A 57,671-nucleotide genomic window follows, 5' to 3' on the forward strand; every position below is an offset into this window, starting at 1 on the left:
CGGCATGGGCGGCATGATGAGCGACGACGACATGATGCAACTGCAAGACGCGTCGGGAGCGGATGCTGGAGCGCTGTACCTGACCCAGATGATCATGCACCATGAGGGCGCGATCGCGATGGCCGAAGACGAGCTGACCGACGGCGAAAACGCCGACGCGCTCGCCCTGGCCGAGGCGATCGTGACTTCGCAGACCGGCGAGATCGCCGTGATGAACGACCTTCTGACGAGCGCCAAATGACCACGGAACACGGGGCCATGGAGCACAAGGCCATGGAACACGGCGCCATGAACCACGGCGCTATGAACCACGCCGGCCACGGCGATCACGTCGGGCAGTTTCGGCGCCTGTTCTGGACCATGCTCGTCATCGCCCTGCCGGTGGTGGGGTTCAGCCACATGTTCTCGATGCTCGTGGGCTATTCCCTGCCCGACGTCGTGGGCGTCACGTGGGTCTCCCCCGTGCTCGGTACCGTCATGTACGTCTGGGGCGGCCGTCCGTTTCTGACCGGGGCCGTCTCCGAGCTGAAGGCTCGCAAGCCCGGCATGATGTTGCTCATCGCCCTGGCGATCACGGTCGCATTCCTCGCGTCGTGGGGCGCGAGCCTCGGCTTCATCGACGCCGAGCTCGACTTTTGGTGGGAACTCGCCCTGCTGATCGTGATCATGCTGCTCGGCCACTGGATTGAAATGCGGTCGCTGGCACAGACATCCACTGCGTTGGAGTCGCTCGCAGCGCTGCTTCCCGATGAAGCCGAACGGGTTGAGGGCGATGCGATTGTCGTCGTCTCGCCGAGCGATCTGGTGCTCGGCGACCTCGTCGTGGTGCGCCCCGGCGGGCGTGTGCCGGCCGACGGGCAGGTCGTCGAGGGCACGGCCGACGTCGACGAGTCGATGATCACCGGCGAATCACGGCCGGTGCAGCGCTCGATGGGCGACCAGGTCGTTGCGGGCACGGTCGCTACGGACTCCGCCCTGCGCGTGCGGGTGACGGCGATCGGCGATGACACCGCGCTGGCCGGCATCCAGCGGCTGGTCAGCGAGGCGCAGAGTTCCTCGTCGCGGGCGCAGCGCATCGCCGACCGGGCGGCCGGCTGGCTGTTCTGGTTCGCGCTCGGTTCCGGAGTGATCACCGCGATCGTCTGGACCCTGCTCGGTCAGCCGCAGGATGCCGTCGTTCGCACGATCACCGTGCTTGTGATCGCCTGCCCGCACGCGCTCGGGCTCGCGATTCCGCTCGTCGTCTCGATCGCCACCGAGCGCGCGGCGAAGGGCGGCGTGCTCATCAAGGATCGGCTCGCCCTCGAGAGCATGCGCCAGGTCACCTCGGTACTCTTCGACAAAACCGGCACGCTCACCAAGGGCGAACCGACGGTGAGTCACGTTGCTGTCGCCGGCAGTGCTGGTGCTGGTCGCCAAGCGGATGATTCGGAGCGCGCCGGCGCGCCGGTCACCGCCGACGACGTACTCACCTGGGCGGCGGCCGTGGAAGGCGACAGTGAGCATCCGCTTGCTCGCGCCATCGTGACGGCCGCGCATAGCCGTGGGCTGACCGTTCCGCGGGCAAGCGAATTCCAGACCGCCGCGGCGGTCGGTGTCACCGGCCTGGTCGATGGCCACCGCATCGGCGTCGGCGGGCCGAGCCTGCTCGACGAACACGCGGCGCAGCCGCTCGCCGAAACCGTGGCGTGGCAGAGCCAGGGCGCGATCATTCTGCACGTGCTGCGCGACGGCGACGTGATCGGCGCCATCGGCCTCGCCGATGAGATTCGCGAGGAGTCGCGGCAGGCCGTGGATGCCCTGCACCGCCGCGGTATCGAGGTCGTCATGATCACCGGTGATGCCGAGGCAGTGGCGCAGTCGGTGGCTGCGGAGCTCGGCATCGACCGGGTGTTCGCCGGGGTACACCCGGAGGATAAGGCGCGCAAGGTGGCCGAGCTTCAGCAGGAGGGACGCCGGGTGGCCATGGTGGGCGACGGCGTCAACGACGCGCCCGCGCTCGCGCAGGCCGATGTCGGCATCGCAATTGGTGCCGGGACCGACGTGGCGATCGCCTCGGCCGGGGTCATTCTCGCCAGTGACGACCCACGTTCAGTGCTCTCGGTGATCGAGCTGTCGCGGGCCAGCTACCGCAAGATGAAGCAGAACCTGTGGTGGGCGGCCGGTTACAACCTGTTGTCGGTTCCGCTCGCTGCCGGCGTTCTCGCGCCGATTGGGTTCATTCTGCCGATGGAGATCGGGGCGCTGCTCATGTCGGTGTCCACCGTGGTCGTCGCCCTCAACGCTCAGCTGCTGCGCCGCCTCGATCTTCGTCCCGAATCGAGTGTGCGCGCGGGCTGAATCGATCGGATCAGGCCCCCAAACAGAAAAGCCCACCGTCGTCGGATAAGGTCGATTTGCGCGGGGAACACGTCGATTGGCGCAACAGCACCGGAACAGGGGAATCATGTCGCAGTCGTGGTCGATTGATTTACCCGAAACTCGACGCATTATTGGTGCTGTCGCGACAGAGTCCGCGGAGTTCGACACCGCAGCGACTGCGCTGACCAGCGAGCTGGCCGAAGCCTCGGCAGCTGCACCCGGATCGAGGACTGCGACGGCACTGCTCGAGCTCGCCGAATCCCAACTGATGGTCAGCGTCGCATCAGCCAAGAGCCACCTCGAGTCGGCGACCTTTCACACTGCTGAGGCAGTGGATGCCTACGAACGCGGCGACCTGCAAATGGCCCAAGACAATCAGGGGAAACTCGACGAGGTAGCCCGATGACCACTTTCGTGCTCGAAACACTGCCGGACGGAGCCGTGCTGGAAGGGCACGGCTCCGCTCTCGTCAAGTCTGCAGACACGCTCGCCGAATCGATGACCCGCGCGGAGAGCCAGTGGGGTGGCATGTCGGCGGCGTACCACGCTCCCGAAAGCGCAACGGTGTATTCGGCCCTGACGACACCACGCTCCATCGTCGATGAGATCGGCCAGACCACTCGAAGTGCCCAAACGGCGCTCGACAACTACAGCGCAACGCTTTCCACCTTGAAAACGCAACGCAACAACCTCCTGCAGGAGATCACCGCCTTCGGAGGTCTCGACGCCGAGGTCACCATCGATTTCGGCCAGATTCGGTCGACCCTGCGGGCCGACGTCGCCCGGTTCAACGCCAATGCCATCGCCGCCGACGAAGAGTGCGCCTCAGCACTCGGCGCCCTGATGCAGTACCAGCCGCTGTGGGGAACGAGCGGTTTCGGCGCGGCCAACAGCCTGGCCGGCGGTACGGCCCAGGGCCTCGCGGCCGAGCTCATGGCACGCTACCGCACCTTTTCTGTGCCCACCCCGGGCGCCGTGCTTCCGCTGATTCCCCGTATCGACGCCATCGTGCCCGACGAGATCATCAAGGGGGTCGGGTACACGCGTCTGCCGAGTGGCCTCCTGGTCAAGGTGGGAACCACCACCTCCCCCCTACCCACCTCGATCGCACTGCCGGAGGGCTGGAAATCGAAGCCCTTCCTGGCAGCGGTTCCCGACGCCGTGGCGCCGCCGACCTGGGTGCGGACCGGCGGCAAGGTTCTCGGCGTCGCGGGCGTGGGTCTGACCGTGTGGGGCCAGTATTCCGACCAATACAACTCAGACCTCCAGGCGCACCCGGAGTGGGACGACGGTGACCGCGTCGCCAGTGCGACCCAGAACGCCGTCATCGTCGGTGGGGCGAGCGCGGCCGGCGGCGCAGGTGGCGCGTGGGCCGGTGCACTGGCGGGAGCAGCCATCGGCAGCATTTTTCCCGGCCCGGGAACGGTTATCGGCGGCATCGTCGGCGGCGTGATCGGCGGTGTCGCCGGCGGCTGGGGTGGCGCCGAAATCGGCAAGGGCATCAAAGACACCTGGAACGGATTGTTCGGATGAGTTGGATTCTGCTCGGCATCGGGCTGCTTGCGTTGACCCTCGGCACGCTCGCCTACCGCCGCATCTGGAGCAACTGGATAGTCCCCGTCACCCCCGGGCATTATGGCTACAGCGTTGGTTTCGGATTCGTGTTCATGGGCTTCGCCGCGATCATCCTCTCGGCGACCAGCGCCGCGCTGGCTGACGAGGCGAGAGTTCTCGCCGTCGTTCTGGGCACCATCGGCGTTCTGAGCATGCTCGCGTTCGCCGTCTCCCTGTTCTGGATGCCTCTGGTTCTGCTGCCAGGCTGGTTCAAAACCCTGAAGGGACTCAGATGACTTTCGCGAGCGCCACGCTGCCCGAGCTCGGCGGCTGGGAAAGCCTGTCACACGAGGGCGCCGAACTCGTGCTCGCCCTGACGGACACGCCCTCCGGTGCATTTCGGCCCAATATCGTGCTCACGTCGACGCCGTCGGACGCACCGATCGAGGCCGCCTCCAGCGTCTCGATCGCGGCAATCCTCACCGACCATCCCGGCGCCCAGATCATCGCTGTCGACCTGTGGGCCGAGCAGGCAGTCGACGGGCGCATGATCACGGCGAGCTACCCGGCCGGCGACCTGCAGATCGTCATCCTGCGCTGGATCTGGGCGACCGGTCTGCGACACGTCCACCTCACGGCATCCGTTGCGACGCATCAGTTTCTCGCCTGCCAGCCGACGCTCTCGCATGCTGCGACGGCACTCGAACTGACCGGGGAGATGAGCGCCACCCAGCTGAATGCGAACGTCGCCCCGAAGCTCGACCTCGCCGCCACCGCCGCAGCCGGTGGGCCGCTCGAACGGCTCGAGCGCGTGCCCTCGTTTCAGATGTATACGCCGCCGGGGCTCGACATCTCCGCGGCGGCGCAGGGCGCGCTGCTCGCCGCCCGCACGACCGGTGCCCTGGCCTGGCGCTCCCCCGCCCAGCGGGAGCTGCGGGAGCGCGGCCTGCTCGAGGGCAACAGCCGCCGGCTGAGCCCCTTCGCCCTGCAGGTCGTCGCCCACTGGGACGCCGGCGTCATCCAGCTCGAGGCCAGCACGACCCGCGGCGGGATCACCCAGAGCCTCCGCAGCTGGACGCGAGGCGAGTCCACCCTGTTCGCCTACTCGGCGGCACCCCAGAACGAAGCGGATGCCGGCGGTTTCGCCATCGAGCTGCGTCCCGTCGGGCAGACCGTCGACCTCATCCTGCGCTTTCTGGGCATCGGGCCGATGTGGTCGCGGGCGATGGAGCCCGAGCAGGTGTCGGTCCGTGTGTTGCAGGAACGCCTGGCAGCGGATGCTCTGACGCTGCCGGCACCGCCGGCTGACGCCAACGACGCGTTCGTGCGGTTCTGGAACCAGGAGTGGACCGAACTGCGGGTGCGTTCGGTGCTTTCGTCGATGCGCGCGATCAACACTCCATCGGCCGGGCTGCTCAACGTCGGGGCGCCAGAGTCCGTGCCGGGTGACGAGGTCGTTCCGATCACGACAATGCCGAGCTCCGCGTTTTACACGCACCTGCTTGCCCTGTTCGAGACCGCGCTGCGCGGCTGACCCGAGCTCGCAGCCGCGGCACCTACCGGTCGGGGCCTGGGCCCGGGCCACGGGCCCAGTTTATAAACTGGGCCCGTGGACGGGGCCCGGGCCCCGTCCGCAGGGGAAGCACTGGCGCGCGGTCAGTGGCAGTGACCACCGGATGCCGGCTTGTTCGCTGGCACGTCGAGCACGGGGCTGCGGTCGAAGAAGCCGTCGGGACGCAGCTTGAAGCCCACGGTGTCCACCGGCATGATTGGCCAGTCCTCAACCCGCGGAAAGTGGGTCAGGCCGAACGTGTGCCAGAGCACGATGTCCTCGCCGTCGATCGCGCGGTCGGCCGCGATATAGGCCGGCAGTCCGGCGCCGCCGGAGTGCTGGTTGACGAAGTCGCCGGTGGGATACCGCTCGTCCTCGGCGAAGCGCGTGACCCAGAGGCCCTTGGTTGCGAATGCGGCGCGCTGGGCAACCGACGATTCGGGGTCCGCCAGCAGCACGGGTAGACCATTCGGGTGCAGTTTGTAGGCCACCGGTTCGCCGAGCCGGTTGAGGGAATTGGGGTTGGAGACGTGCCAGGTGCGGCCGATGGCGGCATCCGCTTGCCTGACGCCCTCTAATTCCGTCGCGAGCACGGTGCGCTGGCGGGTGAAGGCATTGCCGCGCTCATTGCCCGGCCCCATCGGCACGCGCACGACGTCTTCTTCTTCGACCCGGTTGGTGTCACCGTCGAGGGCCATGTCGAGGCGGGCGCTGAACAGGTGCTGGTGAAAGGGGGCGCCGAGTCCGGGGGCGATTTCGGAGGCGTAGGGGTAGCCCTTGCCGGCGTAGGCGCTCGTGAAGACGACGCCGGTGGCCTTCGCCTCGAACTCGATGGTGCCGTCGAGGTAGAGGTACCAGTAGAAGCCGTAGTCGTAGTTGCCGACGGTGGTGAAGAACGAGATGACGAAGCGGCGGTTGCGGCGGGTGTATTCGATGCCGCTCCAGAGGTCGCTGTGCTTGGCGAGGATGCTCCAGTCTTCTTCGTGCATGCAGATTCCGTTGCGAATTTCGCGCGGGTTGCCGAAACCGTCGGTGATGACCGGGCTGACGTAAGTGATCTCGCCGAGGCAGTCGCAGCCGAGTTCGAGCGAGTTGGCGTACTGGCCGACGAGGTATTCGCCGGTGTCGAAGTAGTTCTGCCACGAGCGCACCGGGGCGGGGTCGCCGTAGGGCACGACCATCTCGGCGATGGATGCGCGACGGATGATGGACCGCGTCTTTTCGCCGTCGCGAAAGCCGATGTTGTGCAGCACGACGCCCTCGCGCACGTCGAAGCCCACATCGAGGCTCCACTTCTCCCACTCGATGTGGTTGCCGCCGGTGACGGTGAAGCTCACACCCTCTGGCTGGGTGATGCTGATTGGTTTGAGCGTTTCGCGCATCGGCCCGGTGAGGGTGGGGTCGGTGTAGTTGCCGTGCTCGGCCGGAATGGGCACGACGCCGAAGTCGAGCACCTGGTCGACGGTCTTGGCGACGATGTCGACATAGGCAACAAGGCCATCAATGGGGTGTGCCCAGGCGCTGTCCTCTGGAAAGTTCTGCACGAAAGCGAGCCCGCGCAGAATGCGGTGACCCTTCTCATTCGGGTACTCGAAGACTCCGGCCGAGAGCGGCGCGACACGCACTTGGGCCACGTCGAGGTCGCGGGCGGCGAGGGCGGCGAGCCAGCGGGCATCCGTTGTGAGGAGTTCTTCGACGGCGCCGAACTCTTCTTCGAGCACGGGAAGTTCTCCGGTGAGGGCCGTGTCGAGAGTCACCCTGGACTCGACGGTGTTGTGGGTGGCCGACACGATCACGTCGGTCGGGGCGGCGCCAGACACGTCGTGTAAAAAGGCGCGGAAGCGTCGGTCGAGGTCTGTGGCGTTTCGTGGCGGGTCGAGCAGGCCGAGGTAGGCGACGCGAATGGTGTCGCCGAACAGGCCGGCGTCGGCCAGAATCGTGCGCACTCTCTGCAGTTCTTCCGCGGTCGGCAGCGCAAAAGCGGTCAGAGTATCGGCGGTGTCAGCGGTCTCGGCGGTGAGCATTGCTTCTCTTTTCCTGAATCGGCCCGGGATACGTCAGTGTGACCCCGAAAGTTTTTTCCTATGGTTGTAGAATATAAAGCCATCACGCCGGTGCTGGCAAGCGTTTTGAGAAACTTTCTGACAAGCTGATGATTCGCCACCAGGAGGGCCCATGCCGAAAGTCGTCGATCACGACCAGCGTCGCGTCGAGTTGGTCAATGCCACCTGGCGCATCATCGCCAGGCACGGCATCGAGGGCGCGACCATGCGCGAGATCGCCACCGAGGCCGGGTTCGCCAACGGCGCGCTCAAACCCTACTTCGGCACCAAGGACGACCTGCTGACCTTTGCCTTCGGGCATGTTTTCAGCCAGACCAACCGACGCATGGAGCGCTCGACCACCGGCCTGACCGGACTTGCCGCCGTGCGCGCCTATTGCCACGAGATTCTGCCGCTCGATGAAACCCGGGTGAGCGAGGCGCGCATCGTGATTCCGTTCTGGCAGAAAGCGCTCAGCAACGCCGCGAAGGCGCAACTGCACGACGAATCCATGCAGCAGTGGCGGCGCGCCCTGCTCGGGCACCTTTCCGAGGCTCGAGCCTCCGGCGAGGTGCACACCACTACTACCGACACGGATGTCGTCGGTCACCTCATGAACGTCGTACTTGGCGCGCAGATCACCGCAGCACTCTCCCCCGACGAGCACGCCCCGGAGCAGCTCGTAGCGCAGCTTGACGGCTACCTGCGACTCCTGTCGACCGGGGACTAGCCCCGGGAAGGACGGGCTGGACGGGCCGCGCACGCGAGCGGATGCTGCACCCGCGCCCGGCAGGCCAGCCGCGCCGGCACCAAATAGCCGCGGCAACCGCTGATCAGCCGCACTACGGCCATCTATTTTCGCCGAGTGTTGAAAAAAGAATGACATGGAGCGCGCTGAGGACTACATTGGCTGCAGACGATGATTGTTCAACCCCGATGGGATGAGATCTGGTCGACGCAGTAGAAACGCAGTAGAAACGCAGTAGAGACGCAGTAAACCAGCGAAGGAGCTGCTCGTGACGATGACGGTTGTGAACTCGGTGACGGAAGCCGCTCCCGTGACGGCCGACGGCGTTCGTTGCGCGGTCGCCGATTCGTTCACGCAGTGGCGCACGCTCGTTTCGCAGTCGTTCGTTCCGCTCGAGGTGCGCAACGCCTCTCGAACCTTTCACGGAACCCTGCGCTCACGCGTGCTCGACGAGCTCTCGATCGTCGAGGTCAGCGCCAACGGGCACCAGGTGGTGCGCACACCAACGCTGATTGCGGCATCCACTCGCCAGTATTTCAAGCTGAATCTGCAGCTGTCCGGCACCGGCCTGCTCGTGCAGGACAACCGCGAGGCCACCCTGCGTCCAGGCGACCTGGCCGTCTACGATACGAACCGGCCGTACACGCTCGAGTTCGAGAGGGATTTTCGCACCCTCGTGCTCATGTTCCCGCACGATGTGCTCGATCTGCCGGCCGATTCGGTCGGCCAGCTCACCGCCGTGCGCCTGCCCGGCGACGCCGGACTCGGTCGCCTGATCAGCCCGTTCATGGTGCAGCTCGCCGAAAACCTCGACGTACTCTCCGGCGCGAGCGGACACCGCCTCGCCTACAACGCTGTCGACCTCGTGGCGACCATGTTCGAAAGTGAACTGAATCTGCGCCGCGACAAAGGCGCGCACGGCGACCTGCTGGGGCGCATCCGCTCGTATGTGGATGCGCATCTCGGCGACCCGGAACTCTGCCCGGCGAGCATCGCGGCCGCCCACTTCATCTCAACCAGGCACCTGCACAACGTGTTCCATGAGGCCGACAGCACCGTGGCGAGCTGGATCCGCTCTCGACGTCTCGAGCACTGCCGCCGCGACCTGCGCGACCCCATTCTGACTGATCGCTCGGTCGGCACGATCGCCGCCCGCTGGGGCTTCGTCGACGCCGCGCACTTCAGCCGCATTTTTCGCACGGCCTTCGGCGAGACGCCGAGCACCTACCGCCGCGCCTGAACGCGTTCGTCACCGCAGGCAGTGCGCCATTCGACACTGCGCCGTTAAACAACTCCGGTGCCGCAAATGGCAACCCGTTCGGCCCGGAGATTGCCACGCTGTGAGATACACGCACCAAACACAGCTGAAACGGATGCCGCGGCATCCGCTCGCCGACACAGCCACACCTGCACCCGACCTCTTACTCAACGAGGAGTAGCCATGACCCAAACCAAACCCGATTCGACGACAGCACCGGAAACCGCCCTGCACAAGGGACGGCTCGGCGTTGTCGGAATCGTCTTCTTCGTCGTCGCGGCCGCGGCCCCCCTCGTGGGAATGACCGGCGCGGTGCCGGTGGCGATCGTGCTCGGAAACGGAGCAGCGGCCCCCGGCGCCTACGTGGTCGTCGGGCTTACTCTGCTCGTTTTCAGCGTCGGCTACGCGGCGATGAGCCAGCGGGTCACCAACGCGGGCGCCTTCTTCGCGTACATCGGCCGCGGCCTCGGGCGCCACCTCGGCACGGCATCGGCGTTCGTGTCGATCCTCGCCTACCTGGCCATTCAGCTGGCCATCTACGGGTTCTTCGGTGCGCTGATGGCCGGTCAGGTCGGCGTGCTCCCCTGGTGGGCCTGGTCTCTCCTCTCCTGGGGCGTCGTGACCCTGCTTTCCCTGCTCAGCGTCGACGTGGGCGCCAAGGTACTCGGCGTGCTCATGCTGCTTGAACTGACCGCGCTCGTGGTCACCGCGGTCGCCATTTTGATCGACGGCGGGCCTGAGGGCGTCAACTTCTGGGCCTCGTTCGACCCCGCCGCCATCGTCGCCGGGGGCCTGGCCGGCTCGGCCGGCATCGCCTTTGCGTTCGCCTTCGCCTCCTTCATCGGCTTTGAGGCCACCGCCATCTACGGCGAGGAATCCAAGGACCCGAAGACCGTCGTGCCGCGCGCTACCTACCTCGCCGTCGTCGTCATCACCGTTCTGTTCGGCCTGACCGCATTCGCGATGGTGACCGGCATGGGAGCATCGACCGTGGTCGAGAAGACCGTCGAGCTGTCGACGGTCGCTGGCGTTCCGCTGGCCGACCCGGCTGCTGTGCTGTTCGCGCTGGCCACCCAGTACATCGGCCCGTGGATGGCGACGGTCATGAGCATCCTCGTGCTGTCGAGCCTGTTCGCCGGGCTCCTGGCCTTTCAGAACGCGGCCAGCCGCTACCTGTTTGCACTCGGTCGCGGCGGTGCGCTGCCAAAGCCCCTTCGCAAGGTCAACGGCCGCGGCGCGCCGAGCACGGCTTCGCTTGTTACCTCCGTCATCACCGGCGTCGTGCTCGTCGTGTTCGCCGTGTTCCAGCTCGACCCGGTGCTCAACCTGTTCTACTGGTTCAGCGGCCTCTCGGTGATCGCGATCGTGCTCATTGAAATTCTGGTGAGCGTGGCGATCATTGCCTACTTCCGCCGCAATAAGGGTGCCGAGAACATCTTTCAAACCGTGATCGCTCCGGTGCTGGCCACGATCGGCCTGCTGCTCGGCGAATACCTACTCATGAGCCACTTCGGGTTGCTGGCCGGCACCGTGGCCGACGGTGTCGACCCGACCACCACCTCGTGGGGCCTCAGCACGATCGGCTGGGTGCTCGTGGCCCTGCCGTTCGTGCTGCTGATCGGCGGCTACGTCTGGTCCCGGCTGCAGAACCACGAGAACGAGAACCTCGTGCGGGACGTGCTGTCGTAGATTTTCGAAGCCCAGCGGGTGCGGCGCAGCCTTCGGGCCGCGCCGCACTGGTGTTGATTGACCGGTTGTCTGGCCGTGCGCCGAGCGGTGAGTTTCATTCGAGCCGTGAGTTTCGCGCCGATTCGGACGATTCAATGCCGTGAACGCCTGGATGAACGCGAGAAACCGGCGTGACGGATGCCCCATCGCACCACCCACTGCTCCCCCGGTTGCGCCCAGTGCAGACCGGCGCCGGAGTTGAACGCGTTGGCGGGGGCCGTCATCGGCTCGATTGCGATGGCGAGGCCACGCACGGGCTCCGTTGCAGCCTGCGTGACGGGAAAGATGCGCGGAGTGAATACCTGCACGTAGCGCATGGTCTCGTCGCCCCAGAGCGTGACGCTCCGGCCGTCCGAGGCGGTGAGGGTGTGCTCGCCGGCGACACCACCGAAGCCGTCATCGAGGTCGAGGTCACCGACTTTGACTCCCCCGCGCAGATCGAACCGGGTGCCGTCCACGGCGGTCTCGCCCGTCGGGTTGAGCCGCTCGTCGACCTCGATGTGGGTCGCGGCATTCACGCGCAGCACCAGGTCGCCGGTGGGCACGTCCCCGATTTTCAGAAACGGATGCGCCCCCACCGCGACCGGCGCCGCCTCGCCTCCCACATTGCGTACCCGGTGTGTGACGTCGAGCCCCGTGGCCGTGAGGGCGTAGGTCACCTCGGTTTCGAGGTGAAAGGGATAGCCGGACTGCGGAAACACCGTCGCGCCGAGCGTCACCGTGTCGCTGGTTTGACCCACCGCCCGATAGGGCGCGAAGCGCAGAAGCCCGTGGCTGGCGTTGTGCTTGCCCGGCTCGGTCAGAGCAAGCTGACGGGTCACGCCGTTTTGGGTCCACTGGCCGTCGCGAATGCGATTGGGCCAGGGCACGAGCACGATTCCTGCCGCCATCGGCGGTTGAACCAGTTCATCGAAGGTCTCCACCAGATCTATGCCATTCAGGGAATATAACCGCAGGCCGGCCGCGACCTGGGTCACGACCACCCGGGCCAGGCCACTCGGCGTCGGGAGAGTCAGTTCGTGCTGGGTTCCGGTGGGTACGTGCATCCGCCCAGTGTATGGCGGGATCACCGTGTGGCCGGGTCGGGGATGCGCCAGACTCGCTGAAGCCGGGCCGGTCACCGTGTGGCCGGGTCGGGGATGCGCCGGTCACCGTTTAGTCGGGGCGGTCAGCGTTTAGCCGTGGCCGGTCACCGTCTAGTCGGGGCCGGTCACCGCGTAGCCGGGTCGGGGGTTGCGCCGGTCACCAATTAGTCGGGGCGGTCAGCCTTTAGCCGTGGCCGGTCACCGTCTAGCCAGATCGGGCCAGCGCCGGCTCAGCTCACCGTGTGACCACGGCGGGCAGCGCGCGCCGTGCAAACTCGGGCTCGAGGCTCGAGGCTCGGGCACTGCTGGGCGCGGCCCTGCGAAACCGTGCGGGCGTCTGGAGCCGAGCGGCAGCATCCGTCGGCAGTAGGCTGACGCGTATGACTGCTGACAGCGCCGCCCGAATCATCGTCCTGCCGAACACGCCGGCTCCGAGCATTGCCGAGAGCGCGTTCGTCGCTCCCGGCGCGGTGATCGTGGGCAACGTCACCCTCGCCGACCAGGCCAGCGTTTGGTACAACAGCGTGCTGCGCGCCGAACTCGAGCCGATCATCATTGGCGCTGGCTCAAACCTGCAGGACAACGTCTCCTGCCACGTTGACACCGACTTTCCGCTCACCCTCGGCACCGGGGTCTCGGTTGGGCACGGTGCGGTGCTGCACGGCTGCACGATCGAGGACAACGTGCTCGTCGGCATGGCCGCGACCATTCTGAACGGTGCCGTCATCGGCACCGGATCACTCGTGGCTGCCGGAGCCGTCGTGCTCGGCGGAACGGTCGTGCCGCCGGGCTCGCTCGTGGCCGGTGTTCCCGCCAAGGTTCGCCGCCCGCTCACCGACGACGAGATAGCCAGCATCCGGCACAACGCCGAGAACTACCTCGAGCACACCGAGCTGCACCGCGCCGCCCTCGCCTAGCTGCCTGGCTGCCTGGCTGCTTGGCTGCTTGGCTGCTTGGCTGCTTGGCTGCTTGGCGAGCAGGTGCCGCGCCGGCCGGAACCCCGCCGTGTGGTCGTTCTGGTGCCCAATTCCGGAGTTTGATCGCGCGATTGCTTCCGGCACCCGAATTGGTGCAGGCAGACTCGCGCCCGCAGGGTCGATTCCCTGAATAAGGAACAGAAACCGCGTCTGTTGTGCCGATTCCGGGCTGAAAGTCACCCCGGTACCGGTGGTGTCGTTCACAACTGCGGAGATTTCCGATTCGAGCGGGCGAAACGCCTGCATTCACACGATTATTTGTGCAATCTCCGCAGTTGCGGCCACCCACTCAGGTAGCACCCCCGGCTGTCAGCCCAGCAGGGTCTGCTCAGCGGCCTTGACCACGTTTGAGAGCAGCATGGCTCGGGTCATCGGGCCGACGCCGCGGGGGTTCGGCGAGAGGTGACCGGCGACCGTTGCGACGTCGGGGTGCACGTCGCCGATCAGACGGCCCTTCCCGGTCTCCTCATTGTGCACGCGGGTGATTCCCACGTCGAGCACGGCGGCGCCCGGCTTGATCCAGTCGGCCTGGATCAGGTGCGGCACCCCGACGGCGGCCACGACGATGTCGGCTCGGCGCACCTCACCGGCCAGGTCGACCGTGCGCGAGTGGGTCAGGGTGACCGTCGCGTCGAGGCCTTTGCGGGTGAACAGCAGCCCGAGCGGGCGCCCGACAGTGAGGCCACGGCCGACGACGACGACGTTCCTACCGACGATCGGCACATCGTAGCGGCGCAACAGCTCGACGATTCCGGCCGGGGTGCACGGCAGCGGTGAGCGCAGCTCGCCCTCGATGCCGAGTACCAAACGCCCAAGGTTGGTCGGGTGCAGCCCGTCGGCGTCCTTCGATGGGTCGATCAGCTCGAGCATGGCGTTCTCGTTGTGGCCGACCGGCAGCGGCAGCTGGATGATGTAGCCGGTCACCTCACGGCTGTTGTTGAGGTCGTTGATGGCGGCGCGCACGTCGGCGCTGGTCGCCGAGCCGGGCAGGTCGATCCGCAGCGACTCGATGCCGACCTCGGCACAGTCGCGGTGCTTTCCCGCGACGTAGAGCTCAGATCCCGGGTCGTTCCCGACGAGCAGCGTGGCCAAGCCGGGAACGACACCGTGCGAACGCAGAGCGGCGATACGGTCGCGCAGCTCGGCCTTGATGTCGGACGCGGTCTTGACCCCGTCGAGTGTGATTGCCGTCATCCTGGATCCCTACTGTTGTCGTGCGGTTCAGTTCACTCGGACGGGGCCCGGGCCCGGAACGCGGGCCCAGGTTATAACCTGGGCCCAGGGACGGGGCCCGGGCCCCGTCCAAGGTTGCGGCTGGAATGCAGCGCGCGGGCCACGATCGAGCGGATGCCGCTGGCCGAGCCGGCCAGCGGCATCCGCCGGCTAAAGGGTTACTGCTGCAGGCCGTCGTACAGCGGGAAAGCCTGCGTTAGCACGCCAACGCGGGCGCGGAGCGCGGCACGGTCGGCACCGGGCTTGAGGGCCTCGGCGATGACGTCGGCGACCTCGGTGAACTCGGCGTCGCCGAATCCGCGGGTGGCCAGGGCCGGCGTACCGATGCGCAGGCCGGAGGTCACCATCGGCGGGCGCGGGTCGAACGGTACCGAGTTGCGGTTCACGGTGATGCCCACTTCGTGCAGGGCGTCTTCGGCCTCTTGGCCGTTGATCTCGGAGTGACGCAGGTCGGCGAGCACGAGGTGCACGTCGGTGCCGCCGGTGAGCACGTCGATGCCGTGGGCACGTGAGTCGTCGGCGGTGAGACGGTGGGCGAGGATGCTCGCACCACGCAGGGTACGCTCCTGACGTTCCTTGAACTCAGGCTCGGCTGCGAGCTTGAACGCGGTGGCCTTGGCGGCGATCACATGCATGAGCGGCCCGCCCTGCTGGCCGGGGAACACATTGCTGTTGAGCTTCTTGGCCAGGGCCATGTCGCGCGAGAGAATGAAGCCCGAGCGCGGCCCGGCGAGGGTCTTGTGCACCGTGCTCGACACGACATCGGCGTAGGGCACGGGCGAGGGGTGCAGGCCCGCGGCGACGAGTCCAGCGAAGTGGGCCATATCAACCCAGAGCAGTGCGCCGACCTCGTCGGCGATGGCGCGGAAAGCCTCGAAGTCGAGGTGGCGAGGGTAAGCCGACCAGCCGGCGATGATGACCTTCGGCTTGCTCTCGATGGCCTTGTCGCGCACGACATCCATGTCGACGCGGAAGGTCTCCGGGTCGACGCCGTAGGCGACCGGGTTGTACAGCTTGCCCGAGAAATTGAGTTTCATGCCGTGGGTGAGGTGGCCGCCGTGGGCCAGCTCGAGGCCGAGGATGGTGTCGCCGGGCGTGGCAATGGCAGAGAGCACCGCAGCGTTGGCGGTGGCACCGGAATGCGGCTGCACGTTCGCGTAGGCGGCGCCGAACAGAGATTTGGCGCGGTCGATGGCGAGCTGCTCGGCTACGTCGACATACTCGCAGCCGCCGTAGTAGCGGCGTCCAGGGTAGCCCTCGGCGTACTTGTTGGTGAGCACGGAGCCCTGCGACTGCAGTACGGCGCGCGGAACGAAGTTCTCGCTGGCGATCATTTCGAGGTAGTCGCGCTGGCGGCCGAGCTCCTGCTCGAGCACGGCGGCGATCTCGGGGTCAACGACCGAGAGCGGTTCGTTGAAGGTCGACTTGAGGACGGTGGCGGAATCAGGCACGGAGTTCTCCTTATATATGGATGTTGCGGCCCAGGCGTGCGGCCACTAACCGTGTCAGTCGCTCCCCGATGGTGACCCATCTTCGTGCTACGCCAGTTGCGACTCGATTATCATATCAGTCGATACCGCCTCACACCGGCGCTGCCGGCCCCGCAGCCAACGGATGCCCAGGGCCCACCATATGCATACGGGCCCAGTTTGTATCATGGGCCCGCGTTCCGGGCCCGGGCCCCGTGCTGCGCGGTGGGTCGGGTCAGCGGGCGGCGCGACGGTCTTTCAGCTCGTCGACGATGAGCAGGTCGGGCCGCAGGTGCTCTGTCGCATACGCGGCACGGCCCACGAGGTGCGCCGCCATGGGCGCGGTCAGTGCCTGAAAGACGACGATGGCGATCGACAGGGTGACGGTACCGACAGAGAAATTGTTGATGGCGACATCCGCTGTCACCGCCATCAGTCCCAAGATCTGCGGTTTGGTCGCGGCATGCAGGCGTGAGAGAACATCGGGAAAGCGATTGAGCCCGATTCCGGCAGCGAGACACATGGTGGCACCGGCGAGCACGAGGATCGCCGTGAGCACGTCGATAAGAACGGCGCTCATGCGGTCACTGCCAAGCGGGACCCCAGCAGAGCGGCGCTCATGCGCTGTCCCGAGCGGGCAGAAAACGGGCGACGCTGAGCGATCCGAGCACCGCGAACAGTGCCAGCACGAGCAGCACGGGCAGGGTGTCCGTGTGCCGGTTCAGGGCCATCTCGGCGCCCAGGGCGCAGATGATGGTCGCAACGAGCACATCGGAGGCGATGACCCGGTCGAGCAGGCTCGGGCCCACCACGATGCGGTATACCGCGAGAAGCGCCCCGGCGGCGAACATGATCGACGCGACCACGGCCACACTCTGCATCATTATGATTGTCCCTTTCCCGTTGTTCCTTCGGCGCGGCGGCGGCGCTCGGAGCGGCGGTTCTCCGGTCGCACGCCGCGCATCCGCTCGACGTCTTCGCGCGAGCCGAATCCGCGCACGATGCGACGCTCGGTGTCGAGCACCCGGCGCCGAAAACGCTCGATCTCGCCCGCGCTGTTCATGTTGAGCACGTGAAGGTACAAAATAGACGATTCCCGGTCGATGTCAACCACGATCGAGCCGGGCACGATCGACGTGGCCACGCCGGTCCAGGTGAGAATGAGGTCACTGCGAGTGCGCAGACGAATCTCCAGAATCGCGTTCGAGGTGACCAGTCGGGGCTTCACCGCCAGCCACGACACGTCGATCGACGCCCGCACGATATCCACAATCAACCGCACGAAGAACAGCACGGCGTGCAGCGGATGCACCCGCCCGCTCTGCTGCACCGGCACCAGATAGAACGCCACGGTCACCACAATGCCCACGCCGAGCCCGACGAGCAGGTTCAGCCAGGAGAATTTGCCCCAGAGCAACATCCAGAGCACGGTCAGGGCGATCAGCGGCGGAATCTGATTGCCGACGGCTTCGAGCCGTTCGCGGGGCGTGGTCATTTCGAACCACCCTCAAAGTTGGTGCCTACGTTGCGCTGCCCGATCGACCCGGTGCCGTTCGGGAACACAGCGTCGATATAGGTCGACGGCGAGCTGATGTTGCCGGCGGCCCGGGTGGTCAGGTCGAAGATCGGTCCGGCGAACACGGTCAGGCCGAGAGTCAGCACCAGCATGGCGGTGGTCGCACCGACCATGAGCGGGGAGATGGTCTTCTTCAGCACGATTCCCTCGTCCTGCGGATCCTCCACGAGCGAGGCGGACATCGTCGAGCTGTAGTTCTTGATCTGTTTCTTCGGCCGCCAGAAGGCCATGTTCCAGGCCCGGGCCAGGGCGTACAGCGTCAGCAGCGAGGTGAGTGCGCCGACGCCGATCAGCACATAGATGATCGGGTCGCCCACGATGGTGCCGGCTTGGAACAGGGCGATCTTGCCGAGAAAGCCCGAGAACGGCGGGATGCCGCCCAGGTTGAGCGCCCCGAGAAAGAACAGAATAGCCACGAGCGGGGCCGACCCCAGCAGTCCGCCGAGGCGAGACAGCGAGGTGGTGCCACCGACCCGGTCGATGAGGCCAGCGGCCAGGAACAGGGTCGTTTGCACGGTGATGTGGTGCACGACGTAGAAGATGGTCGCGGCGATGGCGAGCGGGGTGCCGATCGCGATGCCGAAGAGCATGTAACCGATATGACTGACCAGGGTGAACGAGAGCAGCCGTTTGATGTCGGCCTGGGCGAGGGCTCCCAGAATGCCAACGAGCAGGGTCAGCCCGGCCACGATCATGAGCGGCATCGAGAACTGGTTGTCGGGAAAGAACAGCGTCTGCGTGCGCAGAATGGCATACACGCCGACCTTGGTGAGCAGCCCGGCGAACACCGCCGTGACCGGCGCGGGCGCGGTCGGGTAGGAGTCCGGCAGCCAGAACGACATGGGGAACACGGCGGCTTTGACCCCGAAGGCGATCAGCAGCAACAGCCCGAGGATCAGCTGGATGTCGGCGGGGAGGTCGGGCATCCGCTCGGCGATGAGAGCGAGAGTGACCGTGCCGGTGGCGCCGTAGATGAGGGCGATCGCGCTGAGAAACAGCAGCGAAGAGACCAGACTCACGATGATGTAGGTGATGCCTACCCGGATGCGGGCGCCGGTGCCGCCGAGGGTGAGCAGCACGTAACTCGCCGAGAGCAGCATCTCAAATCCGACGTACATGGAGAATAGGTCACCGGCGACAAAAGCGTTGAACAGTCCGGCGGCGAGTACCAGATAGGTCGGGTGAAAGATCGAGACGGGCGCTTCGGTGTCGCCGTCGACGATTCCTTGGCCCACGGCGAACAGCAGCACGCCAAGCAGCATCAGCGCCGAGATGAGCAGCATGATCGCCGACAGCCGGTCGACGACGAGCACGATGCCCCACGGGGCCTCCCAGTTGCCGATCTGCACCACGGCCGGGCCGAACCGGTCCACCTGCACGAGCAGCACGGCGCTCAGCACGGTCGCCGCGGTGAGGCTGAGCACGCTCACCAGCACCTGCAGGCGACGACGCTGGCCGAGCATCAGCGCGATCGCCGCACCGAGCAGCGGCAGGCAGACGATGAGGGGCACGAGAGCGGTCATCGCGGGTCCTCCTCACCGAAAGACGCAGCTGAAGTGGATGCGGCGGCGCGGCCGGCAGCATCCGTTTTCTGGGTGTCGGTGTCTTCGTCACTCGTAGCGCCGTCGCCACGCTCGAACTCATCGATCGACTCGGCGACCGCGTCGTCATCGTCGGAGGATGAGCGGAACGCGTTGTCGGCCTGGTCGGCGCTCTCGGCGGCGTGCTCGTCGGTGAGGGTGTCGCCCTCGTCGCCGAGCTGAGCCAGCCACCAGGACCGGTAGATCAGCGCCAGCAGCAGCGCGGTGATGCCGAAGTTGATCACGATGGCGGTGAGCATGAGCACCTGCGGAATCGGGTCGACCATGTCGTCGACGCTCGTTCCGGTGACGATCGGCGAGCTGCCGGGGCGGCCGCTCATGATGAAGATGAGCAGGTTGGTGGCATTGCCGACGAGCAGAAAGCCGATCAACACCCGGGTGAGGCTGCGCTCGAGCATCACGTAGACCCCGGCCGCGTACATGACGGCCATCAGGATGACGAGGGTAAGGGAGGCGCTCACTGGGACCCTCCTCCGGTCGAAGTCTCGGTTTGGGGGTCGATGCGCACTCCTACGGCCGTATCGGCGGGGGGTTCGTTGCTGTCAGCCGGAGCCTCGGCATCCGGTTCGGGCCGCTGACCTATCCCGTCGGCCTCACTCTGCCGGTCGATCTCACTGCCGAGGCTGCGCAGAATGTCGTAGGTCAGGCCGATGACGACGAGGTAGACACCGATGTCGAAGATGGTCGAGGTTCCGAACGACAAGTCGCCGAGCACGGGCACGGTCGCCGTGAAGTACGCCGATTCCAGCGGGATGCCGTCGAAGAACAGCGAGAGCACTGCCATGCCGACGGCGAGGATGACGCCGAGTCCGAGGATCTTGCCCGGGTCGATCGGGGCCGCTTCGCTGAGCTCGTATCGTCCGCCGGCAAGGTACCGGGCCACGAGGGCCAGGCCGGCCAGCAGTCCGCCGGCAAAGCCGCCGCCGGGAAGGTTGTGACCGGCGAAGAGCAGGTAGATCGACACGATCATCGCCGGGTGGAACAACAATCGCACGAGCACTTCAATGAGAATGGACCGGCTGCTTGGGTCGTTTTTGCGCCCGGCGAGCAGAAAAGCCTGCCGGGTGACGGCGTGGCCCTCGCTGGAGAGTTCGGGGTCAGCGACAACGCGGCGCCGGTTGGCGCCCGAGCGCAGGCTGCGGGATTCCTTCAGGCGCGGCACGACCGCGTTGCGGCCCGAAACGAAGAGCAGGCTCGCAACGCCGGTCGCCACAACGATGAGCACCGACACCTCACCCATGGTGTCCCAGGCCCGAATGTCGACGAGCATCACGTTGACGATGTTGTCGCCGTGACCGTCGTCGACCGACAGCCGGGGCAAGGCGCCCGCGATGCTCTCGAAGTCGCGCGCACCGAGCGCGATGAAACCGATTGTGCCCATGACCAGCCCCACGAGGCTGCCGATGAGCAGGCGGCGTTTGCGGCGCACCGGCTTATTGTGCTGGGCGATGTTCGCGGGCAGCCGTCGCAGTACGAGCACGAAGATCACCAGGGTGATGGATTCGACGAGCGCCTGGGTGAGGGCGAGGTCGGGAGCGCCGTGAAAGGCGAACAGGGTGACGAGACCATAACCGGTGACACCGGCCAGGATCACCGCGGTCATACGCTGCCCAACCCGGGCCGCCATCACCGCGCAGATGGCCATGATCAGGGCAATCAGCACCTGGCCGGGGTAATCCCAGAGCACGATCGAGTCGGGCCAGGTGCGGTTAACGAAAGCCGCGAAGCCGAGGGCCACCACGAACACGCTGAGAATGGTTCCAAGGTACTGCGGCAGTCCGCCACGCTGGGCGAAGTGGGTGACCCGGGCGGCGACGCGGTCGACGCTGCGGATGGCTTTGCCGTAGCCCCGACCGGCGTCGATGTAGTCGGGCACCCTGGCTTGCAGCTTCGACACCCCGCGGCGAGCCCGAAACAGCATCGCCCCGAGCAGCAGCACGACCGCGCTGAGGTACAGCGCCGGTTCGAGCCCGTGCCAGAGCGCGAGGTGGTACGGCGGTTCGGTGAGGGTGCCGATGCCCGGCACGGTGTCGGCGTACGGCGCGAGCAGCGGGTCGAGCACCGAGGCGAACAGCCCGAGGCCGATGGTCGCCACGGTCAGCACACCGGGAGCGAACAGCGTGTCCCATGGGCTCGCGTGCAGCACGGTGGCCGGCTGTTCCTTGCGGGTTCCAAAAGCTCCCCAGAAGAAGCGGATGCTGTACGCCACCGTGAGCACGGATCCCACGGCCGTGCCGATGAGCGCCACGTAGCCCCAACCGGATCCCCCGACGCCGGCGTCGAGCAGCGAGGTGAACACGGCTTCCTTGGCGACGAAACCGAACAGGGGCGGCAGGCCGGCCATCGAGGCGACCGCGACGAGCGCGATTACGGCGAGCGCCGGGGCGTTGCGGCCGATGCCGCTGAGCTTGCGCCAGTCACGCGTGCCGGCCCGGTGGTCGATAACTCCGACCACGAGGAAGAGTGTGGCCTTGTAGAGGGCGTGCGCGAGCAGCAAGGCGGCGCCGGCGAGGGCGGTGTCGCGGGTGTTGAACCCGATCGCGATCATGAGAAAGCCAAGCTGGCTGACGGTGCCGTAGGCGAGCAGCAGTTTGAGGTCGTACTGGCGCAGCGCCCGCCAGGCGCCGACGACCATGGTCCAGACTCCGAGGGTGACCAGCACCGGCAGCCAGCCGTCGCTGTCGGCATAGCCCGGGGCGAGGCGCGCGACGATGTAGATGCCGGCCTTGACCATGGCGGCGGCGTGTAGATAGGCGCTGACCGGAGTCGGCGCGGCCATCGCGGCGGGCAGCCAGAAATGGAACGGCACGAGCGCCGACTTCGACAGCGCGCCGACCAGAATGAGCAGCACCGCCCAGGTTCCCATGGTGTCGGTCACCGGGTTAGCCACGATGTAGGCGAGGCTCGTCGTGCCGGACGCGACCGAGATCATCACGACGCCCACGAGCATGACGAGGCCGCCGAACGTCGTCACGATCAGGGCCTGCAGGGCGGCGCCGCGGCTCTCCCGTTTGTGGGTGTAATGACCGATCAGCAGGTAGGAGAGCACGCTCGTGATCTCCCAGAACATGAACATGATCACCAGGTCGTCGGCGGTGACGAGGCCGTACATGGTGCCGGCGAAGGCGAGCAGCAGGGCCGCGAACCGGCCGAGGCTGGGCTCGTCGTCGGTGAAATAGCGGGCGCAGTAGACCAGAACCAGGGCGCCGATGCCCGTGACCACGAGGGCGAGCAGCCAGGCCAAAGTGTCGACCCGAAAGGAGAGACTGATGCCGAGCTGAGGAATCCACGGGATCGACTGCTTCACGGCTCCGCCGGCGGTGACCGTGGCGGTCTGGGTCAGAGTGTACGCGAAGGCAGCGGCCGGCAGCAGGGCGATCAGATAGAACACGCGGGTGCCGAGATAGCGGGTGAGCCACGGTGTGAGCACTGACAGCATGACGAACGCGAGGAGAAACGGAACCATGCGTCCTCCAGGCTTGTCAGGTCGGGGCGTGAAGGTCTAGTGTACCCATCGACGTGCGGCACCCTGGGCGTTTTAGGCCGGGTACAACGTCAGGCACGCGACGGCGACAGCGGCGGGGGTTCGCGGAGTAGGGTTGCGCTATCCCCCGACCGACGCCGCCCGCCGCCAGAAGCGCGCGTGTGTGCAGTTTCCGGCCACTTCCCAACCCGCTTTCGAGCTGTTTCTTTGCACACGTCATGTTCTGGGCAAACCCGTTGTTCGTAACGGAGAAACGATTCGCGAAGGGGTCGGCTAGCGAAATCGAGTACCGTTTTGACCCCTAACCGCGGCCAGCAGCCCTCCTCCACCTCTCTACCAGGCGGCCAGTCCGGGGAGCCGCACGGTCACCACGACCACGCGAACCCGCCAGAGGAGACGCCGTTCGAGCACATCGAAGACGCCCTGAGCGTGCACGAGGATGATGCCCTGCACAAGGGGCTCAAGTCTCGCCACGTGCAGATGATCGCGATCGGCGGCGCGATCGGTACCGGCCTGTTCCTCGGCGCAGGCGGACGCCTCGCCAGCGCTGGTCCCGCACTGGTATTTGTGTACGCGCTCTGCGGTTTCTTTGCTTTTCTCATTCTGCGGGCGCTCGGCGAACTGGTGCTGCACCGCCCCAGCTCTGGCTCCTTTGTGTCTTACGCGCGTGAATTCTTCGGCGAGAAGACGGCGTTTGTGACCGGCTGGCTCTATTGGCTCAACTGGGCAATGACGGCGATCGTCGACGTGACGGCGGTGGCTCTGTACATGAATTTTTTCGCGACCTATTGGGCTCCGTTCGGCTCGGTTCCGCAGTGGCTGTATGCCCTCGGCGCGCTGAGCCTGGTCCTGTCGCTCAATCTGCTCTCGGTTAAAGTCTTCGGTGAGATGGAGTTCTGGTTCGCGCTCATCAAGGTGCTCGCCATCGTCGCCTTCCTGATCGTCGGCACCTGGATGGTAATTTTCGGCACTCCGCTCGATGGAGCCACCGCCGGGTTTGCCCTGATCGGCGAGAACGGGGGCTGGCTGCCCAACGGCCTGATCGCATCCGTTCTCGTCGTGCAGGGCGTGGTGTTCGCGTATGCGTCCATCGAGCTCGTCGGCACGACCGCCGGAGAAACCCAGAACCCCGAGAAGGTCATGCCGAAGGCGATCAATACGGTCATCATTCGCATCGCGGTGTTCTACGTCGGATCGATCCTGCTGCTCTCGCTCCTGCTGCCATACACGGCCTACAAGGCTGGCGAGAGCCCGTTCGTGACCTTCTTTGGCACGATTGGAGTCGACGGGGTCGACGTGATCATGAACCTGGTCGTGCTCACTGCGGCATTGTCCTCGCTCAACGCGGGACTATATTCCACGGGGCGCATACTTCGGTCGATGTCACTGGCCGGGTCAGCGCCACGCTTCGCGGGCAAGATCAGTCGCAACGGGGTGCCGTTCGGCGGAATCCTGCTGACCGGGGTTGTGACGTTGCTCGGAGTCGGCCTCAACGCCATCGTGCCCGATCAGGCTTTTGAAATCGTGCTCAATATGGCGGCCATCGGCATCGTCAGTGCGTGGGGCATGATCGTTCTGTGCCAGCTGAGGCTGCAGGCCTGGGCCAAGCGGGGAATTCTGGTGCGCCCGGTGTTCCGCATGCCGTGGGCTCCATACTCGGGCTACCTGACGCTCGTGTTCCTGGTCGGTGTGCTCGTGCTCATGGTGTTCGACTGGCCGGTCGGTACGCTCACCATCAGCTCTCTCGTGCTCATCATTCCGGGGCTCATGCTCGGCTGGTATGCCTGCCGCGGTCGGATTATCGAAATCGCGGCCGCCCGCGACGGTTTCACCGGCCACGTGCCGGTCGTCGCCAACCGCCCCCTCTCCGACCGCCCCCGCGACTAGCCACCGCGTTTCGCGGTTCAGGCGCGGGCGCGGCGCTGGGCTATTAGGTCGGTGACGATCACCAGCGCGAGTGCCACGATCAGCAGTCCCACGTAGACGATCGGCACCATCTCAAGGCCGACACTGTCGATCAGCACCGCCCCGAGCAGGGCGCCGCCGCCAATTCCGGCGTTGAACGCGGTGGTGTAGAAGGCGCTCGCGGTGTCGCGGATTTGCGGGGACGCGGCGTGCAGCATCCGGGTCTGCATGAGCGGGGGGAGCATGCCGAATGCCATCCCCCAGAGCACGAACGCGGCGATCGCGACCGGCAGGGTGGCTGTGAACGTGGCGAGCAGCGTCACGCTGAGGGCGGTGACCGCCAGGCCGAGGATCAAGCCGAGGCTGGGGCGTGGGCCGAAGACCGTGCCGACGAACACCAGGCCGACCGCACCGGCCACGCCGTAGGCGAAGAGCAGCGGGGCGATAAGACCCAGGTCGACACCGAGGCCGTCGAGCAGAAAGGGGGCAATGTAGGTGTAAAAGCTGTAGTGACCGATCATGGTGATGCCGGTGATGATACAGATCAGCACCACTGCCGGAACGGTCGCGTCGCGCGCGGTTTTCGTCACCGACTTCGCAGCGGATGCCGGAGCCCCGGTCGAATACCGCGCCACCGGTGGTAGAAATTTATAGACCAGTACCGCGCCGACGAGCATCAGGGCGGCCAGCACGACAAAGGAGAGCCGCCAGCCGAGCAGGTGGCCACCCGCGGTGCCGAGCGGAACCCCGAAGACAAAGGCGAGCGTGCCGCCCGCCACCGTAATGGAGACGGCGCGACCGATCTGGGCTTTGGGCACGAGGTGCCCGGCGTAGGCGCCGACCACCGACCAGAACAGGCCGTGCGCGACTCCGCCGAGCACTCGCGCGGCGACGACGAATTCATAGGTCGGTGCGATGGCGGTGAGAATATTGCTCACCGCGAAGATGATGAGCACGACGATGATGAGGCCGTGCCGCGGAAAACGGCGGGTCCAGATGGCCACCGGCGCGCTCGTGAGCACGACCGTAAACGCGAACCAGGAGACGAGCAGGCCGATCTGCGACGGGGTGACATCGAGGCTGCGGCTCATTTCGGGGAGCAGCCCGGTTGGCAGCATTTCGCTCGTGACCGAAAGAAAAACGGCCGCGGAGAGGGTGATCAGCCCGACCCATGGGAACGGGGGGTCGACCCGATCAGAGCGGGGGGACGCGACGGGAATCGACCTGGTGGGCAGAAAAATATTGGCGGTGTTTGTCATGGCTGCATTCGAGCTGGCAAGTCGGGGTCGACCGGTGGGATCATTCACACCGAGATCGAAGCCACTCGACTACGCGCCGACGTGCGCGCCCGGGGCCGACTTGTTCAGTGCGACCAACACGTAGTCTACCCAAACTGGGTGGCGCGGCAAGGTGAGCGGGCCGCGGCATCCGCTCTCGTGCCGGGTATTCTGAGCGAATGACTTCTTCGACCCCGCATCATTGGGTAATCACGCTGGTCTGTGCCGACCAGCCCGGCATCGTGCACGCCGTCAGCGGCGCGATCGTGCAGGCGCACGGCAACATCTCAGAGAGCCAGCAGTTCTCCAGCGATGACACCGGCCGTTTCTTCATGCGACTGCAGGTACAGTCGCCGGCGACCCGGCCCGAGCTCGAACTGGCACTCGCGCCGGTGATCGAGCGCTACGCGATGGCGTCGATCATCGACGTCGTCGGGCGTCCGCTGCGCACGCTCGTGCTCGCATCGTCGGCCGGACACTGCGTGAACGACCTTCTTTTTCGCCAGCGCGGCGGGCAGATCCCGGTCGAGATTCCGCTAGTGCTGAGCAATCACGGCACGCTGCGCGACCTGGTCGGGTTCTACGGGGTGCCGTTCGAGTCGCTGCCCATAACGGATGCCGCCAGCAAAGCCGACTTCGAGGCCCGCGTGCTTGAGGCGGTCGACGAACTCGACATTGAACTGGTCGTGCTCGCCCGCTATATGCAGATTCTCTCGCCGGAACTGTGCGCGAGACTCAGCGGGCGGGCGATCAACATCCATCACTCGTTCCTGCCGGGGTTCAAGGGCGCCAACCCATACCGCCAGGCGCACGCGCGCGGCGTGAAGCTGATCGGGGCGACGGCGCACTTCGTGACCAGCAACCTCGACGAGGGGCCCATCATCGAGCAGAACGTGGTGCGGGTCGACCACTCGCGCACCCCGGCCGAACTCGTGTCGATCGGGCAGGACGAGGAGAGCCGCACACTCACCCAGGCTGTGAAGTGGTTCGCCGAGAACCGGGTGCTGCTCGACGGGGCCCGAACGATCATCTTCAAGTAGCGGACGGGGCCCAGGCCCCGTCCGCAGGCCCAGGTTATAAACTTGGCCCAGGGACGGGGCCCGGGCCCCGACCGCCGTCCGGGTGCGGGATGCAGGGGTGCGGCGCATCGCTAAGATTGACGAGTGACAGTTACGCGCGACCTGCCGAAAATCGGCCCCAACGACATGCTCCGGTTCGTGCTAGAACTCTTCGCCTTCATCAGCCTGGCAATCTGGGGCTTCGTCGCCTGGCCGCTCCCCTGGCCCGGCGTGCTGTTCGGTGTCGCCACTCCCGCCTTCGCCATCCTGGTCTGGGCATTGTTCCGCTCGCCGAAGGCCGTTTTTCGCCTCGACCCCTTCGGCAAGGCCTTCATCGAGATCGCCATTTTTGGCGCGGCCGCGATCGCCTGGTGGGACCTGGGCTTTCCCATCATCACCGTGATCTTCGCTATTGTCGCCACCGTGAGCGGCGTCATCTCGGGGCGCAAAGAGCTCCGCTAGAACGCGCCGGGAGCTAGGCCAACCAGGTCACCGCGGCGGCAGCATCCGTTTCGGCGATGCCGGGGTTGTTCTCGGCGGGCACGCTCAGCGGCACGACCGCGTTCTCGATCGCCTCGCGGCTGGGCTCGAGCCACGGCGGAAGCTTGAGCGACCGGCCGAGCTCGAGCAGCGGCTCATCAATGTCGAATCCGGGAGTGTCGGTGGCAATTTCGAACAGAACGCCGCCGGGTTCGCGAAAATAGATCGAGGTGAAGTAGTCACGGTCGAGAATTGCCGTCACGCCGTAGCCGCGGTCAACGAGCTGCTCACGCCACACGTGTTGGGTGGCCCGGTCTGGCACCCGGAAGGCCACGTGGTGCACGGAGCCGCCAGCGGTCAGTCCGTGCTCGCCGGTAGAGTCGGCGAGCACGTCGACGAGGTTTCCGGCCGCACCATCGCCGGCACCGACGCGAATGCGACCGTCAGTTTCGAAAATGACATGCATGCCGAGGTCGGCGGTGAGCGCCTGCACGGTCTTCGCCGGGTCGACCACGGAGAGCACCGAGGAATGCTGCCCGCGCACCGCGAACTCGGCGGGAACGGATGCGGAATCCCAGGGATTGCGCGGATCCACCGTCGACGACGCCACGAGGTCGATCTGGAGCCCGTCGGGGTCACGCAGCGAGAGGCGTTCCTCGTGCGAGGAGCGGCCCGTGATCGCGGAGTCCACACCGATTCGCGCGAAGTGGTCCTTCCACCAGCCGAGGCTGCCGGCCGGAACGGAGAACGCGGTGATCGTCGACTGGCCGGCGCCGCTGCGTCCGGTGCGGATTCCGGTCCACGGAAAGAAGGTGAGGAGCGATCCTGGGCGACCTGAATCGTCGCCGTAATAGAGGTGATAGGTGCCCGGGTCGTCGAAATTGACGGTTCTCTTGACGAGGCGCAGACCGAGCCCGGTCACGTAGAAGTCGATATTACGCTGGGGGGCACCCGCAATCGCGGTCACGTGGTGCAGTCCGCTGGTCTGGACGGTCATGAGATCTTCTCCTCGGCAATTGATCGCTCAATATTCATGCAAACGCATGTAGATGTCCGAGTATTCCCGCTTCAACCGTGTCGTGGCTCGGTTTCGGTGGCGAATTCAGCAAATGCGCCACCCAGGTCCATCAATCGCCGTGAACCAGCGCGGAAGCCGAGGGCTGACCGCCCGCATTTCCTGAATTAGCCACGCGCCGGGGCGGACAGGCCCGGGCCCTCACGCGACGACGCGACGCTCCGCCGGCATCCGCAGCGCGTAGGCGGCCGCGATGAGCAGGAACATCCCGCCGACGACAAATCCGGCCGAGAACGAGAACGTGTCAACGAGCAGGCCGGCAACGAGCGGACCGACGATGGCACCGGCATCCGCGCACATCGAGAACACCGACACCGGGCGGCCCCCGCGGGCGCCGGCGGCATCGCCAACCGCGGCTGCCGGTGCGGTGCCCATGAACGCGGCTGCGACCCCGTAGACGCAGAGCAGCGCACCGAGCACCCAGATGTTCGGCGCGAACGCGATGGCCACAATGGTCAGGCCAGCCACGGCGAAAGCCCCGATGATGGCCGGTTTACGCCCGACGGTGTCGACGAACCGGGCGGCCGGCGCGAGCGCGAGCGCCTGCGCCACCGCCGCGGCAGCGAGCGCGATGCCGGTCCACGAGCTCGTGCCGCCGAGCACCACGACCACGAACAGCGGAATGAGCGTGGTGCGCACCCCGAGCGAGGTCCAACCCTGCGCGAAGTTGGCGATGCAGGCCGCCCGAAAGCGCTCGTCGCGCAGTACGGTGCGAAACGGCGTGCGCACAGCGGATGCGTCAGCGCCGGCCAGCGCGCTGCCCCGCCCGCCCGAGCGCAACAGGAACAGCCCGACCAGGCCGGCCACGGTCAGGGTGCCGGCATAGAAGAAGAACGGAGCGGTCAGTGAGATGGTGGCGAGCAGGCTGCCAATAGCCGGGCCGGCCATACCGCCGATCAGAAACCCGCCCTGGTAGAAGCCGATCGCGCGTGCCCGGCGGCCCGGCTCGGCCGTGCGCAGCAGCAGCGTCATCGCCGACACCGAAAACATGGCCGAACCGATGCCGCCCGCGCCGCGCAGCAGCAGCAGTTGCAGGTAGCTGTCGGCGGCGCCGACCAATCCGCTGGAGAGCGCCACGATGCCGATGCCGACGGCAAGCACGGTGCGTTCTCCGGCCCAGTCGATCAGGCGTCCGCAGGCAGGGCTGAACACGAAACGCATGAGCGCGAAGGCCGAGACGACGGCCCCAACTTCGAGGTTGCCCACCCCGAAGCTCTGCACGTACACCGGAAGCACCGGAACAACGACACCGAACCCGACCATCACGAAGAACGCGATGACGCCGAGCACGATCACGTCACGATTGAGTCGCGGCTTCGGGCTCCCGCCGGTCGCGCCCGCAGCGCCTATGCGGGCCCCGGGTACAGCGGATGCCCGGGGTCGCCCCCGCATCCATCCCACGAATCGCATCTCCCCAGCCTAAGCTGCCGCGCCGGTTGGTCGCCCACCCTCGCCCACCCCGGGCCACCCGGGCCCACCTTACGAACACGGGCCCAGTTTCTAAACTGGGCCCAGGGACGGGGCCCGGGCCCCGTCCGGATAGCTACGGGGCCCGGGCACAGAAGACCGGGGCCCGGGACGGCGCGGGCTACCGCACGATGAGCAGGTTGCGCGCCGAACTGTTCGCGGCTGCGACCGCGTCGGTTCCGGCGTAGTGCCCGACGACCTTGTACAGGCCACGACCGAGTTTGGGCAGCGTGACGCTGCCGTGCCCGTTCGCGTCGAGCGCCACCCTGAAGCTGCGCTTGTCGACGGTTACCGTAGCCGTGTCGCCGACTTCACCCTTGCTGGTCACCGTGATCGACACGGTGACCCGGCTGGAGGAGAAAACGACTCGGTGGTTGAGGCTCACCGCCACCTTGGCGGGGTATCTAACCACGACCCCGTTCGACATGGCCGTGGCACTCGGCCCGCCGGAGACCGAGGCGGTCACCACCACCGACAGCGTGGTTCCGGCGAGCGCCTTGGTCGGCGTGAATTGTGCCGCGGTTGCACCGGCAATGTCGGCGCCGTCGCTCTGCCACTGGTAGCCGAAGGCGAGGCCCTCGGTGTTCCACTGGCCGGGATCAGCCGTCAGAATCGAACCGATCTCCGGGGTGCCCGAGATGCTGGGCGCAACCGTGTTCACCGGGGCATCCGTTTCGCCGCCTTCGCTGGCCGCAATGGCGAGAATCGTCGACGCTGCACTGTCACCGTAGTCGACCACACCGAGGTACGGCGTGTTCGGTGTCAGGCCGGCCCAGCTCAGGGTGTAGGTGATCGGAACGCCCTGCGGTCCCTGAATCGCCGGCGGGGTTGCCGTGAACCCACTCGTGGGCTCGCCCGATGCGACAGAGAAGGTGTTCACATCGAAGGCGGTCGAACCGGTGAACACGTCCGCGACGACCTGGTAGAAACCGGCCTCCGGGTCGGAGAGGTCCACCTGCTCGTCGGCCGAACCGGTGGCCGACTGCCAGCCGGCAACCGGGTTACCACCGGGGCCGTCGAGCAGGAACACGAACAGGTCGAGGTCGGTTGAATCATCGACGGCGTTCAGATCGAACCGGGCCAGCCGGCCCTCCTGAATCTCCACCTCGTAGGCGAACTGATCGCCGGTCGTGCCGGCACCGGTGTGCGGGTCGAGCGGGTCGTCGGCATTGTTCTGGTGTACCCCGCTGGCCAAACCGCTGAGGTTCAGCGCCACCGGCTCAGACCCTCCCGGGGCCACCGTCACCTCCGCTGATCCGGTCAGGCCAGCAGCGGCCACCTCGGTCGGGGCAACAACGGTGACCGGTCGCACAGCGATCGGGCTGTGCACCCAGTCGTAGAAGTCCCCAGGATCGCCCGAACCGCCGTTTCCGAAGCCCCAGTCGAGCGAACCGGTCGCGTATTCATCGAGCGGAGCATCCGTTCGCGTGAAGGTGACCGTGTAGCTCTGCTTTTCACCGACGGCACCGAAGGTCATGGTGGCCGGGGAGACCACCGCAGTAATGCCGGGAATCTCTATGGGGATGGCGGTGTAGGTACCTACCCGTACGGCAGTAACCGTGCGGGTGATGGTTTCAGGTGCGGTCAGCGCGCCAACCTGGATCGAGGGCAGGTTGAGGTTGCTGGCATCGATGGGCTCGACTCCGGCACTGTAACCGAGGCCCTGCAGGTAGGCCAGCCAGTCGGCGGGTCCGCTCTGGTAGACCAGACCCGGGTAGCTGAACGAGGAGGGGTTGACCTGCCCCGCGCCCTGCGCAAACGGGTCGGTGACCCGATCACCGTTGGCGTCAACGGTGTCCTTCGCCGTTGTCATCATGACCGACTTGATCTCGGCCGGGGTAGCGAGTGGCCTGAAACCGAGCACCAGCGCGGCTAATCCCGCAATGTGCGGGCTGGCCATCGAGGTACCCGACAAGAACTCGAACGTCGGGTCAGCCCCTTCAGCATTGGGACCGTCGGCCAAAATACCCACTCCGGGAGCGGCAATATCGGGCTTGAGCAGGTCTCCGCCATCGGCGGTCACCGGGCCTCGGGAGGAGAAACCGGCAACCTGGGGCACCTGGGTCGCCATATCCGTGGTGTTGTCGGGCGTGAACGTCACCGTTGCACCATCCGTCGCCGCGTAAGCGTAGACCGGATCGAAGGCGGGGGCGTCTAAGTGGATGCTCGGCACCGAGTGCTCATCGTTGTCCACGTCGGCCGGTGTGCGGTTCACCAGGAGCATGCCGCTGCCGCCCGCGCGCAAGACCTCGGCCGATTTGGCGACCCGGTCGTAGACGCCGCGCTGGCAGAAAACGACACCGCCGGCCACCTTGGCCGGATCGAGGGCGCCCGGTGCGCAGAGCAGCGCGTCGGCCGGATCGAAGCCGTCTACCGCCACGAGGTCGCCCCGCACGAGAGCGCCCGAGAGCGCAGTCGCCCCGGGCGTGCGGTCAACGGTGATAGACGCGCCGGCATACTTCGAGCCGTCGCCGAGGGTGGCGGTGGCTTCGTAGGAGGGAATGGTGCTCGCGGCCACCGTGGTGATCCACGGTGAAGCGTTTTCGACGGTGGAAGCATCGGGGCCATCGTTGCCGGCCGAAGCCGCCACAAAGATTCCCGCTGCCGCTGCGCCCAGAAAGGCCTCGTCGGTTGGCGAGAACGTGGTCTGGGCCGGGCCGCCGCCGATCGAATAGTTGATCACGTCGACACCGTCAGAGACGGCCTGGTCGATGGCCTTCAAAATATCGGTGTCGGTGCAGCCATCGTCGGTAGTGACCGTGGGGTCTGGGCCCGACCAGCACACCTTGTACGCGGCAATCTTGGCCGCCGGGGCGACACCCGAAATGGCACCGAAGTCGACGCCGTTGATCGCGGTCGGCACGTCAATATTTCCGCCAGCCGTGCTGGCAGTGTGCGAACCGTGGCCGTCGCCGTCACGCGGTGACACATATTCTCCGGTCGCTGACGTGCCGATCTGGTCGGCGCCGAAACCGTCGAGAAAGTACCGGGCTCCGATGACCTTGGTGCTGCAGTCGCTCGCACCGAACTGTTCGCCCGTCTGGCAGGTGCCGGTAAAGGTGGTTCCGTCTGCCTTATTCATGGTGATCGTGTCACCGTCGAGCCACGGCTCATTTCCGGGCGTTGTCCCAAGCGCTGCGCCGGCAAACGAGGGGTTTTCCGGTGCGATTCCGGTATCGAGCACTCCGATAACCACGCCTTTTCCGGCTTTACTCGCCCCACCGAGGTCGGACCAGAGCCCGTTGGGCCCGCTCAGCCGCAAAAAATCGGTCGACGACTCTGCGGTCACGTGCCGCAGCGCGTCAGGCACGACAGAAACGACATTTCGTTTCATGGCCAATGCCGCTGCCTGCTTGCCGGTCAGCTCGGCTGCAAATCCGTTGACCGCGAGCGTGTAGGAATACCCCACTGTGGCATCAACGGATGCCGCCACCTCACGCTGGATTTGGGTGAGGTAGTCCGTATAGCTTTCGGCCGAGCGGCTCTGGGCGTTGAGCTTGGCCCCCGCGTCGGGCATGGTGGCTGCAAAACCGTTGACACCGCCCTGGTACAGCGCAACAGCCTCGTCACTGAGGGTCACGATGTAACGTCCGGCAGTGAAATCCATTCGGGTTCCGCCAGGGGCAGTGATGCCGCCCGCCAGACCGGTAGCGGCGGGGGCAGCGCCGGCGGGAAGGGTTCCGCCAACGAGTACAGAAGCGCCCACCAGGGCGAGGGTGACGGTGGCCGCGATTGTGGCGCGGCGGCGCGAACGGGGTGTCCGCGCCGGGTTCAGCGCTGAACCCGGCGCAGACATCGTGCGCCTGAAGAAAGAACTCACGTGGGTGTCCAATCCGATAAGGGTGCGAGGTGGTCTCGTTCCACAACAGGAACGCTTCGCTGTCCCGATGCGCGGGACAGTTCGCTCGTGACGGTAGCGCGCTCGCCGCCCCCCGGATAGGGGCATTCTTCCCGTTTCGGCGCACGCGCGCGCCAACCCCCAGCCTGCTATCGCGCCGCCCGGCTCCCTGGCGGCCCCGACCGCACGGTCAGCGGGCGATCGCCGCCGCAGATTCAGCAGGCGCCGACGCCGAGTCCACCGGAGCCCGCCGCGCCGCCGCCCGGTCTCGCCGGCCCCCGATCGCCCGCAGTGCATTCAGAATCGTCACGAGGTCCACGACCTCCTGGCTGATGGCCCCCGCGGTTGCCGGAATCAGCCCGAACGCCGCCACGACCATCAGCACGACACTCAGAGCAATGCCCAGCCAAATGCTCTGCAGGGCCACCCGCACGGTGTCTTTCCCGATTCGCACGGCACTGACCACGCGCGAGATATCGTCGAGCAGAATGACCGCGTCGGCCGATTCGCTCGCGGCCGTCGCTCCCTTCGCCCCCATCGCGATGCCCACGTCGGCGACGGCCAGCACGGGAGCGTCATTGACACCGTCGCCGACCATGATCACCGGCCGTCGGGTGAGCGCCCGCACCGCCTCGACCTTGTCGCTCGGCAGGCAATCCGCCCGTACGTGCACGATGCCCACCTGGCCGGCCACGTGCTGGGCTGTGGCGCGCGCGTCTCCCGTGAGCATGAGATTCTCCCGCACGCCGAGGCGGGCGAGGTCGGCAACGCTCTGGCTGGCGTTGTCGCGCACCCGGTCGCTCGCCACGATACTGCCGGCGAACCGCCCGTCCACGGCGACATACATGGCCAGCTCGCCGCCGGCGAGGTGGGTGGCCGTCGCATCCGCTGCCCCGTCGGTGATGAATGTGAGCTTGCCGACCCGCACCGTGCCGGCTCCGAATCGAGCCTCGACGCCGAAGGTCGCGGCCTCGTTCGCCGAGTCCGCCGTGTGCAGCGTCAGGCCCCGCTCGTGGGCGGCCGCAATAACGGATGCCGCCAGCACGTGACTGGAATACTGCTCGGCCGACGCCGCGAGGGTCAGCAGCTCGTCGGCGGTGAAGCCGGCTTCTGGGCGCACCTCGGTGATCGCCGGTGTGCCGTAGGTGAGGGTTCCGGTCTTGTCGAAGACAACGGTTTTGGCGCGGGAAAGCGCTTCCAGCACCCCCGCGCCCTTCACGATGATGCCGTTGCGGGCGGCGCGACTCATGCCGCCCATGAACGCTACCGGAGCGGCCAGAAGCAGCGGGCACGGTGTCGCCACCACGAGCACCTCGGCGAACCGCACCGGGTCACCGGAGAGCGCCCAGGCGAGACCGGCGAGTGCAAGCGAGCCCGCGGTGAACGGCACGGCGTACCGGTCGGCGAGCCGTACCACGGGGGCCTTACTGGTCGACGCCTCCTCGACCAGGGCGATGATCTGCTGGTACTGGCTGTTCGCGGCGGTCGCCGTGGCGACGATGGTGGCCGCCGCCTGTCCGTTGATTGACCCGCTGAGTACCGCGTCGCCCGCCGTGCGTTCGACCGGCAGGCTCTCGCCGGTGAGCGAGGACTCGTCGAACGCGGCGTTCTCACTCCGCAACTGCCCGTCGACGGGCACGATCTCAGCGGGACGCACGAGCAGCAGGTCCCCGACGCGTACGTCGGTGGCGGGCACGTCGGTGGCTTCGCCCGAGTCGGAGAGCCGATGGGCGATCTGCGGGGCACGCTTGAGCAGTGCGTCGAGCTCGCGGGCGGCGCGTCCGGCGGCGTAGTCCTCGAGGGCTGCGCCACCCGACAACATGAGCACGATGAGCAGCGTCGCCACATATTCGCCGACGAGGATCGTCGCGATGATCGCGATGATCGCGAGCAGGTCGACACCAAAGGAGCCGCGGAACAGCTGCCTGACCATCCCGACGGATGCCACCAGGGCCGCAACCACACCGAATCCGCTGAACAGCCAGCGCACGGCATCCGCTTCCCCGAGCGCGGTGAGCACAAGCCCGAGCAGGCCAACGAGCACGGTGGCGGCGACGAGCGGGTAACGACGCACGAGGGCGGGGAGGCGGGGCATGTGTGTATTCTCCCGCGCGGCGGGGCCGGGCACCACCGGGTGAGGCTCGCCTGCGACAGAGGAAGGCCCCGACCGGTGAACGGTCGAGGCCTTCCGAGACGCTGATGCTGACTACGCCAGGCGGGTCTGCAGGTTCGTAGCGAGCGAGGCGAGGAACTCTTCAGTGGTCTGGTAGCCCTGGTCGGGGCCGACCAGCAGCGCGAGGTCCTTGGTCATCTTGCCGCTTTCGACGGTCTTGATGACGACGTCTTCGAGGGTCAGCGCGAACTCGGCGAGGGCCGGGTTGTTGTCGAGCTTCGCGCGGTGCGACAGACCGCGAGTCCAGGCGTAAATCGACGCGATCGGGTTGGTCGAGGTGGGCTTGCCAAGCTGGTGCTGGCGGTAGTGACGCGTCACGGTGCCGTGTGCAGCCTCAGCTTCGACGATCTTGCCGTCGGGGGTGGAGAGCACGCTGGTCATGAGGCCGAGCGAGCCGAAGCCCTGGGCGACGGTGTCGGACTGAACGTCGCCGTCGTAGTTCTTGCAGGCCCAGAGGTAGCCACCCTCCCACTTCATGGCCGAAGCGACCATGTCGTCGATGAGGCGGTGCTCGTAGGTGAGGCCGGCCGCTTCGTAAGCGGTCCTGAACTCCGCGTCAAAGATGTCTTGGAAGATGTCCTTGAAGCGACCGTCGTAGGCCTTGAGGATGGTGTTTTTGGTCGAGAGGAAGACCGGCACGTTGCGCTCGAGGCCGTAGGCCAGGGTGGCGCGAGCGAAGTCGGTGATCGACGAGTCGAGGTTGTACATGCCCATGGCGACGCCGTCTCCGGGAGCCTCGAACACCTCGAACGTCGACGGCTCGCTACCGTCCTGCGGCGTGAAGGTCATGCTGAGCGTGCCCTTGCCCTTGAAACGAAAGTTGGTGGCCTTGTACTGGTCGCCGTAGGCGTGGCGGCTGATGATGATCGGCTTGTTCCAACCCGGAACCAGGCGGGGAATGTTGGAGATGACGATCGGCTCGCGAAAGATGGTGCCGCCGAGAATGTTGCGGATGGTGCCGTTGGGCGAGAGCCACATCTTCTTGAGGCCGAACTCTTCCACCCGAGCCTCGTCGGGCGTGATGGTCGCGCACTTCACGCCGACGCCGTGCTTCTGAATGGCGTGGGCGGCGTCGATGGTGACCTGGTCGTTGGTTTCGTCGCGCTTCTGAATCGAGAGGTCGTAGTACTCGAGGTCAATATCGAGGTACGGGTGAATGAGCGTTTCCTTGATGGCGTGCCAGATGATGCGGGTCATCTCGTCGCCATCGAGCTCGACAACTGTTCCCTCAACCTTGATCTTCGACAAAAATTTCTCCTCTTTGTTCAGTGTGGCCGGCGCAGCCATCGACAAGCTTACTAGAAGAGCACAACTATCTTGACATCGAGATAAATTACGTTGTGAATTGAATTCAGTAGTGAATTGAATTCGCGAGTGAATTGCGGGTGTCCAAGCGTTGCTCGACTACCGGCTACCCCGGGTGCACGTTAGCCTGAACACATGGGTGAGCTGACGCTGGAAGAATTATCCGCACGTAACATCGTTGCGGCCAACAACCTGAGTTTGAAGCCGGGCCAGGAGCAATTCATTGCACCGGTCTCGTATTCGGTCGCCGCGTCGGTGATCAACCCGGCCACCTCGTGGCAGCGCGTGGTGCTTCTCGACGGTGTCGTCGCTGGTTTTATCCACGGTAACTTCGACCCCAACTCCGAACACGAAGAGTTTCGGGCCTGCATCTGGCGCATCAACGTCAACGCGGAAACACAGGGGCAGGGTGTCGGCAAGTTCGCCGCCGAGGCACTGGCCGCTGAAGCCCGCGACCGCGGTTTCAGCCACGTCAACGTCATCTGGGAGCCCGGCGCCGACGGCCCTGAGGCCTTTTTCCACCGGCTCGGTTTCGTCGATGTCGGCGAAACCCAGTACGGCGAGGTCATCGGCTCCCTGAAACTCTAATCGTTGCGGTGAGTGAGCCCGACGACTTCGTGTCGCGGGTGCTCGGGGTGGTGAATTCCATCCCGCCGGGGCGCGTGATGACCTACGGCGGCGTGGCCGCGCAGCTCGGCTCCCGGGCGGCCCGCGCGGTCGGTCAGGTGATGGCGCGCTACGGCTCCGAGGTGGCCTGGTGGCGGGTCATTCGCGCCGGCGGGTATCCGCCGATCGGGCATGACGCCCAGGCGCTGCCGCACTATCGCGCGGAGAAGACGCCGTTGCTCCTGTCGAAAAACCCGTCCGCGACAGCGGATGACACCTACCGCGTCGATTACGCAGCCGCCCGCTGGTCGCCGCCCGCGTAACGGTGCCGGGCCAACCCGGCCCGGCACCGACGCATCGTTCTGACCCTGCCCCGGCGCGGGTCAGCCCTGGTTCAGTCCAACCCGCTCAGGAGCCGGCTCGGTTGGGCCCTGGTCCAGCCGGAACGGCGGGTAGTCGTCGCGCAGCAGCGCCGTGTAGGTGATAACGCGAAAGACCCAGCGGTTGACGCCCATGATGACGTTGAACAGCGGCCGCTGGTACCGGCCGGTGAAGAGCAGAATCACTCCGGCGATCACAACGAGCACGCTCAGCAGCGATACCCCGTCGGCGGTCCCACCGATTCCCCCGTCACCGCGCCACGGGTAGGCCCAGGTCGACGCGCCACCGACGAGCACCGTGAGCAGTACGAGGTGCGGGATGGCGAGCAGCCAACTCTTCACGAGCACGAGCCCGCGGGACAGGTGTTCGGGATACTCGACGTCGAAGTCGGCCGGATAGTCGGTGCGCGCGAGCGTGAATGGCGGGTACCGGTCGGTGCCGAGGGCGGAATAGGCGTAGAACGACACGCGCCAGCTCCAGCGCAGCACGCCCACGTTGAAGTGGAAGATCGAGCGCGGGTACCGACCGGTGAACAGAATCGCGAACGCCGCCACGACCGTCGTGACCAGAAAAGCGAACCACAGGCAGGCGAGCAGCACGAAGTGCGGAATGGCCAGCAGCCACTTGATCAGCCACAGGCCGCGCGCGAGCACGGGATCGAGATGACCGGTCAGCACTGCCGGATACACCGGCTTCACCGAGTCGCCCGCAATCGAAACGGATGCCGGTGGCGCGCTTAGCGACGCGGCGCCCCGCGGCGGGGTGATCGGGCCCGTCGCATCCACTCGGCCATAAGCGGGCGGCACCGGTGACGCGCCCGTGTCACCGGGCTCACGCGGGTTCGGTGTGAGCTGGCGACCGAGACCGATGGCGCCGGCCACCACGAGGAGCACACCGATCAGAAAGAGGATGCCGCCCCCGACCAGGAGCCCCACAGCGATCGGCCCGAGCAGATCCGTGTGCACGCCAGCGGAGAGGTTCACCGCGACTCCGGGGCTGCCGTCAGCGTTCATCACGACGACGGACCAGTCGCCCGCGGCGGGCTTCCAGATCATTTCCTGGGTGCCGGCGCCGGCGGCCGATTCGGTCCAGAAGGTCTGGTCGGTGGGAACGGCCGCTGTTTGGGTGCCGGGAACGTCGAGGTAGTCGACCCGGAACGGAGACGTCTGCACCTCGCGCAGCTCGCTGTGGTTCACGTCGGCGAGGTAGGTATCGACGTCGGCGCGCGGTGCGATGCCGATGAAGATGTCCTGGTCGGTCGCCACACTGCTGGCCTGTAGGCGCAGCGTGGCGATGTCGAACCCGACCCCGGTCGGTACCCCGAAGTCCTTGCCGACGTCCAGGTTCGGCGACGTGATCGCCGAGGAATCAACCGTGAAGGTCTCGTCCTGCGACGTGAAATAGCCGTCATTCCCCTGAGCGGCGGTGGCGACGGCGAGCGCCGTTCCGCCCGAGAGCATGCCGGCACCGACCAGACCCAGCACGGTGCCCAGAATGAGCATGATGATCGGTCCAGGCCTGGCCCCCGACCGCGCACGCGGCGGGGAGGTCGGCGGGATTGCCGTTGGTGGCGTCTGCGGGGAGGGCGTGATACTGCTCATCGTCTGGCAGCCTTTCTCGTGCGGTGCATGCCGATGGTCCAAAGTTGCGCTATTAGCCTCCCGCACCTCTGGCGATCGCACTAGTGACGAAAGACCCGTTTCGTCGTGAGGATGCCTCGGCCGCACGCCTGACCAGCCACCACCTCCTGTGCAGGCAAGCGGCGCGGTGCTACCGTGCTGGCATGCAGAGCGATCCGGTCGTGACCAACCCGCAGTTCTACCGGGTGATCTTCGAGAACGCGCGGGTGAGAGTGCTCGAATACCTCGACCGGCCCGGCGACGAAACCGTGCCGCATCGCCACCCCGACAGCGTCATGTTCACTCTCACCGCGTTTCAGCGGCGACTCTCCGGCGGCCCAGCCGCCGGCGGCCGATTCGTCGACGTCGAGCTGCCGGAGGGAGTGGCCCGCTGGCTCCCCGCACAGGAGCATTCCGGGTTCAACATCGGCCAGACGGCCACGCACACCATCTTCGTGGAGCTCAAGGAACCGGCGCCCGTCCCGCTCCCCCCGGGTGGGACCGCCCCCCTCGGTCCCCTCCCCGACTAACAACTACACCAGGGAGTCGCGCCAGGCGGCGTGCATGGTGGCGAACCGCCCCGTTGCCGAGATGAGGTCGTTCGGGGTGCCGTCCTCGACGATGCGGCCGTGTTCCATCACGAGCACCCGGTCGGCGATCGCGACGGTCGATAGGCGGTGGGCGATGATCACGGCCGTGCGGTCGGCCAGCAGGGTCTGCAGCGCCTCCTGCACGAGCCGTTCGCTCGGAATATCAAGCGATGACGTGGCCTCATCGAGGATGAGTACCGCCGGGTTGGCGAGAAACGCCCGCGCAAATGAGATCAGCTGGCGCTGTCCGGCCGATACCCGCCCGCCCCGCTTGTTCACGTCGGTGTCGTACCCGTTCGGCAGGCTCTCGATGAACTCGTGGGCACCGACGGCGGCCGCTGCGGCGCGGATTTCGTGCGCCGAGGCATCCGGTTTGCCGATGGCGATGTTCTCGGCGACCGAGCCACTGAACAGGTACGCCTCCTGGGTGACCATGACGATCGCCCGGCGCAGGTCCTTGGGGTGCAGATCGCGAAGGTCCACCTCGTCGAGCCTCACCCGGCCATCCGTCGGATCGTAGAACCGGCTCATGAGCTTGGCGAGGGTGGATTTTCCGGCCCCGGTCGACCCGACCAGTGCGATGGTCTGCCCGGCCGGAATGTCGAGGTCGAAGTGCGGCAGAATCTCCCGATCGGCCTGGTAGGCGAACTGCACGTTGTCGAAGCGCACCCGCCCGCGGGCCTCCCAGAGGTCGACCGGGGTAACCGGATCAGGCACCCCCGGCTGTTCTTCGAGCACGCCCGAGATCTTCTCGAGCGCCGCCGCGGCCGACTGGTAGGAGTTGTAGAACATCGCCATCTCCTCCATCGGGTCAAAGAACCGGCGGGTGTAGAGCAGCGTCGCGAGCAGCGCGCCGATGGCGAGCTGACCGTCGGCCACCCGAAAACCACCCACCAGCAGCACGGCAGCGACCGTGACGTTTCCGATCAGCACGAGTCCGGGGTCGAACACCCCGAACAGCTGGATCACGCGGGCGTTGACCCGTCGGTAACTTTCGACGAGCGCACCGAACACCGTCTCGTTGTTCTTCTCGGTGCGAAACGCCTTGACGGCGCGAATGCCGGTCATCGTTTCCACGAAGCGCACGATGAGGCTCGCCGACGCTACCCGCGACTGCCGGAACAGGCTCTGCGAGCGCACCTGAAACCACCGGGTCAAAATCGCAAGCGGCAGCAGGGCACCGAGCAAAACGAGACCACTGGTGCCATCGAGAAGTACGAGGGCAACCGCGGTGAACGACATATAGAGGATGCCCTGCACCAGCTGGTTGATACCCGAGTCGAGCAGTTCCCTAATAGCGTCGAGGTCGCTGGTCTGGCGGGAGATGATGCGACCAGAGGTGTACGACTCGTGAAATTCGAGGCTCAGCTTCTGCGTGTGTAGGAACACCCGTTTGCGCAGGTCGATCAGCACAGCCTGGCTCACCCGGGCGCTCAGCACCGTGTACCAGGCAATCAGGAGCGCACCCGACACCCCGGCAACGAGGTAGACGGCGCCGGTCGCGGCCAGCGGCATCCAGTCTTGTTGAAGCAGCGCGGGCAGGCCGCGGTCGATGCCGAAGGCGATCAGCGCCGGGCCGGCCACCTGCGCGGCGGTCGAAACGACCACTACGAGCATGGCCAGCACAACCTTGCCGCGCACCGGCAGCAGAAGCGAGCCGAGCAGCCGCAGCGATCGGGCCCGAATCTGCTTGCTTTCGGCCTTGGTGAAGTCGTGACGTTCTTCGCCCTCGACACCGGTGACACTCACAGTGCTTCCTCCGCTCGGTTCGACTCTCGGCGTTCTTCATCTTCCAGGCTGGAGATGACGAAGGTGTAGTGCGGGCTGGTGCGCAGCAACTCGGAATGGGTGCCGACGGCGGTGATGCGGCCGTTCTGAAGCAGCGCCACCCGGTCGGCAAGCATGACCGTTGACGGGCGGTGCGCCACGATGAGGGCGGTGGTATCGATGAGCACCTCGCGCAGCGCGTTCTCCACGAGCGATTCGGTGTTCACATCGAGCGCCGAAAGCGGGTCGTCCAAAATGAGAACGGATGGCCGCGCCGCGACCGCGCGGGCAAGCGCGAGACGCTGCCGTTGGCCGCCGGAGAGACTCATCCCCTCCTCGCCGACGAGGGTATCCACGCCCAGGGGAAGGTCGTGCACGAAGCCGGCCTGCGCGATCTGCAGGGCCTGCGCGAGCGCGGCATCCGCTTCTGGGCTTGCTTCAGTTAAATCGGCGCGGCCGAGCAGAACGTTGTCGCGAACGGATGCCGAGAACAGCGTTGCATCCTCGAACGCCATCGCGAGGTGGCGGCGCAGTTCCTCGCGACTGAGCGCGCGCACGTCAACGCCGTCGAGGGTCACCGCACCAGCGGTCACGTCATAGAGGCGGGTGGTGAGCGCTGTCAGAGTGGATTTACCCGAGCCGGTGAGGCCCACCAGCGCCATGGTCTCGCCTGGTTCGAGCACGAGGTCGATGCCGTCGAGCAGGTCGGGAAAGTGCACTGGCGAGTCCGGGTAGCGAAAGTGCACATTGTCGAATGCGAGCCGGCCGAGCGGCGCGGCCAGCGTGGCCGGGTGGGCGGGATCGGTGATCTCGTTCGGGGTGTCGAGAATGTCAAAGAATCGATCGGTGGCGGTGCGCGCGTCGAAAGTCATTGACAGCAGGAATCCGATCGACTCCACCGGAAACCGCAACACGGTCGCCGTTGCGAAGAATGCCAGCAACTCGCCACCGCTCAAGTCGCCCTGGCTGGTGAGCCAGACGCCAACCACGAGGCAGAGTGCGAAGGCAACGTCGGGAACGAGCAGCAACCACAGCCAGATACCGGCGATGGCACGCGCCTTCTCAATCTCGGTGCCGCGCAGGCTTTCCGCCTGCGAGGCAAAGTTCTTGAGCGCGAACGAGCCGCGGCCGAAGGCTTTGAGCACGCGAATACCGTGCACCGACTCTTCGACGGCGGTCGCGAGGTCGCCGGCCTGGTCCTGGCTGCGCCGGGCGATCACCGAGTACTTCTCCTCGAAGACATAGCCGTATATCCAGATCGGAATCGAGCAAACCACGAAGATCACGCCGAGCAGCCAGTGCATCCAGAGCAGAATGACCACGCCCACGACGATGGTGAGAAAGTTGACGACGAGCAGCACGAGACCGAACGAGACCCAGCGTCGAATGAGGTTGAGGTCGCTGACGGCGCGGGAGAGCAGTTGGCCGCTCGGCCAGCGGTCGTGAAAACTGACCGGCAAATCCTGCAAACGGGCGTAGAGGTGGTTGCGCATGCGCGCTTCAATGTGGGTGCCTGGGGTGAGCACGAACCAGCGGCGCAGCGCGATCATGATCGCTTCGACCACGCCGAGGGCCAGCACGACCCACACGGCCGGCCAGATTTGCGAGGCGCTGTCGCCGCCCGCTTTGCTGAGCGGTCCGTCGACCAGCCAGGCCAGTACTTGCGGAATCGCGAGGGCTACCAGCCCGGCGAGCAGCGCGGCAACCATGCCCAGGTATAGGCGCGGCAGGGCCGGTTGGGCATAGGGGTAGAGCCGTTGCAGGCTGCGGAAGGTATTGCGGCGTGCCGTCGCGCTGTCGCTGGGAGGGTGAGGTTTCGGTGGGGCAGTCGTGGTCATGGTTCCAGTCCTGATTGTGGCGCGGCGGCGTCTGCGCTTCGCAGTGGTGCAGCGGATGTCTGTGGTCGCCGAGGGAACGGGCGACGAAATGTGCAACTGATGACCCGAATACCGGGGACGATCAGCCCGTGAGTGCGTGCCGGGATAATGTTCCGACAGGTGGCGAGTTAGTCCCACCCCACGGTCGCGCCGACGGATCGATGTCCGCGAGCCTGCGTGAGGGGAACCACGAGGTTAGGCGACGCGAGCTTGGCTGGCTGACACCGGGGCAAAGGCGCCAAAGTGTGCTCCGTCGCTCGCACCCGGTGCGAGCGTGATCGGTGCTGTCTTTGTCATGTCTGCCTCCTGGGCGCCTCAAAAATATCTATCAATTGCCCCCCGGATCAGGCAGCCTTCCAGACTATGGCGAAACGGGGGCAGAACACAAGTATTTTCTGCGCTGGGGTGCGCACTGCCCGCGACTGCACCCCCGTGCAAAGCCACGCCATGCCCCGGCCCTTCCCAGCATTCAGTCCCGTAGTCTGGGTTCTGCGCCTCTGTCGGCATCGCCATGCCCCGCGCGCTCGCCCTGTTGGAAGGATTCGTCATGCTGCCCACCCTGTTCGGAATCGATTTTCTAGACTCTGACTGGCTGATCCACTCGTTTGGATCGTTCGTACTATTGGGCGTCGCCGCGGTCGTGTTCATCGAGACCGGGTTCATCGTGCTGTCGTTCATGCCCGGGGATTCGCTGTTGTTCACGGTGGGGCTGCTCACCGCGACCGGCGTCGTTCCCCTGCCGATCTGGGTGACCTGCCTGGTCGTGTTCATCGCCGCCTTCGCCGGCGATCAGCTCGCCTACGTCATCGGCCGTAAAGCGGGCCCGGCTGTGTTCTCCCGGGAGAAGAACCGGTTCTTCAACCCGAAGAACGTCGAACGCACCAACGCCTTCTTTGCCAAGCACGGCGGCAAGTCCATCATTCTGGCCCGGTTCCTGCCTATTTTTCGCGCCTTCGTGCCGGTCGCCGCCGGCGTCGGCAAGATGCGCTATCGCAGCTTCGTGACCTACAACGCGATCGGTGCTTTCGCCTGGGGCGTCGGCCTCACCCTGGTCGGGTTCTTCCTCGGCCAGTTCGCGTTCGTCGCCAAATACTCCGAATTCTTCATCATCGGCATTATTCTGCTCTCCGGAATTCCGATTCTCACCGAGCTGGGCAAGGCCGCCGGCACGACGCTCAAGGAGCGCCGGGCGGCCGCCCGCGTTAAGCCGACGATTCCGGCCGACCTGCGCGACTAGCCCGCTTTCACCCGCCAGCGGGCCCAGCCGCCCCGCGGCCGCGCCTGACCTGATCGGGCTACCGGGCGGCGTTCAGGCGGGTCGCGGCGAGTCGCTCGGCGGCCGCGAGTGTCGTGATCTCGTTCGCGCGGGCATCCGTGAAGATCTGGGTGAGAACGCAGCCGATCGCCGCGACGCGTTCGGTGATCAGGTCGAGGTCGGCGTTCGGCTCGCTCGCCAGGTCGAGGTAGACGACACCGCCGGCGTTGACGACAAAGTCCGGCGCCCAGAGAATGCCCCGCGCGTCGAGGAGGGCCGCCCCGGTGGGGTTGGCGAGCTGGTTGTTGGCAGCGCCGCACACGCCGAGCACGTTGAGCTCCGCTATTACGGCTGAGGTCAGCACCCCGCCGAGGCCACACGGCACGAACAGGTCGGCGTGCACCCGGTGCGCGCCTTCGACCGACACCCAGCCGGCGCCGAGCGCGTCGGCCAGCGCGCGTTTGTCCGGGTTGATGTCGGTGACGGTGAGGGTGGCGCCGGCGGCGGCGAGTGCGGTGGCGAGGCGTCCGCCGACCTGGCCGAGGCCGGAGATCACCAGATGACGCCCGCGCACCTCGCGGCTTCCGAACAGTGCCTCCAAGGTCGATTCGATGCTCGCATACACGCCGGCCGCGGTCGCTTCCGCTGGCTCGCCGACGCCGCCGGTCGCGGCGGGCAGCCCGCAGACGTGACGCGTTCGTTCGGCGACGATGGCCATGAGTTCGGCGCTCGTGCCGACGTCTTCGGCCGTCATGTAGGCGCCGTTCAGGCTCTCGATGGCGTCGCCGAGGTCGAGCATCGCCAGGCGCTTCTCAGCATCGGTCAGCACGGTGCCCAGCGGCAGGTAGATCACCGATTTGCCGCCGCCGCGGCTCAGGCCGGCGGCCGCGTTCTTGAGGGTCATGGCGGCCGAGAGGCGCAGCGCGTCGGCGACCGCGTCGGTCCAGCTCGCGTATTGCCAGAGGCGGGCGCCGCCGAGGGCCTGGCCGAGACGGGTGGAATGGACGGCCACCGCAATTATCAGTCCCGAGCGTACACCGGTCGTGATCAGCACTTTCTCGTGCGACAGCGCGATCTGCGCGAGAGAATCGAGGGCTGCGGCTGGGTGCGTGAGGGTCATGGAAACTCCGTTGTTTCGGGCCTTGTGGGCCGGATGCGGCGGCGCCGGTGTGTGGCACCGCCTCGAACAGGATAACCGGAGTAGCTACGCAAAAAGCACCCCCGATCGAATATCGAGGGTGCTTGTCGCGTTCGTGCTAGTGGAAGAAGTGGCGCTCTCCCGTGAAGTACATCGAAACACCGGCCGCAGTCGCCGCGGCGATGACCTCGGGGTCGCGTACCGAACCGCCGGGCTGCACGACGGCTGCGATTCCGCCTTCGAGCAGCACCTCGAGGCCGTCAGCGAAAGGGAAGAACGCGTCCGACGCGGCGACCGAGCCCTCGGCCCGTTCGCCGGCGCGGCTCACGGCGAGGTGGCAGGAGTCGACCCGGTTGACCTGGCCCATGCCCACACCAACGGATGCTCCGGCGTGCGCGAGCAGAATAGCGTTCGACTTCACGGAACGGCACGACTTCCACGCGAATTCGAGGTCGGCGCGGGTAGCGGCATCCACTTCGGGGCCGGCCACGAGGGTCCAGCCGTCCGAGCTGAAGCCTTCGAAGCTGTCGGTCTCCTGCACGAGCAGGCCACCAGAGATCTGGTGCAGTTCAAGCGAGGAACGCTCGTAGTCGGCGGGCAGCTCCAGCAGTCGAATGTTCTTCTTCTTGGTCAGCAGTTCAACGGCGGCCGGTTCGAAGCCGGGGGCTACGAGCACCTCGGTGAAGATCTCACTGATGGTTTGGGCCATGTTGAACGTGACGACGCGGTTCGCGGCGATCACTCCGCCGAACGCGGAGATCGGGTCGCAGGCGTGAGCGCGCAGGTGCGCGGATGCGATGGCATCCGGTGCGTTGGGCTTGGCAAGGGCGATACCGCAGGGGTTGGCGTGCTTGACGATGGCGACGGCCGGCTCATTGAAGTCGAAGGCGGCGCGCACCGCGGCATCCGCATCGACGTAGTTGTTGTACGACATGTCCTTGCCGTGCAGCTGCCGGGCCTGGGCGATGCCGCGGCCGCCTTCGCCCACGTAGAGCGCGGCAGCCTGGTGCGAGTTTTCGCCGTAGCGCAGGATCGCCTCACGGGTGACCTCGATGCCGAGTCCCTCGGGGAACGGTGACTCGTCGTCGTCCTCCTCGTCGTCGGCTTCGAAGGTGACGTCTTCGTCGAGCGCCTCGGTGTCGTCCTGCCACTGGTCGTAGACGTTCTCGGTGAACCAGGCCGACACGCTCAGGTCGTAGTCGGCGGTGTGCTCAAAGGCGAGCGAAGCGAATTTCTGACGCAGCTTGAGGGTCGAACCGCCGGCGGTGATGGCTTCGATGATCTCGCCATAGTTGGCCGGGTCGACGGCGATGGCCACGTTGGCATGGTTCTTAGCGGATGCCCGCACCAGCGCCGGTCCGCCGATATCGATCTGCTCGATCACGTCGGCCGGTTCGGCACCGCTCTCGACGGTTTCAACGAACGGGTACAGGTTGACCACGACGAGCTGGAATGCCCTGATACCGAGCTCGGTCAGCTGCGCTTCGTGGGATTCCAGGCGGAGGTCGGCGAGGATTCCGGCGTGCACGCCGGGGTGCAGGGTCTTGACCCGGCCGTCGAGGGACTCCGGAAAGCCGGTGACGGTCGAGACATCCGTCACGTCGAACCCGGCGGCGCGGATGGTGGCCGCCGTGGATCCCGTGGAGACGATTTCGACGCCATCCGCCTTCAGCGCTGCGGCGAGTTCGAGCAGGCCGGCCTTGTCGCTCACAGAGATGAGTGCGCGCTCGATACGGATCTGGTCTCGGTTACGGTACAAGCTGGGCGCGCTGGTGTGAGCGGTCATGCGTTGGAGTTCTCCTTGAGGTTCATGTGTCCGTTGGCGATGTCGAGCACGGTCTGGATCAGCAGGCGGCGTTCGACGATCTTGATGCGATTCTGAAGGGAAGTTTCGGTGTCACCCGGCAGAACGGCGACGCGCTCCTGCACCAGGATGGGGCCCTCGTCGACACCGTTGTCGACCACGATGATGCTCGCACCGGTCTGCACAGCACCGGCGGCGAGGGCGTCGCGCACGGCGTGCGCCCCGGGGAACTCGGGCAGGTAGGCCGGATGGGTGTTGATCAGATTCGGCGACAGTGCGGCGACCACGCGCGGCGGGAGCAAGCGCATCATTCCGCTGAGCACGACCAGGTCGGGCTGCCACTGCTGAATCTGCGCGAGCAGCTCGTCGCCCCAGGCAGCGCGGTCGGCGAAGGAAGAGAATGGGACGGAAAAAGCCGGGATGCCGAATTCGAACCCGAGCTCAAGTCCATCGGCATCGCGGTCCGCCCCGATCGCGACGACTCTGGCCGGAAACTCGGCGTCTTCTGACGCCTCCAGCAGGGCTCGCAGATTGGATCCTCCGCCGGAGATCAGCACGACAATAGACAGCACGGTCTGAGCCTACCGTTTGACGCGGCGCACCGACGGGAGTCGCACCCGGCCGGCCAGCATGCCGAGGGCAGCAGCGACACCGATTTCGGCGGCGGCCAGCGCCCCCACCAGCAGCGGATTCGGCCCGACCTCCACGAGACGGCCCGGCCCCATCGCGCCGGCCGACCACCAGGCGAGCAGGCCGAGCAGCGCGCCGCCGACAACCCCCATGCCCAGGCCGGTGAGCACATGCTCGAGCGTGGTGCGCTTGGGTACTCCCGGGCGGTCCAAAAACTGCCGGGTCACGACCGCGAGAATAAAGCCAATCAGCACCGGCACGAGCAGGCCGACAAAACCGTAGGCCGGGGTGCCCTGCGGCAGCGCGCCGAATAGGGGCAGGCCGGGCAGGGTACCGACGACGGTGCCGATCGGCGAGACGCTCGTGCCAACGCCGAGCGCGATGCCCGGCCCGACGAACCAGGCGGCGGCCCAGATGACCAGGTTGGGAATGAGGGCGAGCTGGGCGAGGGTGATGGTGGCGCCGCCGAAAACACCGGCCTGCACCGCCTCATACAGCCCGATGATGGTTGCGTAGTTGACCGCGATGAGCACGGCCACGGCCACGGCCGACACGATCAGCACCCCGGCGGCAGCCGCTGTTCCGCCGCGCAGAGCGCCCTCGATGACGGTGCGAATGGTGTGCGGCATGCGCTGGTACCACGAGCGGATGCTGCGACTCACCCGGTCCACAGCGTCAACGGCCCCCGCAGTCTTGCGCCGCCCCAGTTCCGCCCCCACCAGAACTCCGGCGGCATAGATGAGCGTTGGCAGCACAAGCCCCTGCAGCGCATTGGGCACGACCGTTTGCGACACGGCGGACAGGGTCACCAGCGTGGTGAGAATGGCGTAGGTGCCCACGGCAACGCCGGCGCCGGTCCAGCGGTGCGGGGTTTCTGCGGCACGCCGACCGGTATGCACGCCCATGAGAACCGAGAGCATCGCAAACCCGAGCGGTACCACCGAGATCAGAAACGGGGTGTCTGCGCCGGCCAGGCCCAGCGCCGCGGCCACGTCCGGGCCGAGGTGCACCGTGAGATCGACGCCGTTTCCGAGCAGCCAGATGTCGGCCGCAGCGCGCCAGAACACAAACCATTCCACCGACAGACCGAAGTGGGCGGCCCAGAGTACGGTGAGCGGCACCATGGCAATGCCGATACCAATGGCGACGACAAGTAATGCCTCGAGAGCGGCGAGCAGGGCGGTCGTTATGCGGTTCATCCGTTGCGAGCCTATATCGCCGGGCCGACAATGCTCGCCACACACGCCAATGCCGGACTCCTACACCGGCCCCCCGTTCATAACTGCGGAGATCTCGGGCGTGCGGCGCGGCCGCGCGCGAACCTGCGCATCTTCACGCGGCCCGTCCCGGGCACCCGCTGACAATCTCCGCAGATATGAACGCTCACCAGCGCCGACCCGCGCAAAAGGGGCCCGCCGACAATCCGGCGAGCCCCTTCAATGAAACGAATTACAGCGCTGCGAGCGCCTCGCGCAACAGGGTGGCAGCCTCACTCGGCGTCTTGCCGACCTTGACTCCGGCGGCCTCGAGGGCCTCCTTCTTGCCCTGGGCGGTTCCGGCTCCATCGGAGACGATGGCGCCAGCGTGGCCCATGGTCTTACCTTCGGGGGCGGTGAAGCCGGCCACGTAGCCGATGACCGGCTTCGTGACGTGCGCCTTAATGTACTCGGCGGCCTTCTCTTCAGCGTCGCCGCCGATTTCGCCGATCATGACGATGGCCTTGGTCTCCGGGTCGTTCTCGAACGCCTCGAGCGCATCGATGTGCGTGGTGCCGATGATGGGGTCACCACCGATACCGATCGCGGTGGAGAAGCCGAGGTCCCGCAGTTCGTACATCATCTGATAGGTCAGGGTGCCGCTCTTGGAGACGAGCCCGACCGGCCCCTTGACGGTGATGTTCGCCGGGGTGATGCCGACGAGCGCTTCACCGGGCGTGATGATGCCGGGGCAGTTCGGGCCGATAATGCGGGTCTTGTTGCCCTTGGCCTTGGCGTAGGCCCAGAACTCAGCCGAGTCCTGCACGGGAACACCCTCGGTGATGATGACGAGCAGCGGAATCTCGGCGTCGATCGCTTCGATGACGGCGTCCTTGGTGAACACCGGCGGCACGAAGATGATCGACACGTCGGCGCCGGTCTTCGCGACCGCCTCGGCGACCGTTCCGAACACGGGCAGCTCGACGCTGCCGTGCACGACAGTGGTGCCGGCCTTGCGGGCGTTGACGCCGCCGACGACCTGGGTACCAGCCTTGAGCATGAGGGCGGTGTGCTTGGTGCCCTCACCGCCGGTGATGCCCTGAACGATGACCTTGGAGTCTTTGTTGAGGAAGATTGACATGCTTGGTTGTCCTTACTTCGCTGCGTGGGCGAGCTCGGCGGCCTTGGCGGCGCCCTCGTCCATGGTGGCGGCCAGTGTTACGAGCGGGTGGTTCGCCTCGGCGAGGATGCGACGACCCTCCTCGACGTTGTTGCCGTCGAGGCGAACGACGAGCGGCTTGTTGGCACTCGAACCGAGCTCAGCGAGTGCGCCCACGATGCCCTTGGCGACGGCGTCACACGCGGTGATGCCACCGAAGACGTTGACGAAGACGCTCTTGACCTGAGGGTCACCCAGAATGACGTCGAGGCCAGCGGCCATGACCTCAGCGGATGCTCCGCCCCCGATGTCGAGGAAGTTGGCCGGTTTGACGCTGCCGAAGTTCTCGCCGGCGTAGGCGACGACGTCGAGGGTGCTCATGACGAGCCCGGCGCCGTTGCCGATGATGCCGACTTCACCGTCGAGCTTGACGTAGTTGAGGCCGGCAGCCTTGGCCTTGGCTTCGAGCGGGTCAGCGGCGGCTGCGTCCTCAAGGAGGGCGTGCTTGGGGTGACGGAAGTCGGCGTTCTCGTCGATCGTGACCTTGCCGTCGAGGGCGATGATGTCGCCCTCTTCGGTGAGCACGAGCGGGTTGACCTCGACCAGGGTCGCGTCTTCACCCTTGAATACGTTGTACAGCTTGACGAATACCGGGGCGACCTTGTCGACGAGCTCGGCCGGGAACTTGGCGTCGATGGCGATCTGCTTCGCCACGGCGAGGTCGATGCCGACGGAGGGATCGACTGCCGTGTAGGCGAGGGCTTCGGGCTTCTCGACGGCGAGAACTTCGATCTCCACGCCACCCTCGTAGCTGGCGAGCGACAGGTAAGACCGGTTGGACCGGTCCAGCAGCACGGAGAAGTAGAACTCCGCCTTGATGCGGGCTCCGCCTGCCACCATGACGCGGTGAACGGTGTGACCCTTGATGTCCAGGCCCAGGATGTCGCGGCCAGCGGCCTCGGCGTCATCGGGGGTCTTGGCTACCTTGACGCCGCCGGCCTTGCCACGGCCGCCGACCTTGACCTGCGCCTTGACCACGACAACGCCACCGAGCTTCTCGGCCGCTGCACGTACTTCGGCGGGGGTGTCCGCGATGATGCCCGGCAGAACCGGCACACCATATTCCTCAAAGAGGTCTCTCGCTTGGTACTCGTAAAGATCCACGCTGCTCTTCCAATCCGCGTCTTGGCGATCACACCGCCGGTGAAGATATATGAGGTTGTTGGTAACAGCAGTCGTTGTCGTAAATTAGCTCGACATCAAGACATACCGGCCCATAGAAACTCTATCGCCTGAATCGAACGTCTCGGCGCACCCCGCGACCGTCAGTCAGCTACGCCGAAGGCTAGCCACACCTTGCTGGACGACAGCGGCGCCGATTGTTTATCGTAGGGCTATGACTGCTCTTGCCCAAGCGGTGGAACCGCATGCCGCCGGCCTTGCCTCCCGGCTGAACTGGCTACGCGCCGGTGTTCTGGGCGCGAATGACGGCATCGTCTCCGTTGCCGCGCTCGTCGTGGGTGTTGCCGCCGCCACGACGGACTCTCACGTCATTCTCATCGCCGGTGTGGCGAGCCTGCTCGCTGGCGCCATCTCGATGGCCCTCGGCGAATACGTCTCGGTGAGCAGCCAGCGCGACTCCGAACGTGCCCTGATCGCCAAGGAAACCTGGGAACTCGAGAACGAGCCCGAGGAGGAACTCGCCGAACTGGCCGGATTCTACGAGGCCAAGGGGCTCTCCAGCACGACGGCCCAGCAGGTGGCGATCGAGCTGACCCAGCATGATGCCCTGGCCGCCCACCTCGAAGTTGAACTGCACATCACCGAGCAGGATGTGTCGAACCCGTGGCACGCGGCCTACGCATCCGCTATCGCTTTCACCGTCGGCGCTGCGCTCCCCCTGCTTGCCGTGCTGCTGCCGCCAGCGGAGTACCGGATCGGTGCCACGTTCGTCGCGGTATTGATCGCGCTCGTCGTCACCGGCTGGCTCAGCGCCCATCTCGGCAGCAGCCCCAAGCCGCGGGCCATCGCGCGCATCGTCATCGGCGGCATCCTCGCCCTCGCCGTTACCTATGTAATCGGGGCCCTCATCGGCGGCAGCGTCTAGTCGAGCCGGGCTCACAGCTAACACCGGGTTACGCCCCCACCGCGTGGCTAGGCTGAAAATATGGCATCACTGCACATTGGAGCTGGCCCCATTTCTCGATCATCAATCATTACGGCGGGCGTGTTCGACGCGGTTCTCGTGCTCGCGTTCGCCATCATCGGTCGATTGAGCCACGGCGAGAGCCTGGCCGGTGTCGGCGTTACCTACTGGCCCTTCCTCGGTGGGTTGATCATCGGCTGGCTGCTGGTGCGTGCCTGGCGTCACCCACGCGACACCGTCTGGACCGGCCTCGCAATCTGGATCGTGACCGTGGCCGGCGGCCTTCTGCTGCGCGTGGCCAGCGGCCAGGGAGTTCAACTGAGTTTCGCTATCGTCACGACCATCGTGCTCGGAGTGTTCCTGCTCGGCTGGCGCGCCATCGACGCGCTCCTGCGCCGCACCGCGCGCAAGCGGATGCCTGCCGCCGTCTAGTCGACTCATTCCGCCGCACTTTTATCGTATCTACATTCGATACTCAGAGTTAGATCACAGGATAAAATCTGAGCTAGTCTCGATTTTCTGTTCGATGCATGAGATAATTTAGGCATGACACTACCGCCCGCAACCTGCTCTGCGTGAGCAAACTGTTGCAGCATTCCCGGCCCGCCACCCGCGCCAAGCTCGCCAAGCTCGCCAACGGGTCGATCAGTTACCGGCACGTTAAGGTCATCGTCGACAACGTCCTATCCCCGCCCGACGAGGCCTGGGCCGAAGCCCTCACCGATGTCGACCGTGAACCAGCTGCAGACGCGGGCGATCACCGTGCGGGAACTCTCCCACCCCGCCACCCGCCTCGGACCGGGTTCGGCCGCAAGCGCCGCAGGACGTGCCGCATGAAGCGCTCGCGGCCCCACCGGGGCATCGCGCAGAGGCCCCTATCGCCGGTCCGAGCCACAGACGACGACGCGCGCTGGCCCTGCGCCGGGCACGTGCGCCCGGCATCTGCTGCAGGCACCTGCGGTCGGCACCTGCGGCAGGCACCTGCGGTAGACGCTGCCGATGAGCGGTAGTAGTCTCACCGCCGAGAGTCCGAGACGTCGGTTTCTCGCGCATTTATCATTGTGAATGTTCCCGCACTGGAGCTCGAAACCATCCGGGCACTCGACGGCGTGGCGGCAAGGTGACAGCGGGTGCCGACACCGATTAGAACCGGGGCGCCCGCCCCACCGACCACCTGCATCGAGCGTCGCACCTCGATGTTCACACTCCGATGCTCGCACCGCCAACGCGAAAGACCTCGATGAGCAGCCCCGAGACTTCTGCCGTTCGCGGCACACGACGAGCGCGGCAATGAGACTGCCCCGAGCCCTCCAGCCGTTTGGCGACCGGCAGTACCGCCTACTCGTCGGGGCGATGGCCCTGTCGCTGTTCGGGTCCGGCATGTGGATCGTGGCCGTGGTCTGGCAGGTGATCGAACTCGGCGGCAGCCCCATCGACCTGTCCGTGGTCGCGACCGGCTCAGCCGTCGGCGCCGTCGCAGCGGTGCTCGTCGGCGGGGTTGTCGCCGACCGGGTTCCCGGCCGCCGCATCATGATCGCGATCGAGATCACCAAGGTCGTGAGCATCGCCGTGGCGGCGTCGCTCGCCCTCGCCGGCACCGTGGAGATCTGGCACCTCGCCGTGGTGTCGTTTCTGCTCGGTGCCACAGAGGGCTTCTTCTACCCGGCCTATTCGGCCCTGCTGCCCGCAATCCTGCCCGCCGACCAGCTGCTCGCGGCGAACGGTGTTGAGGGTGTGCTGCGGCCGATGGTGATGCAGGCGGCCGGCCCGGCCGCGGCGAGCGCGATCGTCGGCGCAGCCTCGCCGGGGTGGGCCTTCACTTATATCGCCGCCGCCCAATTCGTGGGAGTGCTCATGCTCTGGCGCATGCGGCCGACCCCCCTGCGCAGACCCGCGGCGGCGCCGCAACCGGAGCCGGTGCATCCGCTGATGGCGGTTCTCGCTGAGGCGAGGGACGGATTTGTCTACATGGTCAAGACGCCGTGGCTGCTGGGCACCCTCTCCTATTTCTGCCTGCTGATCCTGGTGCTGATGGGGCCGATCGAGGTGTTGCTGCCGTTCGCGGTCAAGGACCAGGCTGGTGGCGGCGCCGGGGGGTTCGCGCTCGTGCTCGCCGCCTTCGGCATCGGCGGTGCCGCCGGATCGCTGCTCGTGGCCAGTCGGCGCCTGCCGCGGCGTTACCTCACTACCATGAACCTGCTCTGGGGCCTGGGCTGCGTGCCGCTGGCCATCATCGGCATTACCACCGAGCTCTGGGTGATGATGCTCGCCCTGTTTGCGACCGGCTTCGCCTTTCAGGCCGGTGGGGTCATCTGGGGAACCCTGTTGCAGCGGCGGGTGCCGTCCGAGCTGCTCGGCCGCGTGTCGAGCCTGGATTTCTTCGTGTCACTCGCCCTGATGCCGGTCTCAATGGCTTTGGCCGGTCCGGTCGGCGAGGCCATCGGGCTGGCGCCCGCGTTCCTCGTGGCCGGGCTCGTGCCGCCCGTGCTGGCCATCACCGCGACGCTCGCCTTTCGCATGCCGCGGGACGAGCTGGAGCATCCGCTCGAGCTGAGCTCGACGCCGACGAAAAACGATCAATAGCGGTCGTCGTTCTCGAAAGCGGCTTGCGCAGCCCCGGGGTCGCGAGCAACTGGCCGTCACGCAATACCGCGAGCACATCGATGGGGAAGCGCTCGGCGAGGTCGCCCAGCGCAGCCTCACCGCCCGCCACGATCGCTGTCGCGAGCACGTCGGCCGTGACGATGTCGGCCGCGAAGACACTCACCTGGCGAAACGGCGACGGCTCAAAGTTTCGCGGTGTCCAAATGTGTTGGCCGCGTTCCGCACTGCCCGACGTCGCGACCGCGCGAAGCGGATGCCGCAACGGCACGCTCGCAATCGACTCGCCCCGATCGGCCGGATCGACGATCGCGACGACCCAGTCGTGGCCCAGAGCGTCGCCGCAAACCAGAACGTCACCGCCAGCGTTGATCGACCAGTTGCGCAGGCCTCGGTCGGTCAGGGCGATGCCGGCCTCGGCGATGGCAAGGGCCTTGACCACGCCAGAGAGGTCGATCACCCCATCACCGCGATGCGGCGTGAACACACCCTGGGTGCGATCCCGCCAGTCCAGCGCGAGGGCGTAGCAGTCGCGCAGACTCTCACTGGCCGCCGTCAAACGGATGTCCCCGCGCGCGACCCGGCTCAGCTCCGAGTCCTCCCGGTACAAACTGAACTGCTCGTCCCACCGCCGAAACACCGTCTCGACCTGCTGCGCAGCAGCGGTCAGGGCTGTAGCGCCGTGCTCGGCATCGCCGAGTCGCAGGCTCACCATCGTGCCCATCGTTGCGAAGGTGAGCGCGGGCATCCGTTCACAGTCGCTGCGCACCGTCTGCACCCTAGAACCCAGCCGTATCGAGGGCGGACTGCAGCGATCGCAGGTAGCCGTCGGTCGTGTAGGTGGCGCCGCTCACGTTCTGCACGCTAGCGCTCTGTGCGGCGAGTACCTCAGAGCGCAGGATCGGAGCAGCCTGATTGCTGATGGCGACCGATCGGCCGCCACGGTTGGTCAGCTGCAGCGGGGTAACCTCGGTGATCGCGCCGTTGGCGATCGTCACCGAAACCTGCATGTTGCCGAACTGCGTTTGAACCACCGATCCCGTGAAGGTCCCCGAAGGCGATGACGCGGTCGCGACTGCCGCGGCGTTGGCGGCCGAAGCCGCATCAGCAGCGGCGGTGGCCGCCGCTGCCGCATCTGCTGCCACCTTCGCAGAGGCGGCGGTGTTGGCGGTGTCGGCTTGGGTCTGGGCCGCTGCCGCAGATTCGGCAGCCGCTTTCGCGGTGGCTGCGGCCTGGGCTGCGGCTTCGGTTGCGGCGGTCGAAGCGGCGGAGCCTCCGGTAGCTGCAGTCAGGTTCTGCGAGGCGTCGATCGCCTGCGTTCCGAGCTGCCAGCCGATGCCGACGATTGAAACCGAGGCCAGGGTGGCCAAGGCTACGGCGCGTGCTCTCACCAGTCGAACCTTTCGTAGTGGATCTGCTTCTTCGGGACCCCGCCGGCGCGAGCGTCGCGCACGACGGCGTCGGTCCAGGGGCGTGGGCCGCAGATGTAGATGTCGGAGTACAGGAGGTCGGGCACGATCTTGCTCAGCGTGATGCCGGCCCGGGAGGCATCCGCTGGCAACCAGGTATTCACACCGGTGGGACGTTCGCCGGCGATGATGCGCAGCTCGGCGCCGCGCACCCAGCAGAGGTCGGTGAGTTCATCGACCAGGTAAG

The 57,671-nt window shown here is 66.4% G+C and carries 49 protein-coding genes and 1 riboswitch (2 of these 50 cut by a window edge); of the genes, 21 read left to right on the forward strand and 28 right to left on the reverse strand.

The annotated features are described in order from the left end of the window. The 6 genes from QMK31_RS05330 to QMK31_RS05355 all read left to right on the forward strand — a co-directional run. On the forward strand, nt 1-241 hold the final stretch of the coding sequence (locus QMK31_RS05330) for a DUF305 domain-containing protein (protein ID WP_283499923.1). The gene continues 338 nt to the left of window position 1, outside the view; 241 of the gene's 579 nt are visible here — the last part of the coding sequence; its start codon lies off the left edge, out of view; its stop codon occupies nt 239-241. Between the two features lie 17 nt (nt 242-258). Continuing rightward, complete coding sequence (locus QMK31_RS05335; RefSeq protein WP_502852670.1) at nt 259-2,340, forward strand: heavy metal translocating P-type ATPase; 2,082 nt, start codon at nt 259-261, stop codon at nt 2,338-2,340. A gap of 106 nt (nt 2,341-2,446) precedes the next feature. After that, nucleotides 2,447-2,767, forward strand: coding sequence for a DUF6507 family protein (locus tag QMK31_RS05340; protein ID WP_283499924.1), 321 nt, complete (start codon nt 2,447-2,449; stop codon nt 2,765-2,767). After that, nucleotides 2,764-3,894, forward strand: a complete 1,131-nt coding sequence (locus tag QMK31_RS05345; protein WP_283499925.1) for a glycine zipper domain-containing protein — start codon at nt 2,764-2,766, stop codon at nt 3,892-3,894. The genes QMK31_RS05340 and QMK31_RS05345 overlap by 4 nt, the downstream gene beginning before the upstream one ends. Then, entirely contained in the window at nt 3,891-4,211 is a 321-nt protein-coding gene (locus tag QMK31_RS05350; protein ID WP_283499926.1) for a hypothetical protein, read from the forward strand. The genes QMK31_RS05345 and QMK31_RS05350 overlap by 4 nt, the downstream gene beginning before the upstream one ends. Then, entirely contained in the window at nt 4,208-5,449 is a 1,242-nt protein-coding gene (locus QMK31_RS05355; protein ID WP_283499927.1) for a hypothetical protein, read from the forward strand. The genes QMK31_RS05350 and QMK31_RS05355 overlap by 4 nt, the downstream gene beginning before the upstream one ends. A gap of 122 nt (nt 5,450-5,571) precedes the next feature. On the opposite strand, the gene QMK31_RS05360 is transcribed toward QMK31_RS05355, so the two are convergent. Then, complete coding sequence (locus tag QMK31_RS05360) at nt 5,572-7,491, reverse strand: primary-amine oxidase (protein WP_283499928.1); 1,920 nt, start codon at nt 7,489-7,491, stop codon at nt 5,572-5,574. Between the two features lie 151 nt (nt 7,492-7,642). Between QMK31_RS05360 and QMK31_RS05365 the strand changes: the two genes are divergently transcribed. The 3 genes from QMK31_RS05365 to QMK31_RS05375 all read left to right on the forward strand — a co-directional run bounded on the left by QMK31_RS05365 (nt 7,643) and on the right by QMK31_RS05375 (nt 11,204). Further along, complete coding sequence (locus tag QMK31_RS05365; protein WP_283499929.1) at nt 7,643-8,239, forward strand: TetR/AcrR family transcriptional regulator; 597 nt, start codon at nt 7,643-7,645, stop codon at nt 8,237-8,239. A gap of 292 nt (nt 8,240-8,531) precedes the next feature. Next, nucleotides 8,532-9,497 carry an AraC-like ligand-binding domain-containing protein gene (locus QMK31_RS05370; RefSeq protein WP_283500265.1) on the forward strand — a complete coding sequence of 322 codons (966 nt, stop codon included), beginning with the start codon at nt 8,532-8,534 and terminating at the stop codon, nt 9,495-9,497. Nucleotides 9,498-9,698: 201 nt separating this feature from the next. After that, the gene (locus QMK31_RS05375) at nt 9,699-11,204 is read left to right on the forward strand and encodes an APC family permease (RefSeq protein ID WP_283499930.1); all 1,506 of its coding nucleotides are present in this window, start codon (nt 9,699-9,701) and stop codon (nt 11,202-11,204) included. A 131-nt stretch (nt 11,205-11,335) separates the two neighbouring features. Here the strand turns inward: QMK31_RS05375 and QMK31_RS05380 are convergent, their stop codons facing one another. After that, complete coding sequence (locus QMK31_RS05380; protein WP_283499931.1) at nt 11,336-12,289, reverse strand: aldose 1-epimerase family protein; 954 nt, start codon at nt 12,287-12,289, stop codon at nt 11,336-11,338. Nucleotides 12,290-12,708: 419 nt separating this feature from the next. Here QMK31_RS05380 and QMK31_RS05385 point away from each other — a divergent pair, with 419 nt between their 5' ends. Further along, the gene (locus QMK31_RS05385; protein WP_283499932.1) at nt 12,709-13,245 is read left to right on the forward strand and encodes a gamma carbonic anhydrase family protein; all 537 of its coding nucleotides are present in this window, start codon (nt 12,709-12,711) and stop codon (nt 13,243-13,245) included. 369 nt (nt 13,246-13,614) lie between these two features. Here the strand turns inward: QMK31_RS05385 and QMK31_RS05390 are convergent, their stop codons facing one another. From QMK31_RS05390 to QMK31_RS05425, 8 genes are all read right to left on the reverse strand, one after another. After that, entirely contained in the window at nt 13,615-14,499 is an 885-nt protein-coding gene (locus QMK31_RS05390; RefSeq protein WP_283499933.1) for a bifunctional methylenetetrahydrofolate dehydrogenase/methenyltetrahydrofolate cyclohydrolase, read from the reverse strand. Between the two features lie 197 nt (nt 14,500-14,696). Beyond that, complete coding sequence (gene glyA, locus QMK31_RS05395) at nt 14,697-15,989, reverse strand: serine hydroxymethyltransferase (protein WP_283499934.1); 1,293 nt, start codon at nt 15,987-15,989, stop codon at nt 14,697-14,699. 21 nt (nt 15,990-16,010) lie between these two features. Next, a riboswitch (ZMP/ZTP riboswitch) is annotated at nt 16,011-16,099 on the reverse strand. Between the two features lie 143 nt (nt 16,100-16,242). Next, entirely contained in the window at nt 16,243-16,587 is a 345-nt protein-coding gene (mnhG, locus tag QMK31_RS05400) for a monovalent cation/H(+) antiporter subunit G (RefSeq protein ID WP_283499935.1), read from the reverse strand. 37 nt (nt 16,588-16,624) lie between these two features. Next, nucleotides 16,625-16,891, reverse strand: coding sequence for an MrpF/PhaF family protein (locus QMK31_RS05405; RefSeq protein ID WP_283499936.1), 267 nt, complete (start codon nt 16,889-16,891; stop codon nt 16,625-16,627). After that, nucleotides 16,891-17,502, reverse strand: a complete 612-nt coding sequence (locus tag QMK31_RS05410; protein ID WP_283499937.1) for a Na+/H+ antiporter subunit E — start codon at nt 17,500-17,502, stop codon at nt 16,891-16,893. The genes QMK31_RS05405 and QMK31_RS05410 overlap by 1 nt, the downstream gene beginning before the upstream one ends. Next, a complete protein-coding gene (locus QMK31_RS05415; protein WP_283499938.1) occupies nt 17,499-19,106 on the reverse strand; it encodes a Na+/H+ antiporter subunit D in 1,608 nt (535 codons plus the stop codon). The genes QMK31_RS05410 and QMK31_RS05415 overlap by 4 nt, the downstream gene beginning before the upstream one ends. Continuing rightward, nucleotides 19,103-19,645, reverse strand: a complete 543-nt coding sequence (locus QMK31_RS05420; protein ID WP_283499939.1) for a sodium:proton antiporter — start codon at nt 19,643-19,645, stop codon at nt 19,103-19,105. The genes QMK31_RS05415 and QMK31_RS05420 overlap by 4 nt, the downstream gene beginning before the upstream one ends. Further along, a complete protein-coding gene (locus QMK31_RS05425) occupies nt 19,642-22,650 on the reverse strand; it encodes a Na+/H+ antiporter subunit A (protein ID WP_283499940.1) in 3,009 nt (1,002 codons plus the stop codon). Before QMK31_RS05425 ends, QMK31_RS05420 begins: the two co-directional genes overlap by 4 nt. 429 nt (nt 22,651-23,079) lie before the next feature. Here QMK31_RS05425 and QMK31_RS05430 point away from each other — a divergent pair, with 429 nt between their 5' ends. After that, complete coding sequence (locus QMK31_RS05430) at nt 23,080-24,555, forward strand: amino acid permease (protein WP_502852672.1); 1,476 nt, start codon at nt 23,080-23,082, stop codon at nt 24,553-24,555. 17 nt (nt 24,556-24,572) lie between these two features. Here QMK31_RS05430 and QMK31_RS05435 read toward each other — a convergent pair whose 3' ends face one another. Next, a complete protein-coding gene (locus tag QMK31_RS05435; protein WP_283499941.1) occupies nt 24,573-25,832 on the reverse strand; it encodes an MFS transporter in 1,260 nt (419 codons plus the stop codon). A gap of 197 nt (nt 25,833-26,029) precedes the next feature. On the opposite strand from QMK31_RS05435, the gene purU reads away from it, so the two are divergent. Both purU and QMK31_RS05445 read left to right on the forward strand, forming a co-directional pair. Continuing rightward, nucleotides 26,030-26,890: a formyltetrahydrofolate deformylase gene (gene purU / locus QMK31_RS05440; RefSeq protein WP_283499942.1), complete on the forward strand. Its 861-nt coding sequence runs from the start codon at nt 26,030-26,032 to the stop codon at nt 26,888-26,890. Between the two features lie 123 nt (nt 26,891-27,013). After that, nucleotides 27,014-27,370 (forward strand): YrdB family protein, encoded by a 357-nt coding sequence (locus QMK31_RS05445; protein WP_283499943.1) that lies wholly within the window; start codon nt 27,014-27,016, stop codon nt 27,368-27,370. Nucleotides 27,371-27,383: 13 nt separating this feature from the next. On the opposite strand, the gene QMK31_RS05450 is transcribed toward QMK31_RS05445, so the two are convergent. From QMK31_RS05450 to QMK31_RS05470, 5 genes are all read right to left on the reverse strand, one after another. Further along, entirely contained in the window at nt 27,384-28,385 is a 1,002-nt protein-coding gene (locus QMK31_RS05450; protein ID WP_283499944.1) for a ring-cleaving dioxygenase, read from the reverse strand. A gap of 219 nt (nt 28,386-28,604) precedes the next feature. Beyond that, the gene (locus QMK31_RS05455; protein ID WP_283499945.1) at nt 28,605-29,873 is read right to left on the reverse strand and encodes an MFS transporter; all 1,269 of its coding nucleotides are present in this window, start codon (nt 29,871-29,873) and stop codon (nt 28,605-28,607) included. A 178-nt stretch (nt 29,874-30,051) separates the two neighbouring features. Continuing rightward, a complete protein-coding gene (locus QMK31_RS05460) occupies nt 30,052-33,750 on the reverse strand; it encodes a S8 family serine peptidase (protein WP_283499946.1) in 3,699 nt (1,232 codons plus the stop codon). A 208-nt stretch (nt 33,751-33,958) separates the two neighbouring features. Beyond that, a complete protein-coding gene (locus tag QMK31_RS05465) occupies nt 33,959-35,863 on the reverse strand; it encodes a heavy metal translocating P-type ATPase (protein WP_283499947.1) in 1,905 nt (634 codons plus the stop codon). A gap of 111 nt (nt 35,864-35,974) precedes the next feature. Then, nucleotides 35,975-37,189: an NADP-dependent isocitrate dehydrogenase gene (locus QMK31_RS05470; protein WP_283499948.1), complete on the reverse strand. Its 1,215-nt coding sequence runs from the start codon at nt 37,187-37,189 to the stop codon at nt 35,975-35,977. 192 nt (nt 37,190-37,381) lie between these two features. Between QMK31_RS05470 and QMK31_RS05475 the strand changes: the two genes are divergently transcribed. Both QMK31_RS05475 and QMK31_RS05480 read left to right on the forward strand, forming a co-directional pair. Further along, entirely contained in the window at nt 37,382-37,834 is a 453-nt protein-coding gene (locus tag QMK31_RS05475) for a GNAT family N-acetyltransferase (protein WP_283499949.1), read from the forward strand. 8 nt (nt 37,835-37,842) lie between these two features. Beyond that, nucleotides 37,843-38,175, forward strand: coding sequence for an MGMT family protein (locus tag QMK31_RS05480; RefSeq protein ID WP_349361546.1), 333 nt, complete (start codon nt 37,843-37,845; stop codon nt 38,173-38,175). A 60-nt stretch (nt 38,176-38,235) separates the two neighbouring features. On the opposite strand, the gene QMK31_RS05485 is transcribed toward QMK31_RS05480, so the two are convergent. After that, the gene (locus tag QMK31_RS05485; protein WP_283499950.1) at nt 38,236-39,834 is read right to left on the reverse strand and encodes a DUF4389 domain-containing protein; all 1,599 of its coding nucleotides are present in this window, start codon (nt 39,832-39,834) and stop codon (nt 38,236-38,238) included. A gap of 182 nt (nt 39,835-40,016) precedes the next feature. Here QMK31_RS05485 and QMK31_RS05490 point away from each other — a divergent pair, with 182 nt between their 5' ends. Then, the gene (locus tag QMK31_RS05490) at nt 40,017-40,382 is read left to right on the forward strand and encodes a cupin domain-containing protein (protein WP_283499951.1); all 366 of its coding nucleotides are present in this window, start codon (nt 40,017-40,019) and stop codon (nt 40,380-40,382) included. A 3-nt stretch (nt 40,383-40,385) separates the two neighbouring features. Here the strand turns inward: QMK31_RS05490 and QMK31_RS05495 are convergent, their stop codons facing one another. Together QMK31_RS05495 and QMK31_RS05500 are read right to left on the reverse strand one after the other, a co-directional pair. Continuing rightward, entirely contained in the window at nt 40,386-42,191 is a 1,806-nt protein-coding gene (locus QMK31_RS05495; RefSeq protein ID WP_283499952.1) for an ABC transporter ATP-binding protein, read from the reverse strand. Continuing rightward, on the reverse strand, nt 42,188-44,047 hold the full coding sequence (locus QMK31_RS05500; RefSeq protein ID WP_283499953.1) for an ABC transporter ATP-binding protein: 1,860 nt from the start codon (nt 44,045-44,047) through the stop codon (nt 42,188-42,190). Before QMK31_RS05500 ends, QMK31_RS05495 begins: the two co-directional genes overlap by 4 nt. 550 nt (nt 44,048-44,597) lie before the next feature. Between QMK31_RS05500 and QMK31_RS05505 the strand changes: the two genes are divergently transcribed. Continuing rightward, complete coding sequence (locus tag QMK31_RS05505) at nt 44,598-45,323, forward strand: DedA family protein (protein WP_283499954.1); 726 nt, start codon at nt 44,598-44,600, stop codon at nt 45,321-45,323. A gap of 58 nt (nt 45,324-45,381) precedes the next feature. On the opposite strand, the gene QMK31_RS05510 is transcribed toward QMK31_RS05505, so the two are convergent. The 6 genes from QMK31_RS05510 to sucC all read right to left on the reverse strand — a co-directional run bounded on the left by QMK31_RS05510 (nt 45,382) and on the right by sucC (nt 52,432). Beyond that, entirely contained in the window at nt 45,382-46,461 is a 1,080-nt protein-coding gene (locus tag QMK31_RS05510; protein ID WP_283499955.1) for a Glu/Leu/Phe/Val dehydrogenase dimerization domain-containing protein, read from the reverse strand. Nucleotides 46,462-46,597: 136 nt separating this feature from the next. Next, complete coding sequence (gene purH, locus QMK31_RS05515) at nt 46,598-48,265, reverse strand: bifunctional phosphoribosylaminoimidazolecarboxamide formyltransferase/IMP cyclohydrolase (RefSeq protein WP_283499956.1); 1,668 nt, start codon at nt 48,263-48,265, stop codon at nt 46,598-46,600. Next, on the reverse strand, nt 48,262-48,855 hold the full coding sequence (gene purN, locus QMK31_RS05520; RefSeq protein ID WP_283499957.1) for a phosphoribosylglycinamide formyltransferase: 594 nt from the start codon (nt 48,853-48,855) through the stop codon (nt 48,262-48,264). The genes purH and purN overlap by 4 nt, the downstream gene beginning before the upstream one ends. Before the next feature lie 9 nt (nt 48,856-48,864). Then, nucleotides 48,865-50,112 carry a cell division protein PerM gene (locus QMK31_RS05525; RefSeq protein ID WP_283499958.1) on the reverse strand — a complete coding sequence of 416 codons (1,248 nt, stop codon included), beginning with the start codon at nt 50,110-50,112 and terminating at the stop codon, nt 48,865-48,867. Between the two features lie 250 nt (nt 50,113-50,362). Next, nucleotides 50,363-51,250: a succinate--CoA ligase subunit alpha gene (sucD, locus tag QMK31_RS05530; RefSeq protein ID WP_283499959.1), complete on the reverse strand. Its 888-nt coding sequence runs from the start codon at nt 51,248-51,250 to the stop codon at nt 50,363-50,365. Nucleotides 51,251-51,262: 12 nt separating this feature from the next. Next, nucleotides 51,263-52,432: an ADP-forming succinate--CoA ligase subunit beta gene (gene sucC / locus QMK31_RS05535; protein WP_283499960.1), complete on the reverse strand. Its 1,170-nt coding sequence runs from the start codon at nt 52,430-52,432 to the stop codon at nt 51,263-51,265. A 232-nt stretch (nt 52,433-52,664) separates the two neighbouring features. Here sucC and QMK31_RS05540 point away from each other — a divergent pair, with 232 nt between their 5' ends. The 4 genes from QMK31_RS05540 to QMK31_RS05555 all read left to right on the forward strand — a co-directional run bounded on the left by QMK31_RS05540 (nt 52,665) and on the right by QMK31_RS05555 (nt 55,997). Then, entirely contained in the window at nt 52,665-53,375 is a 711-nt protein-coding gene (locus QMK31_RS05540; protein WP_283499961.1) for a VIT1/CCC1 transporter family protein, read from the forward strand. A gap of 60 nt (nt 53,376-53,435) precedes the next feature. Further along, on the forward strand, nt 53,436-53,846 hold the full coding sequence (locus QMK31_RS05545; protein ID WP_283499962.1) for a DUF3054 domain-containing protein: 411 nt from the start codon (nt 53,436-53,438) through the stop codon (nt 53,844-53,846). Between the two features lie 143 nt (nt 53,847-53,989). Beyond that, a complete protein-coding gene (locus tag QMK31_RS05550) occupies nt 53,990-54,424 on the forward strand; it encodes a hypothetical protein (RefSeq protein ID WP_283499963.1) in 435 nt (144 codons plus the stop codon). Between the two features lie 280 nt (nt 54,425-54,704). Continuing rightward, the gene (locus tag QMK31_RS05555) at nt 54,705-55,997 is read left to right on the forward strand and encodes an MFS transporter (RefSeq protein ID WP_283499964.1); all 1,293 of its coding nucleotides are present in this window, start codon (nt 54,705-54,707) and stop codon (nt 55,995-55,997) included. Here QMK31_RS05555 and QMK31_RS05560 read toward each other — a convergent pair. The 3 genes in view from QMK31_RS05560 to QMK31_RS05570 are tightly spaced (at most 31 nt apart) and all read right to left on the reverse strand, a layout consistent with a single transcriptional unit that may run on beyond the window. Beyond that, nucleotides 55,909-56,763, reverse strand: coding sequence for an FAD:protein FMN transferase (locus QMK31_RS05560; RefSeq protein ID WP_283499965.1), 855 nt, complete (start codon nt 56,761-56,763; stop codon nt 55,909-55,911). The genes QMK31_RS05555 and QMK31_RS05560 overlap by 89 nt on opposite strands. 31 nt (nt 56,764-56,794) lie before the next feature. Beyond that, complete coding sequence (locus tag QMK31_RS05565) at nt 56,795-57,406, reverse strand: FMN-binding protein (protein ID WP_283499966.1); 612 nt, start codon at nt 57,404-57,406, stop codon at nt 56,795-56,797. Next, a protein-coding gene (locus QMK31_RS05570; RefSeq protein WP_283499967.1) for a ferredoxin reductase family protein crosses the window boundary here: on the reverse strand, nt 57,403-57,671 show its final stretch. It continues 1,156 nt past the right edge of the window; the window shows 269 of its 1,425 coding nt (coding positions 1,157-1,425); its start codon lies beyond the right edge, outside the window; the stop codon is at nt 57,403-57,405. The genes QMK31_RS05565 and QMK31_RS05570 overlap by 4 nt, the downstream gene beginning before the upstream one ends.

It is taken from the genome of Cryobacterium sp. PH31-O1, assembly GCF_030063455.1.
Classification (GTDB): Bacteria; Actinomycetota; Actinomycetes; order Actinomycetales; family Microbacteriaceae; genus Cryobacterium.

Bases quoted from the DNA above. Each gene is read 5' to 3' on its own strand.
- QMK31_RS05335 (WP_502852670.1), top strand. From the start codon at position 259: ATGGAGCACAAGGCCATGGAACACGGCGCCATGAACCACGGCGCTATG.
- QMK31_RS05340 (WP_283499924.1), top strand. From the start codon at position 2,447: ATGTCGCAGTCGTGGTCGATTGATTTACCCGAAACTCGACGCATTATT.
- QMK31_RS05345 (WP_283499925.1), top strand. From the start codon at position 2,764: ATGACCACTTTCGTGCTCGAAACACTGCCGGACGGAGCCGTGCTGGAA.
- QMK31_RS05350 (WP_283499926.1), top strand. From the start codon at position 3,891: ATGAGTTGGATTCTGCTCGGCATCGGGCTGCTTGCGTTGACCCTCGGC.
- QMK31_RS05355 (WP_283499927.1), top strand. From the start codon at position 4,208: ATGACTTTCGCGAGCGCCACGCTGCCCGAGCTCGGCGGCTGGGAAAGC.
- QMK31_RS05360 (WP_283499928.1), bottom strand. From the start codon at position 7,491: ATGCTCACCGCCGAGACCGCTGACACCGCCGATACTCTGACCGCTTTT.
- QMK31_RS05365 (WP_283499929.1), top strand. From the start codon at position 7,643: ATGCCGAAAGTCGTCGATCACGACCAGCGTCGCGTCGAGTTGGTCAAT.
- QMK31_RS05370 (WP_283500265.1), top strand. From the start codon at position 8,532: ATGACGGTTGTGAACTCGGTGACGGAAGCCGCTCCCGTGACGGCCGAC.
- QMK31_RS05375 (WP_283499930.1), top strand. From the start codon at position 9,699: ATGACCCAAACCAAACCCGATTCGACGACAGCACCGGAAACCGCCCTG.
- QMK31_RS05380 (WP_283499931.1), bottom strand. From the start codon at position 12,289: ATGCACGTACCCACCGGAACCCAGCACGAACTGACTCTCCCGACGCCG.
- QMK31_RS05385 (WP_283499932.1), top strand. From the start codon at position 12,709: ATGACTGCTGACAGCGCCGCCCGAATCATCGTCCTGCCGAACACGCCG.
- QMK31_RS05390 (WP_283499933.1), bottom strand. From the start codon at position 14,499: ATGACGGCAATCACACTCGACGGGGTCAAGACCGCGTCCGACATCAAG.
- mnhG (WP_283499935.1), bottom strand. From the start codon at position 16,587: ATGAGCGCCGTTCTTATCGACGTGCTCACGGCGATCCTCGTGCTCGCC.
- QMK31_RS05405 (WP_283499936.1), bottom strand. From the start codon at position 16,891: ATGATGCAGAGTGTGGCCGTGGTCGCGTCGATCATGTTCGCCGCCGGG.
- QMK31_RS05410 (WP_283499937.1), bottom strand. From the start codon at position 17,502: ATGACCACGCCCCGCGAACGGCTCGAAGCCGTCGGCAATCAGATTCCG.
- QMK31_RS05415 (WP_283499938.1), bottom strand. From the start codon at position 19,106: ATGACCGCTCTCGTGCCCCTCATCGTCTGCCTGCCGCTGCTCGGTGCG.
- QMK31_RS05425 (WP_283499940.1), bottom strand. From the start codon at position 22,650: ATGGTTCCGTTTCTCCTCGCGTTCGTCATGCTGTCAGTGCTCACACCG.
- QMK31_RS05435 (WP_283499941.1), bottom strand. From the start codon at position 25,832: ATGACAAACACCGCCAATATTTTTCTGCCCACCAGGTCGATTCCCGTC.
- purU (WP_283499942.1), top strand. From the start codon at position 26,030: ATGACTTCTTCGACCCCGCATCATTGGGTAATCACGCTGGTCTGTGCC.
- QMK31_RS05450 (WP_283499944.1), bottom strand. From the start codon at position 28,385: ATGACCGTCCAGACCAGCGGACTGCACCACGTGACCGCGATTGCGGGT.
- QMK31_RS05455 (WP_283499945.1), bottom strand. From the start codon at position 29,873: ATGCGATTCGTGGGATGGATGCGGGGGCGACCCCGGGCATCCGCTGTA.
- QMK31_RS05465 (WP_283499947.1), bottom strand. From the start codon at position 35,863: ATGCCCCGCCTCCCCGCCCTCGTGCGTCGTTACCCGCTCGTCGCCGCC.
- QMK31_RS05475 (WP_283499949.1), top strand. From the start codon at position 37,382: ATGGGTGAGCTGACGCTGGAAGAATTATCCGCACGTAACATCGTTGCG.
- QMK31_RS05485 (WP_283499950.1), bottom strand. From the start codon at position 39,834: ATGAGCAGTATCACGCCCTCCCCGCAGACGCCACCAACGGCAATCCCG.
- QMK31_RS05490 (WP_283499951.1), top strand. From the start codon at position 40,017: ATGCAGAGCGATCCGGTCGTGACCAACCCGCAGTTCTACCGGGTGATC.
- QMK31_RS05500 (WP_283499953.1), bottom strand. From the start codon at position 44,047: ATGACCACGACTGCCCCACCGAAACCTCACCCTCCCAGCGACAGCGCG.
- QMK31_RS05505 (WP_283499954.1), top strand. From the start codon at position 44,598: ATGCCCCGCGCGCTCGCCCTGTTGGAAGGATTCGTCATGCTGCCCACC.
- QMK31_RS05510 (WP_283499955.1), bottom strand. From the start codon at position 46,461: ATGACCCTCACGCACCCAGCCGCAGCCCTCGATTCTCTCGCGCAGATC.
- purH (WP_283499956.1), bottom strand. From the start codon at position 48,265: ATGACCGCTCACACCAGCGCGCCCAGCTTGTACCGTAACCGAGACCAG.
- QMK31_RS05525 (WP_283499958.1), bottom strand. From the start codon at position 50,112: ATGAACCGCATAACGACCGCCCTGCTCGCCGCTCTCGAGGCATTACTT.
- sucD (WP_283499959.1), bottom strand. From the start codon at position 51,250: ATGTCAATCTTCCTCAACAAAGACTCCAAGGTCATCGTTCAGGGCATC.
- QMK31_RS05540 (WP_283499961.1), top strand. From the start codon at position 52,665: ATGACTGCTCTTGCCCAAGCGGTGGAACCGCATGCCGCCGGCCTTGCC.
- QMK31_RS05545 (WP_283499962.1), top strand. From the start codon at position 53,436: ATGGCATCACTGCACATTGGAGCTGGCCCCATTTCTCGATCATCAATC.
- QMK31_RS05555 (WP_283499964.1), top strand. From the start codon at position 54,705: ATGAGACTGCCCCGAGCCCTCCAGCCGTTTGGCGACCGGCAGTACCGC.
- QMK31_RS05560 (WP_283499965.1), bottom strand. From the start codon at position 56,763: ATGCCCGCGCTCACCTTCGCAACGATGGGCACGATGGTGAGCCTGCGA.